The organism is Halomonas sp. YLB-10 (genome assembly GCF_003856855.1).
Taxonomy (GTDB): Bacteria; Pseudomonadota; Gammaproteobacteria; order Pseudomonadales; family Halomonadaceae; genus Halomonas; species Halomonas litopenaei.
In genome coordinates, this window is record NZ_RRCU01000006.1 from 1 (window position 1) to 57671 (window position 57671).

At 64.0% G+C, this 57671-nt stretch carries 40 protein-coding genes (1 of these 40 running past the window's edge); 21 read left to right on the forward strand and 19 right to left on the reverse strand.

The annotated features are described in order from the left end of the window. The first annotated feature begins 38 nt into the window (after positions 1 to 38). Both EBB56_RS14145 and EBB56_RS14150 read left to right on the forward strand, forming a co-directional pair. Positions 39 to 9620, forward strand: a complete 9582-nt coding sequence (locus tag EBB56_RS14145) for an Ig-like domain-containing protein (protein WP_221621193.1) — start codon at positions 39 to 41, stop codon at positions 9618 to 9620. Positions 9621 to 9743: 123 nt separating this feature from the next. Then, complete coding sequence (locus tag EBB56_RS14150) at positions 9744 to 10073, forward strand: hypothetical protein (protein WP_045994806.1); 330 nt, start codon at positions 9744 to 9746, stop codon at positions 10071 to 10073. 103 nt (positions 10074 to 10176) lie between these two features. Here EBB56_RS14150 and EBB56_RS14155 read toward each other — a convergent pair whose 3' ends face one another. Genes EBB56_RS14155 through EBB56_RS14175 form a run of 5 tightly spaced genes read right to left on the reverse strand, consistent with a single transcriptional unit; the run spans position 10177 to position 16162 of the window. Next, positions 10177 to 12105 (reverse strand): LapD/MoxY N-terminal periplasmic domain-containing protein, encoded by a 1929-nt coding sequence (locus EBB56_RS14155; protein ID WP_045994807.1) that lies wholly within the window; start codon positions 12103 to 12105, stop codon positions 10177 to 10179. 33 nt (positions 12106 to 12138) lie between these two features. Then, a complete protein-coding gene (locus tag EBB56_RS14160; RefSeq protein WP_045994808.1) occupies positions 12139 to 12849 on the reverse strand; it encodes a transglutaminase-like cysteine peptidase in 711 nt (236 codons plus the stop codon). Between the two features lie 24 nt (positions 12850 to 12873). Further along, positions 12874 to 14049, reverse strand: coding sequence for a cation diffusion facilitator family transporter (locus EBB56_RS14165; protein ID WP_045994809.1), 1176 nt, complete (start codon positions 14047 to 14049; stop codon positions 12874 to 12876). Continuing rightward, entirely contained in the window at positions 14046 to 15215 is a 1170-nt protein-coding gene (locus tag EBB56_RS14170; protein WP_045994810.1) for a 1-acyl-sn-glycerol-3-phosphate acyltransferase, read from the reverse strand. The genes EBB56_RS14165 and EBB56_RS14170 overlap by 4 nt, the downstream gene beginning before the upstream one ends. Then, a complete protein-coding gene (locus tag EBB56_RS14175) occupies positions 15212 to 16162 on the reverse strand; it encodes a recombination-associated protein RdgC (RefSeq protein WP_045994811.1) in 951 nt (316 codons plus the stop codon). Before EBB56_RS14175 ends, EBB56_RS14170 begins: the two co-directional genes overlap by 4 nt. A gap of 209 nt (positions 16163 to 16371) precedes the next feature. Here EBB56_RS14175 and EBB56_RS14180 point away from each other — a divergent pair, with 209 nt between their 5' ends. The 8 genes from EBB56_RS14180 to EBB56_RS14215 all read left to right on the forward strand — a co-directional run bounded on the left by EBB56_RS14180 (position 16372) and on the right by EBB56_RS14215 (position 27717). Further along, complete coding sequence (locus EBB56_RS14180) at positions 16372 to 16791, forward strand: thioesterase family protein (RefSeq protein WP_045994812.1); 420 nt, start codon at positions 16372 to 16374, stop codon at positions 16789 to 16791. Between the two features lie 142 nt (positions 16792 to 16933). Next, positions 16934 to 19687, forward strand: coding sequence for a DNA gyrase subunit A (gyrA, locus tag EBB56_RS14185; RefSeq protein ID WP_045994813.1), 2754 nt, complete (start codon positions 16934 to 16936; stop codon positions 19685 to 19687). A 103-nt stretch (positions 19688 to 19790) separates the two neighbouring features. After that, positions 19791 to 20894 carry a 3-phosphoserine/phosphohydroxythreonine transaminase gene (gene serC / locus EBB56_RS14190; RefSeq protein WP_045994819.1) on the forward strand — a complete coding sequence of 368 codons (1104 nt, stop codon included), beginning with the start codon at positions 19791 to 19793 and terminating at the stop codon, positions 20892 to 20894. A 103-nt stretch (positions 20895 to 20997) separates the two neighbouring features. Then, positions 20998 to 22092 carry a prephenate dehydratase gene (pheA, locus tag EBB56_RS14195; protein WP_045994814.1) on the forward strand — a complete coding sequence of 365 codons (1095 nt, stop codon included), beginning with the start codon at positions 20998 to 21000 and terminating at the stop codon, positions 22090 to 22092. A gap of 47 nt (positions 22093 to 22139) precedes the next feature. Next, complete coding sequence (locus tag EBB56_RS14200; RefSeq protein ID WP_045994815.1) at positions 22140 to 24443, forward strand: bifunctional prephenate dehydrogenase/3-phosphoshikimate 1-carboxyvinyltransferase; 2304 nt, start codon at positions 22140 to 22142, stop codon at positions 24441 to 24443. Next, positions 24440 to 25141 (forward strand): (d)CMP kinase, encoded by a 702-nt coding sequence (gene cmk, locus EBB56_RS14205; RefSeq protein WP_045994816.1) that lies wholly within the window; start codon positions 24440 to 24442, stop codon positions 25139 to 25141. The genes EBB56_RS14200 and cmk overlap by 4 nt, the downstream gene beginning before the upstream one ends. Before the next feature lie 176 nt (positions 25142 to 25317). Continuing rightward, a complete protein-coding gene (gene rpsA, locus EBB56_RS14210; protein ID WP_045994817.1) occupies positions 25318 to 26994 on the forward strand; it encodes a 30S ribosomal protein S1 in 1677 nt (558 codons plus the stop codon). 342 nt (positions 26995 to 27336) lie between these two features. Then, positions 27337 to 27717, forward strand: a complete 381-nt coding sequence (locus tag EBB56_RS14215; protein WP_045994818.1) for a histone-like nucleoid-structuring protein, MvaT/MvaU family — start codon at positions 27337 to 27339, stop codon at positions 27715 to 27717. A 501-nt stretch (positions 27718 to 28218) separates the two neighbouring features. Here the strand turns inward: EBB56_RS14215 and EBB56_RS14225 are convergent. After that, entirely contained in the window at positions 28219 to 29025 is an 807-nt protein-coding gene (locus EBB56_RS14225) for a helix-turn-helix transcriptional regulator (RefSeq protein WP_045992373.1), read from the reverse strand. A gap of 361 nt (positions 29026 to 29386) precedes the next feature. On the opposite strand from EBB56_RS14225, the gene EBB56_RS14230 reads away from it, so the two are divergent. After that, positions 29387 to 29683 (forward strand): hypothetical protein, encoded by a 297-nt coding sequence (locus EBB56_RS14230; protein ID WP_045992371.1) that lies wholly within the window; start codon positions 29387 to 29389, stop codon positions 29681 to 29683. A gap of 291 nt (positions 29684 to 29974) precedes the next feature. Here the strand turns inward: EBB56_RS14230 and EBB56_RS14235 are convergent, their stop codons facing one another. From EBB56_RS14235 to EBB56_RS14250, 4 genes are all read right to left on the reverse strand, one after another. Beyond that, positions 29975 to 30859 (reverse strand): DNA replication terminus site-binding protein, encoded by an 885-nt coding sequence (locus EBB56_RS14235; RefSeq protein ID WP_045992370.1) that lies wholly within the window; start codon positions 30857 to 30859, stop codon positions 29975 to 29977. A 3-nt stretch (positions 30860 to 30862) separates the two neighbouring features. Beyond that, positions 30863 to 31099, reverse strand: coding sequence for a DNA gyrase inhibitor YacG (yacG, locus tag EBB56_RS14240; RefSeq protein WP_045992369.1), 237 nt, complete (start codon positions 31097 to 31099; stop codon positions 30863 to 30865). 49 nt (positions 31100 to 31148) lie between these two features. Further along, positions 31149 to 31754 carry a dephospho-CoA kinase gene (gene coaE, locus EBB56_RS14245; RefSeq protein ID WP_045992368.1) on the reverse strand — a complete coding sequence of 202 codons (606 nt, stop codon included), beginning with the start codon at positions 31752 to 31754 and terminating at the stop codon, positions 31149 to 31151. A gap of 179 nt (positions 31755 to 31933) precedes the next feature. Beyond that, positions 31934 to 32791, reverse strand: coding sequence for an A24 family peptidase (locus EBB56_RS14250; protein ID WP_045992367.1), 858 nt, complete (start codon positions 32789 to 32791; stop codon positions 31934 to 31936). 199 nt (positions 32792 to 32990) lie between these two features. Here EBB56_RS14250 and nagZ point away from each other — a divergent pair, with 199 nt between their 5' ends. Further along, positions 32991 to 34004, forward strand: coding sequence for a beta-N-acetylhexosaminidase (gene nagZ / locus EBB56_RS14255; protein ID WP_045992366.1), 1014 nt, complete (start codon positions 32991 to 32993; stop codon positions 34002 to 34004). Between the two features lie 22 nt (positions 34005 to 34026). Continuing rightward, the gene (locus EBB56_RS14260) at positions 34027 to 34605 is read left to right on the forward strand and encodes a hypoxanthine-guanine phosphoribosyltransferase (protein WP_045992365.1); all 579 of its coding nucleotides are present in this window, start codon (positions 34027 to 34029) and stop codon (positions 34603 to 34605) included. Between the two features lie 395 nt (positions 34606 to 35000). Here the strand turns inward: EBB56_RS14260 and EBB56_RS14275 are convergent, their stop codons facing one another. Both EBB56_RS14275 and EBB56_RS14280 read right to left on the reverse strand, forming a co-directional pair. Then, positions 35001 to 36737 carry an AMP-binding protein gene (locus EBB56_RS14275; protein ID WP_108447813.1) on the reverse strand — a complete coding sequence of 579 codons (1737 nt, stop codon included), beginning with the start codon at positions 36735 to 36737 and terminating at the stop codon, positions 35001 to 35003. 127 nt (positions 36738 to 36864) lie between these two features. Beyond that, a complete protein-coding gene (locus EBB56_RS14280; protein ID WP_083970354.1) occupies positions 36865 to 37320 on the reverse strand; it encodes a MerR family DNA-binding transcriptional regulator in 456 nt (151 codons plus the stop codon). 305 nt (positions 37321 to 37625) lie between these two features. On the opposite strand from EBB56_RS14280, the gene EBB56_RS14285 reads away from it, so the two are divergent. From EBB56_RS14285 to EBB56_RS14305, 5 genes are all read left to right on the forward strand, one after another. Further along, entirely contained in the window at positions 37626 to 38792 is a 1167-nt protein-coding gene (locus EBB56_RS14285; RefSeq protein ID WP_045992363.1) for an acyl-CoA dehydrogenase family protein, read from the forward strand. 49 nt (positions 38793 to 38841) lie between these two features. Then, entirely contained in the window at positions 38842 to 39969 is a 1128-nt protein-coding gene (locus EBB56_RS14290) for an enoyl-CoA hydratase/isomerase family protein (protein WP_124804666.1), read from the forward strand. Positions 39970 to 40028: 59 nt separating this feature from the next. After that, positions 40029 to 40937, forward strand: a complete 909-nt coding sequence (mmsB, locus tag EBB56_RS14295) for a 3-hydroxyisobutyrate dehydrogenase (RefSeq protein ID WP_045994917.1) — start codon at positions 40029 to 40031, stop codon at positions 40935 to 40937. Positions 40938 to 41074: 137 nt separating this feature from the next. Then, entirely contained in the window at positions 41075 to 42256 is a 1182-nt protein-coding gene (locus EBB56_RS14300; protein ID WP_045994918.1) for an acyl-CoA dehydrogenase, read from the forward strand. Further along, complete coding sequence (locus EBB56_RS14305; protein ID WP_260425371.1) at positions 42253 to 43557, forward strand: CaiB/BaiF CoA-transferase family protein; 1305 nt, start codon at positions 42253 to 42255, stop codon at positions 43555 to 43557. Before EBB56_RS14300 ends, EBB56_RS14305 begins: the two co-directional genes overlap by 4 nt. A gap of 130 nt (positions 43558 to 43687) precedes the next feature. Here EBB56_RS14305 and EBB56_RS14310 read toward each other — a convergent pair whose 3' ends face one another. The 5 genes from EBB56_RS14310 to EBB56_RS14330 all read right to left on the reverse strand — a co-directional run bounded on the left by EBB56_RS14310 (position 43688) and on the right by EBB56_RS14330 (position 49879). Continuing rightward, positions 43688 to 44797 (reverse strand): DUF1513 domain-containing protein, encoded by a 1110-nt coding sequence (locus EBB56_RS14310; RefSeq protein ID WP_240184140.1) that lies wholly within the window; start codon positions 44795 to 44797, stop codon positions 43688 to 43690. Between the two features lie 4 nt (positions 44798 to 44801). Further along, complete coding sequence (locus tag EBB56_RS14315; protein ID WP_124804667.1) at positions 44802 to 45932, reverse strand: imelysin family protein; 1131 nt, start codon at positions 45930 to 45932, stop codon at positions 44802 to 44804. Further along, positions 45929 to 47359, reverse strand: coding sequence for a di-heme oxidoredictase family protein (locus EBB56_RS14320; RefSeq protein ID WP_045994919.1), 1431 nt, complete (start codon positions 47357 to 47359; stop codon positions 45929 to 45931). The genes EBB56_RS14315 and EBB56_RS14320 overlap by 4 nt, the downstream gene beginning before the upstream one ends. Before the next feature lie 127 nt (positions 47360 to 47486). After that, positions 47487 to 48767: an imelysin family protein gene (locus EBB56_RS14325; protein WP_045994920.1), complete on the reverse strand. Its 1281-nt coding sequence runs from the start codon at positions 48765 to 48767 to the stop codon at positions 47487 to 47489. Between the two features lie 278 nt (positions 48768 to 49045). Further along, positions 49046 to 49879 (reverse strand): pyruvate, water dikinase regulatory protein, encoded by an 834-nt coding sequence (locus tag EBB56_RS14330; RefSeq protein ID WP_045994921.1) that lies wholly within the window; start codon positions 49877 to 49879, stop codon positions 49046 to 49048. A gap of 417 nt (positions 49880 to 50296) precedes the next feature. Here EBB56_RS14330 and ppsA point away from each other — a divergent pair, with 417 nt between their 5' ends. The 3 genes from ppsA to EBB56_RS14345 all read left to right on the forward strand — a co-directional run bounded on the left by ppsA (position 50297) and on the right by EBB56_RS14345 (position 55374). Further along, entirely contained in the window at positions 50297 to 52669 is a 2373-nt protein-coding gene (gene ppsA / locus EBB56_RS14335; RefSeq protein ID WP_045994922.1) for a phosphoenolpyruvate synthase, read from the forward strand. A gap of 172 nt (positions 52670 to 52841) precedes the next feature. After that, positions 52842 to 53393, forward strand: a complete 552-nt coding sequence (locus tag EBB56_RS14340; RefSeq protein ID WP_124804668.1) for a hypothetical protein — start codon at positions 52842 to 52844, stop codon at positions 53391 to 53393. A gap of 142 nt (positions 53394 to 53535) precedes the next feature. Then, on the forward strand, positions 53536 to 55374 hold the full coding sequence (locus EBB56_RS14345) for a gamma-glutamyltransferase family protein (RefSeq protein ID WP_124804669.1): 1839 nt from the start codon (positions 53536 to 53538) through the stop codon (positions 55372 to 55374). 70 nt (positions 55375 to 55444) lie between these two features. Here the strand turns inward: EBB56_RS14345 and EBB56_RS14350 are convergent, their stop codons facing one another. Beyond that, positions 55445 to 57319: a glycerophosphodiester phosphodiesterase family protein gene (locus EBB56_RS14350; protein ID WP_124804670.1), complete on the reverse strand. Its 1875-nt coding sequence runs from the start codon at positions 57317 to 57319 to the stop codon at positions 55445 to 55447. A 141-nt stretch (positions 57320 to 57460) separates the two neighbouring features. Then, a protein-coding gene (rraA, locus tag EBB56_RS14355; protein ID WP_045994927.1) for a ribonuclease E activity regulator RraA crosses the window boundary here: on the reverse strand, positions 57461 to 57671 show its 3' end. Its footprint extends 275 nt past the window's final position; only the last 211 of its 486 coding nucleotides appear in the window; the start codon falls outside the window, past its right edge — the gene reads right to left on this strand; it ends in the stop codon at positions 57461 to 57463.

The following is a 57671-nucleotide window of genomic DNA, read 5'->3' on the forward strand; positions in this document are numbered from 1 at the left end:
AGGATGCCGACACCGAAGGCGCCGCCTCGGATACCGACGTGGCGAGCCTGACCTTTACCGCCGGCAGCGACGCCATCACCTCGATCGGCTTTGGCAATATAGGTGCCGATGACAGCGTCACCGGCATCAGCGTCACCGGCCTGGATGGCGAGCTGATCTGGAGCACCAACAACGCCGGCGAGCTGGAAGGGCGCACCGAGGCCGGCGGTGACGCCGTCCTGACCTTGACCCTGAGTCCGGCGGTTGACGCGAATAATCCGATCGCCGCAGGCGAGGAGCAGGTCGTCACCGTGACCGCGACCCTGGCCGAGAGCCTGGCCCACGCGGTCGACGCCGATAGCCTGTCGATCACCGGCATCAGCGTGGTCGGCACCGACACCGACGGTACCAGCACCGAGGCAAGCGTCTCGGTCAGCGTGGCCGACGATCAGCCGACCATCGAGTTCGTTGAAGCGCCTGCCAGCGTGGTCGAGGGCCAAAGTGTCAATGGCACCTGGACCACCGACGCCGGTGCCGATGGTGCCACCGTCAGCGTGACAGCGGCAGGCGAAACTAAGCCGCTGGGCGATGGCGATAGCGTCAGCTTCGATCTCGCCGAAGGCACCCTGACCGTCACTGGCGACGGCAACTGGACCTTCGAGGCCAAGGACAACCTCGACCAGGACAACAGTCCGTCGATCGACTTCACCATCACCACCGAAGACAGCGATGGCGATACCGCCACCGATAGCCACACCGTCACCATCACCGACGGCACCGGCCCGAGTGTTTCGGTCACCGACAGCGATCCGGCCTCGACCCAGGCTAGCCTGGCACTGGATGACGCCGAGACCGAAGGCGCCGCCTCGGATACCGACGTGGCGAGCCTGACGTTTACCGCCGGCAGCGACGCCATCACCTCGATCGGCTTTGGCAATATAGGTGCCGATCACAGCGTCACCGGCATCAGCGTCACCGGCCTGGATGGCGAGCTGATCTGGAGCACCAACAACGCTGGCGAGCTGGAAGGCCGCACCGAGGCCGGCGGTGACGCTGTCCTGACCTTGACCCTGAGCTCTTCTGGCCCTGTGGCCGCGGGCGAGGAGCAGGTGGTTACCGTGACGGCGACCCTGGCCGAGAGCCTGGCCCACGCGGTCGACGCCGATAGCCTGTCGATCACCGGCATCAGCGTGGTCGGCACCGACACCGACGGCACCAGCACCGAGGCAAGCGTCTCGGTCAGCGTGGCCGACGATCAGCCGACCCTCGAGATCGCCGATACCGCCGAGACCGTGGTCGAAGGTCAGAGTGCCAACGGCACCTGGACCACCGACGCCGGTGCCGATGGCGCCACCGTCAGCGTGACAGCGGCAGGTGAAACCAAGCCGCTGGGCGATGGTGCTACCGATTTCGTCACCTTCGATCTCGCCGAAGGCACGCTAACCGTCACTGGCGACGGCAACTGGACCTTCGAGGCCAAGGACAACCTCGACCAGGCCAACAGTCCGTCGATCGACTTCACCATCACCACCGAAGACAGCGATGGCGATACCGCCACCGATAGCCACACCGTCACCATTACCGACGGCAGCGGCCCGAGCGTTTCGGTCACCGACAGCGATCCGGCCTCGACCCAGGCCAGCCTGGCACTGGATGACGCCGAGACCGAAGGCGCCGCCTCGGATACCGACGTGGCGAGCCTGACCTTTACCGCCGGCAGCGACGCCATCACCTCGATCGGCTTTGGCAATATAGGTGCCGATGACAGCGTCACGGGCATCAGCGTCACCGGCCTGAATGGCGAGCTGAGCTGGAGTGTCAACGACGCCGGTGAGCTGGAAGGGCGTGTGGAGGGTGACGGCAATGCCGTGATCACGCTGACGCTGAGTCCGGCAGTTGACGTGGATAATCCGATCGCTGCCGGCACTCAGCAGGTCGTCACCGTGACGGCGACCCTGGCCGAGAGCCTGGACCATGCGGTCGGCGCCGATAGCCTGTCGATCACCGGCATCAGCGTGGTCGGCACCGATACCGACGGCACCAGCACGACGGCAACCGTGGGTGTGAGCGTGGCTGACGATCAGCCGACCCTCGAGATCGCCGATACCGCCGAGACCGTGGTCGAGGGCCAGAGTGCCAACGGCACCTGGACCACCGACGCCGGTGCCGATGGCGCCACCGTCAGCGTAACGGTGGCGGGCGAGACCAAGCCGCTGGGTGATGCCAGTGATGCAACGGTCAGCTTTACCACCAACGAAGGCACCCTGACCGTCGGCCGCGATGGCTCTTGGACCTTTGAGGCCAAGGACAACCTCGACCAGGACAACAGTCCGTCGATCGACTTCACCATCACCACCGAAGACAGCGATGGCGATACCGCCACCGATAGCCACACCGTCACCATCACCGACGGCACCGGCCCGAGCGTTTCGGTTACCGACAGCGATCCGGCCTCGACCCAGGCCAGCGTGGCACTGGATGATGCCGAGACCGAAGGTACCGCCTCGGATACCGACGTGGCGAGCCTGACCTTTACCGCCGGCAGCGACGCCATCACCTCGATCGGTTTTGGTGACACCGACGGTATTCAGGTCACCGGCCTGAATGGCGAGCTGATCTGGCGCACCAACGACGCCGGTGAGCTGGAAGGGCGTGTGGAGGGTGACGGCAATGCCGTGATCACCTTGGCGCTGAGCTCTTCCGGGCCTGTGGCGGCGGGTGAGAAGCAGGTGGTTACCGTGACGGCGACCCTGGCCGAGAGCCTGGACCATGCGGTCGACGCCGATAGCCTGACCATTAGTGGCATCAGCGTGGTCGGCACCGACACCGACGGTACCAGTACCGAGGCAACCGTCTCGGTCAGCGTGGCCGACGATCAGCCGACCCTCGAGATCGCGGATACCGCCGAGACCGTGGTCGAGGGCCAGAGTGTCAATGGCACCTGGACCACCGACGCCGGTGCCGATGGTGCCACGGTGACCGTGGCCGCTGACGGCGTCGACAAGGTGCTGGGCGATGACGATACCGATAGCGTTAGCTTCAAGCTCGCCGAAGGCACCCTGACCGTCGGTCGCGACGGTACCTGGACCTTTGAGGCCAAGGACAACCTCGACCAGGGCAACAGCCCGTCGATCGACTTCACCATCACCACCGAAGATAGCGATGGCGATACCGCCACCGATAGCCACACCGTCACCATTACCGACGGCACCGGCCCGAGCGTTTCGGTCACCGGCAGCGATCCGGCCTCGACCCAGGCCAGCCTGGCACTGGATGACGCCGAGACCGAAGGCGCCGCCTCGGATACCGACGTGGCGAGCCTGACCTTTACCGCCGGCAGCGACGCCATCACCTCGATCGGCTTTGGCAATATAGGTGCCGATGACAGCGTCACCGGCATCAGCGTCACCGGCCTGAATGGCGAGCTGAGCTGGAGTGTCAACGACGCCGGTGAGCTGGAAGGGCGCACCGAGGCCGGCGGTGACGCCGTCCTGACCCTGACCCTGAGTCCGGCGGTTGACGCGAATAACCCAATCGCCGCGGGCGAGGAGCAGGTCGTCACCGTGACCGCGACCCTGGCCGAGAGCCTGGCCCACGCGGTCGACGCCGATAGCCTGACCATTAGTGGCATCAGCGTGGTCGGCACCGACACCGACGGTACCAGCACCGAGGCAACCGTCTCGGTCAGCGTGGCCGACGATCAGCCGACCATCGAGTTCGTTGAAGCGCCTGCCAGCGTGGTCGAAGGCCAGGAAGTCGAGGGCACCTGGAGCACCGACGCCGGTGCCGATGGCGCCACCGTCAGTGTGACGGTGGCAGGCGAAACCAAGCCGCTGGGCGATGGTGCTACCGATTTCGTCAGCTTCGATCTCGCCGAAGGCACCCTGACCGTCACTGGTGACGGTACCTGGACCTTTGACGCCAACGCCAACCAGGTACAGAACAGCGCCGGCAATCCGTCGATCGACTTCACCATCACCACCGAAGACAGCGATGGCGACACCGCCACCGACAGCCACAGCGTCACCATCACCGACGGCACCGGCCCGAGTGTCAGCATCAAGGAAGGCGACGATGATGCTACTACCGAGGCGCTGGATCTGACGCTGCAGGACGCCGACACCGGAGTCTCTGCGGATCAGGACAGTGGCGTACTGACGTTTAACGCGGGTAGCGACAGCCTGGTGAACTTCGGCTTTGGCAATATCGGTGCCGATGACAGCGTCACCGGCATCAGCGTCCAGGGTCTGGCGGCTGGTGAGTCCTTGGTCTGGAGCGCAAACGACGAGGGTGAACTGGAGGCTCGACTCGCTGGCAGCGACGACCTGGTGCTGACCCTGAGCCTGCAGGCGCCGGCCTCGGTGGCGGCTCAGAACAGTGGCGATGTCAGTGTCACGGCCACGCTCAGCGACAGTCTGCCCCATGAGGTGGCAGCGACGCTGAAGAACTCACTGTCTATCGATGGCGTGAGTGTGGTGGCGAGCCAGGCTGATGGGGATAGTGCGACGGCTACCGTCAAGGTTTCGGTGGTCGATGACGCGCCGGAGGCGGTGAATGATCAGCTCGATGGCGTGCAGTCTTCGCAGGTGATCAGCAAGGGTGCCGATGTTGGTCTGCTGGCCAATGACACCCAGGGCGCCGACGGCGCCACCGTGACCTTCGTCGACGAGTCTTCCCTGCAGGGTTCCCTGACGTGGAACGCCGATGGCAGCTTTGACTATACGGCCAAGGACAACGCCAGCTACACCGAGGTGGTCAACTACACCATCACCGACGCCGACGGTGATACCAGTCAGGCCACCCTGACCATCAATGTCGAAAACGGTACGCCGACGACCCAGCCGACCAACGTGCAGGTCAACGAGGCCGGGCTTGACGAGGGTTCCCAGTCGGCGACCAATTCAGAGCAAGTGAAAGGGCAATTGGTGGCGACCGATGCCCAGGGCGACGACTTGACCTTCAAGGCGGAGACCATCAAGGGCAGCTATGGCGAGATCGACATCCGCGCCGATGGTTCTTTCACCTACACCCTGACTAAACCGGTCAACTCGTCGGATAACCCCGTCGATGACGCCGAGAGCTTTGTCTATACGGTGACCGACAGCCACGGCAATTCTGCCACCGGCACCATTACCGTCGATGTCATCGATGACGTGCCTCAGGCCGTCAATGACACCCCCGCCGCGCTGCAGTCCGGTACCTCGTTGACCACCACAGCGGGCAATGGAATGCTGGCCAATGACGTCCAGGGTGCGGACGGGGCCACGGTCATCTCCGTCGATACCAGCGGGATGCGTGGTCAGCTCAGCTGGAATGCCGACGGCAGCTACACCTACACCGCCGACGCCAACGGCAGTTATGAAGAGGTAGTGAGCTACACCATCAGGGACGCCGACGGTGATACCAGCCAGACCAACATCAAGTTTGTGGTGAACGACGGCTCGCCCACGGCCAATGCCAGCGCGGCTACCGTCAGCGAGGCCGGGCTTGCCACGGGCAGCGATGCCGCCAGCAATAGCGAAGTGGCGGAAGGCCAGCTTCAGGCAAGCGATGCCCAGGGCGACGCACTGAAGTTCACCGCCACGACCCTGCGCGGCAGCTACGGCACTCTGGTCATCGAGGAGAATGGGTCCTACACCTATACCCTCGATACCGCCGTGACCGGCGCCGAGGCGGATAATGGTCAGAACACCCTGAATGGCCAGGACGTGTTCAGCTATACCGTGACCGATGCCCACGGCAATAGCTCGACTGCCAGCATCAGCATCAATATTGTCGATGACGTGCCAACGGCGGTCGATGATGCGGTGAGCACCGCCGAGGACACTGAGGTCACCGTCGACGTACTGGCCAACGACGAGGGCGGAGCCGATGGCGCCACTCTGGTGTCGGCGAGCATGGCGTCGGGCTACGAGAGTGCTGGCAGGGTGACCATCGACAGCGACAGCGGTGAGGTGACCTTCACTCCGGCGGCGGGCTTCGAGGGCGCCGCGGTCATCGACTACACCATCGTCGATGCCGACGGCGACACCAGCAACGCCACCTTGACTGTCAATGTGGCGGCTGACTCCACGCCGGAGGCCGCCAATGGTGTCGCTCGCGTGGACGAAGATGGCCTGTCGGGTGGCAATGCCGGTGGCCCGGGTGATGCGGCCGGTGAGGCGACCGTCGTCACTGGGACGCTTGGCTATTCCTTTGGCAACGATGGGGCAGCGAGCTCAAGTGCCTTTAGCTGGAGTCTTGATGGCCTGCCCACGGTAACGGCCAGTGGCCAGGCGGTGTCCTACACGTTGAGCGACGACGGCCGAACGGTCACGGGGCGTGACGCCTCCAACGCACTGGTGTTGACCGTTGCCCTGACCGGGGTGGCGAACGGCGCCTACAAGGTGACACTGCACCAGCCGCTGGACCATGGTGAGCAGGGCACGGAGGACTCTCTGGCGTTCAATGTCGGCTACACCATCGCCGATTCCGATGGCAGCCCGGCCAGTGGCACCTTGCAGGTGCTGGTCAACGATGACAGCCCGGAGGCCTTCACGGCCGATGCTATCGATCTTGCCGGCGGCCAGACTGGGCAGTTGAACTTTGCGGCTGTCTCCGGAGCCGATGGGGTCAAGGACGTGACCTTTGCCGACCTGCAGGGGCAGGCTGCGACGGATAGCGATGGCAATACGCTGTATTTCAATGGCGAGCCGCTGAGCTACCAGTTGTCTGGCGATGGCCACCAACTTGAGGCGGTGACCGCAGATGGCACCGTCGGCTTCAGCGTAACGCTGGACCCGGCAGGCGACAGCTACAGCATCGAGGTTGCCGCTGGCGAGGTCAGCACTACTCGAGTCGAGCGCGCCGATATTTCGGATCTGAGTCTCGATGGCGTCGTGCGATATCACGGTATTAACTACCAGGACGATGAGGGTGACAACGACGTTCTCTACTCGACGCCCAATGGCGTTGGCATGGTGCCGCTGGACGGCACGCTCGGCGTCTTCGGTGGTGCAAGTCCCGGTATCGAGCTTAACGAGGTCATCCGCATCAGCTTCCTCGACAGCCTGACCTTTTCCGGTACCGGAGAGCCAAGCTGGCAGGGGCATGAAGGGGTGTCCGAAGTAACCCAGACCATCCATGTGGAGGGTGTTGATGCCTCTGCCGTAGTGACGGTAGCTGCTTTCAACTACGCAAGTGATGTTCCGGGTTCTGGATCTCCCAGCCAGACGGTGGACAACGACATTCGTCTTACTGCCGACGACGTCCGCATTCTCGATCAGACCGGCACCGATGTTACCAACGCGGTATCCATCAGCGTCGACGGGGCAGGCCGCCTGATCCTGGATGGCATGAAGGATGGATGGTCGTTTGAACTCAGTCCGGATGGCGGGTTTGAGGGTATCGAGGTGGTGGGCGGTAGCAATACGCCTTTTACCCTGGGTGATATGGACTATCGTCTCGGTGACAGCAGCTCGGGCTTCGATGTTGAGCTTGCCTTGACCGGCACCGATGGTGATGGCGACAGCGTCGCGGGCTCCCTCGTTGTCTCGGGAGCGCCTCCGTCGCAGCTCTTTGTCGGTACCAACGACGGTGATACTCATACCGGGTCTTCCGGTGACGATGTGATCGTTGGTGACAAGGGCGGTATCTACACGGAGATAGAGCCGGCGACCAACTATAACGTCGCGATCATGCTTGATGTCTCCGGAAGCATGAAGTCAGGCAAGGTGGAGGACGGAAGCACACGCATTTCGGTGGCCAAGGAGGCCATCGAAAGACTGATCAACCAGTTGGCCGAGTACGAAGGGGTTGTCAATATTGCGATCATTCCCTTTGCGTTTGATGCCGACCTGGAAGATGTCAACGATCTCGGGCTGAACCCCAATGAGGTTCAGCAACTGATCGACTACGTCAATGATCTTAACGCCACTGGTGCCACCAACTATGAGGTGGCATTCGACGCCACACGTAGCTGGTTCCTCAATCAGGACAATGACTATGAGAATGTCAGCTACTTCGTGACCGATGGCAATCCTACCGTCTATGGGACAAGTACCAGTTCGGGAGGGACCACTAACCAAATAGACGTGACCCGTGCTCTGGAGGCCTACGAAGGTCTGTCCGATATCAGCCAGGTCAAGGCGATCGGCATTGGCAATGGCATCAATGAAGAGTTGTTGAGGCTGTTTGACAACACCAATGTGGTTGAGCAAAGCGACATCCCGGTGGTGTCCGGAGAGGTGGCACTCCAGTATCGCCTGGCGGACTTCGATAGCCCCGATGGCAAGGCGTCTCATCTTCTCGATGACGTCGAAGATTCCTGGACGTACTCCGGGGTCGCGACTGGTAATCTCAGCGAGGCGACTTCCGGCAGGGTGGACTATCTTCGTCTGGAAACGGGGAGCGTACCTGGCGAAGCAGTGGCAACGAGCGATAGTTTTGTCCTCGATGGATTCAGCAACTACGCCCAGATTCAGTTTGTCTATGCCAACTCCACCTACCGTGCCGGTGAGAGTGCGCGCTTTACGCTGCAGCGTCTTGATGGCTCCGGCGACTGGGTCGATGTGGAAACAGAAACGCTTGCCTCAAGCACGTCTAACTGGGCGCTGGAAGGGACTTCCTTGCTCAAGGAGGCCGGGACTTACCGCCTCGAGTTTGGCGTGACCAATGCTGATGTCTTCAATACTGCACTCGCTATTTCCGACATTTACGTCAACCTTGGAACCAGCGAGGCCAAGAAGGGCGAAGTCAATATCGTCAATTCGGCCGATGAGCTGAACGCGGTGCTGGATGGCAGTGATACCTTTACCGGTCTCCAGACGCTGGGAAGTGACACCATCGACGGGACTTCTCGTGATGACCTGATATTCGGGGATACCGTCAATAGTGACCATTTGAGCTGGGTCAATGGCGATACCGGTGAGCGCTTCGATGCCGGTGAGCATGACGGCCTTGGCTACCAGGGCCTCTACGAGTTCCTGACATGGGGGACATCGGATGTGCGCCTGCAGGATGACGGCAGTCTGGCTGAAACCGGTGAGCCGCCTATTGCCGGAAAGCCCTCGGGCGAGGCGCCTGGCAAGGATGAGGTGCTGAACTACATTCGTGATCATTATCGCGAACTCCTGGACACCGAGCGCAAGGATGGCGGTGCCGACACCCTCAAGGGCGGTGACGGTGACGACACCCTGATCGGCGGCGGTGGTAGCGACGCGCTATATGGTGAGGAAGGCGATGACCTGCTGCTCGGCGGTGCCGGCGATGACACCCTGGTCGGAGGACTCGGTGCGGATACCTTCGCCTGGGTGCTGGGTGATGAGGGAGTGGTCGGGGATCCCGCCGACGACGTCATCACCGACTTCCACGTGGCGCCGGCCGGTGTCGACGCCAGCCAGGACCCAGAGGCCGATGTGCTGGATCTCAGCGAGTTGCTGCAAGGCTACGACAAGGACGACGACCAGCAGTCGCTGAATGACTATATCCACGCCGAACAGGAAGGGGATGATATTGTGCTGTACGTCAAGAGTGACGGAAATCTGGCGGACGACAATGGCAACGCTGATCAGGTCATTACCCTGGAAGGCGTGGCCAACGCGGCCCCAAGCCCCGATGATTTCCTGATGCAGTTGCTCAACCAGGGCCAGCTGGATGTGTAGGCAGGCGCTCGGTCCCGTCGTATAGCGCGAAACGGGCAAGGCCCTCGGCGGTAAACGCCGAGGGCTACTGATCAAGGGAAACTTGATATATGCTCGACCAACAAAGATTGCGGAGAACGTGACATGTACGTCCAGCGTGACGGGGAAGGAAAGCTTGTCTGTGTCAGCCGGGAGCCTACAGCGACCTGCGACGAATTCATGGCGCCGGATGATCAGGAGCTATTGTTCTTCCTGTCAGACGGTAATGAGCGCAACGAACAGTCCCAGTTCCATGCCTCCGACCTGGCCTTTGTGCGGGTGCTCGAGGACGTGCTTGATCTGCTGATGGACAAGGGCGTGATCAGCTTCACCGATCTGCCTGACGCGGCGCGCCGCAAGATCATGGACCGCCAGTCATTGCGTCGTCGCTACAATGATGTGGATCTGGTAGGGGACGACGACCCCCTCATCTAAGCGCTGAGCATCTGCACCTCTCAAGTCGCATGCGTCGACCTGGGCAAGACAAAGGGCCACCTTCGGGTGGCCCTTTGTTGTGTACCCTTCATGTCATCGACGCTCACGAGTGCCTGTCGGTTTCCATCCTGGCGGACACGGCGGGGCCGGTGACACCGTCCAGGCCCAGCTCGAACAGGGTGTCGATATCGCGATCCTCGTCGATGCCCTCGGCGATGGCCTGGATCGCCAGCGAATGGCATAGGGTCGCCATGCCCCTGAGAATGGTCTGCTGCTCCGGCCGCTCCGACACGCCACGACACAGGGTGGCGTCGATCTTGATGTAGGACAGCCCAAGATCCTGCAGATCTCCCAACTGGCGGAAGGCCGCACCGACGTGCTCCATGCCCAGATGACAGCCGAAGGGGGCCAGCGACTGGCATAGATATCGGAAGCTCTCGAGATCGCTTCGGGCGATCGACTCCGGCACCTCGATCCACAGGAAGGGAGCCGAGTCCGGGCGGGCGCTGAGTCGTTGCTGCAGGGCGATCACGACATTAGGCTGGGTAATCGCTGCATGGGACAAATTGATGCCAAGCGGCTGCCGGTGGTGATGGATGGTGTCGAGGGCGGCATCGATCACCTTGATATCCAGGCTGTCGTGGAGGCGCAGACGGGCGATCCAGGGCATGAAGACACCCGCCTGACGCCATTCGCCCTTGATGTTGAGGCGTGCTGGGGCCTCGTGATGCAGCAACTGTCCGCGTCGATCCAGCACCGGATACTGCCCCAGCAGGACGCCGTGCTCCATCGCCTCGACCAGCGATGAGCGCCACTCGGCGCGGCTACGGTAGAGCGTCTCCTGTTCCACGTTGTGGCAGGACTCGATCGCCTGTCCAGGACGGCTCTCGGCCAGCGACAGGGCGCCATCCAGTGCGGCCATCAGGGTGGTGCGCTCCTGGCCGTGGTGGTAGACCGCCAGGGCAGCGGGGAGCCGCAGTACCGGTGCGTTCTGTTCGGCCAGGGTCGACAGATTGTCGTTCAGCCGTTCGCGGGCCCAGCTTTCGTCGACGTTGCCGCACAGCATCAGGGCGAAGTCACTGCCGTTGAGGCGACCCACATAGCCTTCGCCATGGGCCTCGGCGATGGCGGTCAGGCGTTGGCAAAGGTCGCTGAGCACGCCGTTGGTGTGCAAGTGGCCGCGGCGTTCGTTGAGCGCGGCCAGGTCGGTGGCACGGATCATCGCCACCACGCCGTAGCTGGATTCACCCTGTTGCTCGAGGCTGTAGTTGAGGCGGTCGATAAAGGCTTCCCGGGTCAAGGCCCCGGTCACCGTGTCATGCAGCAACTGGCGGCGTAGCCGGTCGATCTGCTCGCTCTCGCGCTGGAGCATCTCGCGCACGCTTTTCGACAGCCGGTTCATGGCGTCGGACACTTCGCGCAGTTCCAGCGTACGGGGTAGCGGGGCGACGGTGAAGCGACGCTGGCCGATATCGTTGGCCTGGCGCGTCAGGGTCTTCAGCGGGGTGCGGATCTGGCGTACCAGCAGGTAGGCAATCAGCAGGCTGAGGGCACCTGCTGCCACGAACCAGGCGGCCATGCGCAGGGTGCTCTGCCACAGCGACTGGTAGGCGAAGCCATGTGCGCTTTCGAGCTGCAAGGTACCAAGCTGCTGCCAGCCATCCTGGATGACCGCAGTGCCGGCGGGGACCTCGAAGGCGACCAGCTCACGGAACCAGCCCGGTACGCCAGTCTCTTCGGGGGCTGAAGCAACGCGACGAATGATCGGTCTGCCCTCGGTGTCCAGCAGCTGGATCTTGCGGTAGTGGCCAGTATCGAACTGCGCCGAGATCAAAAGCTCCAGCGTCACTTCATCCTTGTCAGGCATCTGGCTCATGCTCAGCGCCAGGGCATTGGCGTTGTCCGCGTTCTTGATCAGTATTTCCTGTTCGATGTAGGCGCGGCTGCCCGATACGGCCACCACCAGACTGCCGATCAGGGCAATCAGCAGGATGGCAATGATGGCGAGCCAGAGTTGTTTGATCAACGACATGGCGGCGTCTCTAGATGAAGGATTGGCATGATGTCACTGGATTCCCTGTTGGCGCATGCGATCCAGCGCGTTTCGCCAGCGCGACAGGCGCGCCAGGGGATCCGCCCGTGATTGGGTGGTGCCACCCGCCCACAGGCCACTGCTGTTGAAGCTGAACAGCGGGTCCAGATCGGTGCGCAGGCTGGCACGGGAAATGCCGGCGGCAATGTTGTCGAGAATCAGGGGCTCGGCGCCTGGCGTCTCGTAGTAGCCGAGCACCATATGGGCCTGGGTGATCTGGCTACGTCCCAGTCGAGCACGCACATAGATCATGCGCAACTTGCTGATGGGAATGCCGAGCTCCTTGAGGGTCACGTACTTGGCGATGGAGTAGTCCTCGCAGTCGCCTGCGCCGCGTCCCAGCGATTCGATGGGAGTAGCCCAGTAGTCGCTCTGGCGCCAGATGGTGCGATCCTCGAGCCACTGCATCTTGCGATTGAAGAAGTCGTTGACGTCGCGCAGCTGAGTACGAAGGTCGGCGCCTCTCAGGCGATCGATCAGGTTGAGCCATTCGTCCAGGGCTCTTACCCCCTGACTTCCGTACTCGGCGCTCATGGCCGCGCGCATTCGCGCATGGTCGAGCGTCGCGTCCACCGGTGCGGGTGCCAGCACCAGGAAGGCGCCCAACAGGCTCGCAGACCCCCAGGCGAGCCAGGAAGGGGGGCGGCGGCGAGACGGGCGAGACAAGACGGCATCTGGGCTCATGGCGAGTTCCAAGCCGGGCGGAGGTCAGGCCTTGCCGGGCCCTTGCCACAGCTTCAGTTGGCCTACCCAGGGCAGGGTGTCGAGGTCTCGGCACAATTGATGAGCCAAGTCATCGAGATCCCCATGATGGATATCAGAGTCAACGTACAACGAAATGTCGATGCGGTCATCCAAATAGTGCAGATTCAGCGCCGTACGGTGTTGCCAGGCACGCTGATGCGACCAGCGGTCATCCAGCAGTTGCTCGATCTCCTCGCGCAGCGGCAAGCCCGGCCGCAGGCTGTGTTCGGTCTGTCCTTCGTCGTCCTCGGGGTCGATGTGGAAGGTGACATCCTTCAGGCGGGTGTGCGCTTCGCGTAGTTGTCGACTGACCGCATTGCCGATCTCGTGGGCTTCGGACACCGTGACCCTGGGAGCGACCACGATATGCAGATCGAGCACGACGTCGCTTCCGAGCTGGCGAGTGCGCAGATCGTGCACGCTCTTGACGCCCGGCACCGACTCCGCCAGTCGGCGCATCGCACGCTGTTCTTCGACCGGCAGGGCGGTGTCGATCAGCTCCCGCGAAGACTGCCACATCAGCCGTCCGCCGACCCAACCCACCATCAGGCCGACCACGATGGCGGCCACCGCGTCCATCCAGCCGACGCCGAACTGCCCCGCCACCAGGCCGACCAGCACCACCAAGGTAGACATGGCATCGGTGCGCGAGTGCCAGGCGTTGGCCTCGAGCAGCGGTGAGTCGAAGCGGCGGGCGGCGCGCAAGGTGTAGTGGTAGATCGCTTCCTTGGCCAGCAGCGAGACCACGGCCACGGCGATGGCAACGAGGCCGGGTGCGGCGCTCGAAGACCGATCGAGCAGGCGCTCGACACTCGACCAGGCGATGGCACCCGCGACGAAGATCAGCACACTGCCGAGCCACAGTGTCGCCAGGGTCTCGATTCGGCCGTGGCCGTAAGGGTGGTCGCGGTCGGGTTCCTGGCGGCCGTAGTGGGTGGCCGCCAGCACGAAGGCGTCGGTGACGATATCCGAAAAGGAGTGGATGCCGTCGGCTATCAGGGCGGCCGACCCGACGATCACGCCGGTCACCAGTTTGAGCACGCCGACGACAAGGTCCACGCCGGCGCCGATCAGGGTGACGCCCTGGGCCGTCCAGGCAAAGGCGTGTCTGGAGCGCCCCGGCTGGCTTTTCTGGCTCACGACGAAGGCTCGCTCCGCGCGCAGTTGATGACAGGGTTGGCGTACTGGGCCAGCCACCAGGATCTGAGGTCTTCCGGGACTTCGGAAAGACGTTGCGCGAACCGATCGCGGTCGGCCTCTGACACCTCGGACAGGTCCACCAGCTCAGGGTGGCTGCCCAGGGCCTCCAGCGCCAGATGGTGGCTGGGAAAGAGGTGATAGCCGCTCAGCACCTGGCGGTCGATCTCGGCAGCGACCGCTTCCGGCGTATCGAAGCTGCGATCGATCGGCGTGCCGAAGCGCAGATGAACACGCCCTTTGTGGCCGGTGATGCCGGCGACGATGGAGCTGATGTCCTCGAACTCGCTCTTGTTGTAGCTGCCGTCTTCACTGACGGCTTTCAGCTCCCTGGCCTTCTGCACGTCGCAGGGGTCGTACTCGTAGCTGATCGATACCGGCACCAGGCGCAGGGCTTCAATGCCTTCCCCGAGCGGCGCATGACGGTTGTCGGCGCGGTGGGCCATGGTCATCATCTTGATGATCGCGGGGTCGGTACGATCGATGCCGTCCTTGGCCCGGCCTTCGCGCTGGGCCATCCAGATCGAGTGATTGTCGTCCTGAATGGAGTGGCGGATGTAGCTAGACAGCTTGTGGTAGGCCTGCAGCATGGCGCGCTTGCCGCGAGCACTGCGCGGCACGATGAAGCTCTTGTTGAGCCGCATCAGATCGGTGACGTAGGGCTTCTTGAGCAGGTTGTCACCGATGGCAATGCGCACGGTGTTGCGGCCGGCGAGGTACAGCGCATAGTTGACGAAGGCCGGATCCAGCGAGATGTCGCGATGGTTGCCGATAAACAGGTAGGCGGTATCGGGGTCCAGACGATCGAGGCCGTCGACGCGAAAGTCGTCGGTGGAGGTCTTCAGCATGCGCTGCATGTAGGCCGCGATGCGTTGCTGAAACGCCGTCACGCTGGTGACGTCGCGTGTCTCGCGCTTGATCGCCCAGCTGGCCAGCGTGCGTGACAGGCGCGGCATCATGCGCGACAGGCGCGGCAGCCGGTAGCGGGTCAGGGCGCTCAACAGCTCCGGGTCCTCTGCCAGGCGAGTCAGGGTCGTCGCCACCTCGTCGTCCTGATAGGGGCGAATATCGTGCCAGGGATCCTGCGGGGCATCGGATGTCGAAGTCATGGTGTCGTCGCAGTGAGGTCAGTAGCCGAAACGGAAGAACTCTGGGCTTCGCCGCCGAGCCAGTCGATCAGGCGGTCGACGCTTTCACCCAGGGTCTGGGCCATCAGAATGAAGTCGGTTTCCATGCGCAGCACGGCATCGTCGCCGTCATCTGCCTGGTTGGCTTCGTCGATCAAGGCGTCATCGAAGGCCAGTGACTTGACCGCCAGGTCGTCGTGGAGCACGAAACGCAGGCGCCCCTCCATGCCCAGCGCCAGCTTGCTGGCCTGTCGGCCGCTTTCGAGCAGTTGCTGAATGTCGTCGCCGTCCAGGTCCACCTGGCGCGCCTTGAGCACGCCGTCGTCGCCCTTGGCCTTGAGTTCGACCTGGTCGCCGAGCAGCATGTCGGCGGGGCGCGAGGAGGCGTCGTTGAGCCAGGTGGTCATGGCGCGAATCGGCAGTGTCTGGGCCGAGAGCGGCGTTACCTTGAGGCTTCCCAGGGACTCGCGCAACAGATCCAGCAGCTCTTCGGCGCGCTTTCGGCTGGAGCTGTTGACGGCGATCAAGTTTCGCCGGGTATCCCACCAGAGGTCAGTCTTCTGGCTGCGTACGAAGGCCCTGGGCAACAGTTCCTCGTAGACCTGCTCCTTGATTGCCTGCTTTTCCTGGCGGCGTAGCTTGCGGCTTTCCTGGGTCTCGATGACCTCGACGCGCTCGTCGACTTCTTCGCGGACCACCGAAGCGGGCAGGATGCGCTCCTGGCGCAGGGCGGTCATCAGGCGCTGGCCCTTAAGTTCGTGGAGATAGCGATCGCTACCCCGTCCGGCAGGCGTCGTCCAGCCGATGCGGCGGGCTTCGGTGCCACCGAGCGGGCGGAAAGCCTGTTCGGCGAGGGCCGTCTCCAGCTGCTCGCTGTCCAGGGTGCTGGCGTCGTGCAGACGGTAGAGGTGCAAGTGCTTGAACCACATGGAGCAATTCTCGGGTCAAAAAGGAGGCACATTATGGCGAATGGTCCCTTCGGGTGCCAGTTGCCAGCCATCGCAATGGTCGATTGAACAGGGTTGCGGCCAAGCCTAGCAGGCTGCGTCGCCCGCGCCCGTCCCTCTTTGGTGACAGTGTTGCCACTTTGCCCGCTCAAGGTCAGAATCAAACAGTAGTTTAAATGAGGAGCAATGACATGGAAGACGCTATCAGCACCACTTCGCTGAAGGTTCGTGGCTACCACCTGGACGGTTATGGCCACGTCAATCACGCCCGTTACCTGGAGTTCATGGAGGAAGGGCGCTGGGACTACTTCGACAAGCATCCGGCGCTGATGTCTCGCCTGGGAAAGGGAGATGTCGCCTTCGTCGCGGTCAATCTCAATATCGACTATCGCCAGGCGGCGGTGGCCGGTGACGAGCTGGACATTTCCACCCGTCTGTCGGCCCTGGGCGGGCGCAGCGCCAAGATGCGCCACGAGATCCTGAGCCGCCGCGATGGAGCCCTGGTGGCTCGCGCCGAGCTGACCTTCGTGCTGCTGGACGTGGCCAGCAACAGTGCGGTGGTGATCGAGGGTGAGCTGCGTGATGCCCTGGCGCCGCTGGTGGTGTCATGACGGCAGCGGTCAAGGCGCCGCACACAACGACAGACGCTGCGCGGAAGGCCCCAAGGGTGGTATGCTAGGTCGCTGTATTTGTGCGCCTTGTCACGGCTGCGTGACGCGCCTACCTGTTGCTGTGCAAAGGACTTGACGACCCATGGGTGACATCGCCAGAGAGATTCTGCCAGTCAATATCGAGGACGAGCTGAAGCAGTCGTACCTCGATTACGCGATGAGCGTGATCATCGGCCGAGCGCTGCCGGACGTGCGCGATGGCCTGAAGCCGGTTCATCGGCGTGTGCTGTTTGCGATGCACGAGCTGGGTAACGACTGGAACAAGCCATACAAGAAGTCCGCCCGTGTGGTGGGTGACGTGATCGGTAAGTACCACCCCCACGGCGACAGTGCGGTGTACGACACCATCGTGCGTATGGCCCAGGACTTCTCGATGCGCCACGTGCTGGTCGATGGCCAGGGCAACTTCGGCTCCATCGACGGCGACAACGCCGCCGCCATGCGTTACACCGAGGTGCGCATGGCGCGCCTGGCCCACGAGCTGCTGGCCGATCTCGAGAAGGATACTGTCGACTGGGTCGACAACTACGACGGTACCGAGCGTATCCCCGACGTGCTGCCGACCAAGGTGCCGAACCTGCTGGTCAACGGCTCCTCGGGCATCGCCGTGGGCATGGCGACCAATATCCCGCCCCACAACATGAACGAGATCATCAACGCCTGCCTGGCGCTGGTCGACGACTACACCCTGAGCGTCGATGATCTGATGGAGCATGTGCCGGGGCCCGACTTCCCCACCGGCGGTATCATCAACGGCCGCGCGGGCATTCTCGAGGCCTATCGTACCGGCCGCGGGCGCATCTATATTCGCGCCAAGCACACCATCGAACACGACGACAAGTCCGGCCGTGACCACATCATCGTCACCGAGCTGCCTTACCAGGTGAACAAGGCGCGGCTGATCGAGAAGATCGCCGAGCTGGTCAAGGACAAGAAGATCGAGGGAATCGCCGAGCTGCGCGACGAGTCCGACAAGGACGGTCTGCGGGTGGTGATCGAGGTCAAGCGCGGCGAGAGCGGCGAGGTGGTGGTGAACAACCTGTTCGCCCAGACCCAGCTGCAGAATGTCTTCGGCATCAATATGGTGGCGCTGGAAGACGGCGAACCGAAGACCATGAACCTCAAGCAGGTGCTCGAGGCCTTCATTCGCCACCGTCGCGAGGTGGTCACCCGGCGCACCCTGTTCGAGCTGAAGAAGGCGCGTGAGCGCGGCCACATCCTCGAAGGCCTGGCAGTGGCGATCTCCAACATCGACGAGGTGATCGAACTGATCAAGGCCTCGCCGAATGCTGCCGAAGCCAAGGAAAAGCTGTTGGCCAAGTCCTGGCAGCCCGGTCAGGTCACCGGCATGCTTGAGCGCGCCGGCGCCACCTCGTGCAAGCCCGAAGACCTGGAAGAAGGCTTTGGTCTGGACCAGGCCGGAGGCGAGTACCGTCTGTCGCCGGCCCAGGCCCAGGCCATCCTCGAGCTGCGCCTGCACCGCTTGACCGGCCTCGAGACCGAGAAGCTGCTCGACGAGTATCTGTCGATCCTCGAGAAGATCGCTGAGCTGATGGCCATCCTGGCCTCCGCCGATCGCTTGCTCGAGGTGATTCGCGAAGAGCTGATCGCGGTGCGCGATCAGTTCGCCGACGAGCGTCGTACCGACATTCAGGCAAGTCACCTGGACCTGTCCATCGAGGACCTGATCGCCGAGGAAGACATGGTGGTCACGGTGTCCCGCTCGGGTTACGCCAAGACCCAGCCGTTGTCGGACTATCAGGCCCAGCGTCGTGGTGGTCGTGGCAAGTCGGCCACCGCGATGAAGGATGAGGATGTCATCGAGCACCTGTTGGTGGCCTCGACCCACGACACCGTGCTGCTGTTCTCCAATCGCGGCAAGGTCTACTGGCTCAAGGTCTACGAGATGCCTGCGGCCAGTCGCGGGTCCCGTGGCAAGCCGCTGGTCAACCTGCTGCCGCTGGAAGAAGGCGAGTCGATCAACGCCATCATGCCGGTCAAGGACTATGATCCGGACTGCTACATCTTCTTTGCCACCGCCCGGGGCACGGTCAAGCGCACCAGCCTCGAGCAGTTCTCGCGTCCGCGCAGCGTTGGCCTGATCGCCATCGACCTGGAGGAGGGCGATCGCCTGGTGGGCGCCGCCATTACCTCCGGCAGCGACCACGCCATGCTGCTGTCGTCCAACGGCAAGGCGATCCGCTTCGAGGAGTCCCAGGTCCGTGCCATGGGCCGTACCGCGCGCGGTGTGCGTGGCATGCGATTGCTCGATGGCGCCGAGGTGATCAGCCTGATCATCCCGCAGAGCCTCGAGATCGATGCCGACGCCGAGGGCGGTGAGCGTGGCGAGGCCGGTGATGTCGACGCCAGCGGTGACAACGGCCAGATCTATATCCTCACCGGCAGCGAAAACGGCTACGGCAAGCGTACCCGTCTCGAGGAGTTCCCGCTGCGCGGTCGTGGCGGCCAGGGCGTGATCGCGATGCAGACCAGCGCCCGCAATGGCGCCATGGTGGCGGCGATGCAGGTCTGTTCCAGCGATGAGATGATGCTGATCACCGATCGCGGCACCCTGGTGCGCACCCGGGTCGAGGAAGTCTCGATCAGTTCGCGCAACACCCAGGGCGTCACCCTGATCCGCCTCGGCGAGGCCGAGGCGCTGGTCAAGACCGTGCGTATCCAGGAGCTTGAAGGCGACGACGAGCTCGATGCCGAGGGCGAAGAAGGTAGTGAGGAGGCCGTCGAGAACTCGGCAGATGACGCCGCCGAGGGTGGCAGCGCCGAACCAGGCGACGACAGCGCGGCCGACGACAGCAATACCGACAATAACGACTGATCCGGGGTGCCACGGTGTCCGCGATGGACGCCGTGGCCCACCTATATAGTGACTGGCGGGCGTCGCCGGACGCCTGCCCTTGACGATCAATCGCCAGGACACCATGACACGCCACTACAATTTCTGCGCGGGCCCCGCCGCGCTGCCTACCGCAGTACTCGAACGCGCCCAGCGCGAGATGCTGGACTATCAGGGCCGTGGGCTCTCGGTGATGGAGATGAGCCACCGCTCCAGCGAGTACGTGGCCATCGCCGAGCGCGCCGAGGCCGACCTGCGTGAACTGCTCGCCGTGCCCGACAACTATCGGGTGCTGTTCACCCAGGGTGGTGCCACCCAGCAGTTTGCCGCGGTGCCCATGAACCTGCTTGGCCGCGGCGGCCGGGCCAACTTCATCGAGACCGGTATCTGGGGCAACAAGGCGATCAAGGAGGCGCGGCATCTATTCGGCAGCGCCCACATTGCCGCTTCAAGCGCCGAGAATGGCCATGTCGAAGCACCGCAGCAGGCTGATATCGCGCTGTCCGACGACGCCGCCTACCTCCACGTGACCCCCAACGAGACCATCGGTGGTCTGGCACTGGACTTTGTGCCCGTGGCGCGGCGCGGCGACGGGGTAGAGGTGCCGCTGGTGGCGGATCTTTCCTCGACCATTCTGTCTGAGCCGCTGGACGTCTCGCGCTTCGGTGTGATCTACGCTGGCGCCCAGAAGAACATCGGGCCGGCCGGGCTGGTGCTGGTGATCGTGCGTGATGATCTGCTCGACCAGGCGGTGAGCGAGATGCCGTCCTTGTTCAGCTATCGTCAGTTGGCCGAGGCAGGGTCGATGATCAACACGCCGGCCACCTATAGCTGGTACCTGGCGGGCCTGGTGTTCGACTGGCTCAAGCGCGACGTCGGGGGTCTCGAGGCGATGGCCGAGATCAATGACCGCAAGGCGGCCAAGCTCTACGAGGCCATCGACCGCAGCGACTTCTATTCCAACCCCATCGCGGTGCGTAATCGCTCGAAGATGAACGTGCCCTTCGTGCTGGCCGACAGCGCCCTGGATAACGCCTTCCTGGAAGAGGCGGAGGCGGCGGGGCTTTTGAATCTCAAGGGCCATCGCAGCGTCGGCGGTATGCGCGCAAGCCTCTATAACGCGGTGCCTGAGTCCGCGGTGGACGCCCTGGTGGCGTTCATGGGCGATTTCGAGAAGCGGCGCGGCTGAGGTTCGTGCGAGAGCTGGCGCACCCAAGTAAAGAGGTGGCGGGGCCAGGTTTCGCCAGCCATGCGTCAACGCCCGGTCACGAGGCGTTACAAGGAGACAACCCATGAGTGATTCGCAAGAGCCGAACCTCTCGTCGCTGCGTCAGCGCATCGACCATATCGACACCGAGATCCTGCGCCTGATCAGCGAGCGTGCCGAGTGTGCGCGCCAGGTGGCGGAGACCAAGACCGCAAGCGACCCCCAGGCGGTGTTCTATCGCCCCGAGCGCGAGGCCCAGGTGCTGCGCCGGGTGATGGAGCTCAACCAGGGGCCGCTGGACAGCGAAGAAATGGCACGGCTGTTTCGCGAGATCATGTCGGCCTGCCTGGCGCTGGAACAGCCGATCAAGGTGGCCTATCTCGGCCCCGAGGGCACCTTTACCCAGCAGGCCGCGCTCAAGCACTTCGGTGACAGCGCCATCAGCCTGCCCATGGCGGCCATCGACGAGGTCTTCCGTGAGGTCGAGGCCGGCGCGGTGAACTACGGCGTGGTACCGGTGGAAAACTCCACCGAAGGCGTGATCAACCATACCCTGGATTCCTTCATCGATTCGGGGCTGCGCATCAGCGGTGAGGTGGTGCTGCGCATCCACCATCACCTGCTGGTGGCCGACACTACCCTCAAGGACAAGGTGTCGCGTATCTACTCGCACCCTCAGTCCTTCGCCCAGTGTCGCAAGTGGCTCGATGCCCACTTCCCGCACGCCGAGCGGGTGCCGGTGTCGTCCAACGCCGAGGCGGCCAGGCTGGTCAAGAGCGAGTGGCACAGTGCGGCCATCGCCGGCGATATGGCGGCCAAGCTCTACGGCCTTAGCCACGTGGCGGAGAAGATCGAGGATCGCCCGGACAACTCCACGCGCTTCCTGATCATCGGCAACCAGGACGTGCCCATGTCCGGGGTCGACAAGACGTCGCTGGTGGTGGCGACCCGTAACCAGCCGGGTGCCTTGCACGACCTGCTCGAGCCGTTCCACCGCCACCAGATCGACCTGACGCGTCTGGAGACGCGACCCTCGCGCACCGGTGCCTGGAACTATGTGTTCTTCATCGACTTCTGTGGCCACGTCGAGGAGCCGCGGGTGTCGGCGCTGCTCGAGGAGGTGCGCCTGCGTGTCTCCGAGGTCAAGGTGCTTGGCTCCTACCCCCAGGGGGTCCTGTAGTAATGCAGGAAGAAGGAATGCAGCAAGAAGGAATGCAGGACGTCGCAATGCAGGAAGTCGCAACGCGTGGCGCAGTACCCGCATCCTTGCCTCGGGCTTCACGCATCGTCATCGTTGGACTCGGCTTGATCGGAGGGTCGCTGGCCGCTGCCTTGCGCAAGGCGGGGGTGGGGCAGGGGGATGACAGTCTCATCCTGGCCTGTGACCCAGACCCGAAGGAGCTCGAGTGCGGACGTCGCATGGGGTTGATCGACGCGGGGTCGACACAACTCTCCGAGGTTATCGAGGGTGCTACCCTGGTGGTGCTGGCGGTACCGGTGCTGGCCATGGGCCAGGTCATGGGCGATCTAGGCGCGTTGCGTGGCCGCGCCGCCGGCGATCTGGTGATCACCGACGTCGGCAGCACCAAGGCAGCGATCGAGGCGGCCGCCATCGAGGCCTTCGGTGAGCTTCCCGCGCGCTTTGTGCTGGGGCATCCCATCGCCGGCTCGGAAAAGAGCGGCGTGGCGGCGGCCAATCCGGAGCTGTACCAGGCCCACAAGGTGATTCTGACGCCGACCTGCGCTACCGACCCCGAGGCGCTTGAGCGTGTGCGGGCCCTGTGGCAGTTGACCGGTGCCGAGGTGCTGGAGATGGACGTGGCTCGCCACGATCAGGTGCTGGCGCGCACCAGCCATCTGCCGCATCTGCTGGCTTTCTCGCTGGTGGATACCCTGGCGCGCCAGGATGAGCGCCTCGAGATCTTCCGCTACGCCGCCGGCGGCTTTCGCGACTTCACCCGCATCGCCGGTAGTGATCCGGTGATGTGGCGAGACATCTTTCAGGCCAACCGGGGCGCCGTGCTCGAAGCCCTGGATGACTTCGAGTCAGGTCTGGCCCGACTCAGGGACGCGGTGAACCGTGGTGATGGCGACGGTCTGCTGGCCACCTTCGACCGCGCCAGTCATGCGCGCCACTATTTCGATACTCTGTTGAATCAGACCAGCTATCAGGCGGAATATCAGATGCAAGAATCAGCCATGCTGCGCTACCGGGTGGCCCCGGGCGGAAGCGTCACCGGTCGCATTCGGGTCCCCGGTGACAAGTCGGTTTCCCATCGCTCGATCATGCTCGGCGCGCTGTCCGAGGGCGTTACCGAGGTGTCCGGATTCCTCGAGGGCGAGGACAGCCTCGCCACGCTCCAGGCCTTCCGCGAGATGGGGGTCGCCATCGAGGGTCCGCACCAGGGCCGCGTGACCATCCACGGGGTCGGCATGCACGGCCTGAAGAAGCCGGCAGGTCCGCTCTACGTCGGCAATGCTGGCACCGCCATGCGGCTGTTTGCCGGGCTGTTGGCGGGGCAGGCCTTCGACACTGAGTTGACCGGTGATACCTCGCTGACACGTCGTCCCATGGGGCGGGTGGCAGATCCGCTGCGCCAGATGGGTGCGGTGATCGACACCGCCGAAGGCGGGCGTCCTCCGCTCAGGATCAAGGGCGGCCAGGCGCTGAAGGGCATCCACTACGATATGCCCATGGCCAGCGCCCAGGTGAAGTCCTGTCTGCTGCTGGCGGGGATGTTTGCCGAGGGCGAGACCCGAGTGCGTGAACCCGCACCGACCCGCGATCACACCGAGCGCATGCTCAATGGCTTTGGCTACGCCGTCGAGCGCGAGGGCGATACCTGCTGGCTGCAGGGCGGCGGCAAGCTGGCCGCTGGTCCGATCGATGTGCCCTCGGATATCTCCTCGGCGACCTTCTTCCTGGTGGCGGCGGCGATCACCCCGGGGTCGGATCTGGTGCTGGAGCACGTCGGCATCAATCCGACCCGGATCGGTGTGATCAATATCCTGACCGCCATGGGGGCGGATCTGCGCCTCGAGAACGAGCGAGAGGTAGGAGGTGAGCCGGTCGCCGATCTGCATATCCGCTACCGGCCGCTAAAGGGCATCGACATTCCCGAGGACCAGGTGCCGCTGGCCATCGACGAGTTCCCGGCGCTGTTCATTGCCGCGGCCAACGCCGAAGGCACCACGCGACTGCGCGGCGCCGAGGAGCTCCGGGTCAAGGAGTCCGACCGCCTGCAGTCCATGGCCGACGGCATGAGCGTGCTGGGTATCGACAACACCCTTTATGACGATGGCATCGACATCGTCGGCAAGGGCGGCGACGGCGCCAACTATGGCGGCGGGCGCGTGGACAGTCATGAGGATCATCGCATCGCCATGGCCTTCACCATCGCGGCCCTGCGCGCATCAAGCCCGATCGAGGTCAACGACTGCGCCAACGTGGCCACGTCCTTCCCCGGCTTTGTCGAGCTGGCACGAGGTGTCGGCCTTGAGCTCGAAGAGGTACGCGAGGAGCAGGCATGAGCGATCATGACGAGCATTCGGCCCCGGTGCTGACCATCGATGGCCCCGGCGGCGCCGGCAAGGGCACCATCAGCCGGCTGATTGCCGAGCGACTGGGCTGGCATCTGCTGGATAGCGGCAGCCTCTACCGGCTGACCGCGCTGTCGGCTATCGGCAAGGGCATCGCGCTGGACGATGAGCCGGCGCTGGCGGCACTGGCCTCGGCCCTCGATGTCGTCTTTCGCGCCGAGAATGGCGAGGCGGTGGTCGAGCTCGAAGGGCGTGACGTGACTCGCGAGATTCGCACCGAGCAGGTGGGCAACAGTGCCTCTCTGGTGGCGGCGTTGCCGGCGGTGCGCCAGGCGCTGCTCGAGCGCCAGCGGGACTTCCGCCAGGCGCCCGGCCTGGTCGCCGATGGCCGTGACATGGGCACCGTGGTGTTCGTCGATGCGCCCTTGAAGATATTTCTGACCGCCAGCGCCGAGGAAAGGGCGCGCCGGCGTCACCTGCAGTTGCGGGAGGCCGGGGTGGATGCTAGTCTATCGAGTCTTTTGAAGGAGATTCAGGCGCGCGACGACCGCGATACGCAGCGTAGCGTGGCGCCGTTGGTGCCGGCCGATGATGCCATCGAGCTCGACACGACCCGCCTGAGCATACCGGAAGTGGTTGATCGGCTGTCCGAACTGTTGTCCCGCAAGGGGCTCCTGTCCGGCACCTGAACTCCCTTGCGGCGTCCCCGGCCAGATGTCACGACGTGCCCGAGTACAGGAAACGGAAAACTCGGTCAGGTCCAACCAGTGCCAACATCCCCGGGGGTTTTTGAATATGGCCCGCACTTGCTGGTGGTGCGGAGAAGCGGCCCTGCCGCACTCAACGTTGATCACGTAGGAACATCATGAGCGAAAGCTTTGCTGAACTGTTTGAACAGTCTCTCCAGGACATCAACATGGAGCCGGGCGCGATCGTCGCGGCTACTGTCGTCGACATCGAAGGTGACTGGGTCACCGTCAATGCCGGCCTGAAGTCCGAAGGTCAGATCCCTGCCGCGCAATTCCGCGACGACAGCGGCGAACTGACCATTGCCGTCGGTGACGAGGTCCACGTGGCCCTCGAAGCTGTGGAAGACGGCTTCGGCGAAACCCGCCTGTCCCGCGAGAAGGCCAAGCGTGCCGAAGCGTGGAAGGTGCTGGAAGCTGCCTTCGAGAAGGAAGAGATCGTCAAGGGCGTGATCAACGGCAAGGTCAAGGGCGGCTTCACTGTCGACGTCGACTCCATCCGTGCCTTCCTGCCCGGCTCTCTGGTCGACGTTCGTCCGGTGCGCGACACCACGCACCTGGAGAACAAGGAACTCGACTTCAAGGTCATCAAGCTCGATCCGAAGCGCAACAACGTTGTCGTTTCCCGTCGTGCCGTTCTCGAAGCCGAGAACAGCGCCGAGCGTGAAGCGCTGCTCGCCACCCTGCAGGAAGGCCAGCAGATCATCGGTATCGTCAAGAACCTGACCGACTACGGTGCCTTCGTTGATCTGGGCGGCGTTGACGGCCTGCTCCACATCACCGACATGGCCTGGAAGCGCATCAAGCATCCGAGTGAGATCGTGGCTGTCGGCGACGAGATCACCGTCAAGGTGCTGAAGTTCGACCGCGAGCGCAACCGCGTCTCCCTGGGTCTGAAGCAGCTGGGCGAAGATCCGTGGGTCAACATCAAGGATCGTTACCCGGAAGGCACCAAGGTGCACGCCCGTGTCACCAACCTCACCGACTACGGCTGCTTCGCCGAGCTGGAAGAGGGTGTCGAGGGTCTGGTTCACGTCTCCGAAATGGACTGGACCAACAAGAACATCCATCCGTCCAAGGTGGTTCAGGTCGGTGACGATGTTGACGTCATGGTGCTGGATATCGACGAAGAGCGTCGTCGTATCTCCCTGGGTATCAAGCAGTGCACCGCCAACCCGTGGGAAACCTTCAACGCCCAGTTCAACAAGGGCGACCGCGTTGCCGGTACCATCAAGTCCATCACCGACTTCGGTATCTTCATCGGTCTGGACGGCGGCATCGACGGCCTGGTTCACCTGTCCGACATCTCTTGGACCGAGACTGGCGAAGAAGCCGTGCGTTCCTTCAAGAAGGGCGATGAGGCCGAGGCCGTCATCCTGTCCATCGATCCGGAGCGTGAGCGCATCTCCCTGGGTATCAAGCAGCTCGATACCGACCCGGTTGCCGAGTTCCTGTCCGTCAACGACAAGGGCACCATCGTCACCGGTCGTGTCGTCGAGGTTGACGCCAAGGAAGCTCACGTCGAGCTGGCGACTGACGTCGTTGCCGTGCTCAAGGCGTCCGAGATCAGCGCCGACCGTGTCGAAGACGCGCGCAACGTGCTGAACGAAGGCGACAGCGTCGAGGCCCGTATCGTCGGTGTCGATCGCAAGAACCGTCAGATCGCCCTGTCCGTCAAGGCCAAGGACCAGGATGACACCCGTCGCAACATGAGCAAGCTGCGCGACCAGGAAGTCGAGACCGGTGGCCCGACCACCATCGGCGACCTGATCAAGCAGCAGATGGGTCAGGACTAAGCCGGACCCCGACACTGTTCGGGACTGGTAATGGTCAAGAGCGCTTCCTTCGGGGAGCGCTCTTTTTTTATATGTAAGAAATTGTAGAGGGCTGGAATGTCCCTCGTGGCGGCGCTGCCTCAGTATTATTGGTGAGTTGGGCGAGTTTTTACCGCATATGCTTGAGGGGACGTGTTTTAGGGTTGATGCCCTTGTTGTAAGCATCTACCGTTTGTTTGACAGGATTTTGACTTTGCTTTTGGCCAATAACGTTTGAATAACGTCGTTTGGCTGGTTGTCATATACTCATGCAGGAGTGATAATGCCCCTGCATCCGAAAGCAACTACTATAGGCGTACCTTAATGTCTTCACTTTTGAATGACTATATGCAGATGGAGCAGCAGCTCCAGCAACTGCAGGAAAGACTTGGTCAGCTCCAGAACGATGACCGTCTCAAGTCCGAACTCGAGTTCAAGGGAAAGCTCGAAGAGCTGATGAAAGAGTTCGACAAGAGCGCATCTGACGTCATCGCCATCCTGGATCCGAAGTCCGCTGCTTCCCCGGCAAAGGCCGCTGCCCCGGCCGCTGGCGGTCGTCGCAAGCGCAAGCTCAAGATCTACAAGAACCCGAATACCGGCGAAGTCGTCGAAACTCGTGGTGGCAATCAGAAGACGTTGAAGGCCTGGAAGGAAGAGCACGGTAATGACACCGTCGAGTCCTGGCTGGTGCGTGTAGAAGACTGATGATTGTTTGAGCCGCAGATGAGCCAGTGCCTTGGACGTTGCATCGGTCCGGCACTGTTTCGATCTTCAGGCTTGCGGTGCCAGAAGCCGTCTTGAACCATCGACATGACAGTGACGTCGTCGTATTGTTCGGGACGGTTTCTTTTTGCACGGTATTCCTTGATCGGCTGCGTCTCGTTGGAGGCGAAGCCCGAAGCCCGAAGCCCGAAGCCCGAAGCCCGAAGCCCGAAGCCCGAAGCCCGAAGCCCGAAGCCCGAAGCCCGAAGCCCGAAGCCCGAAGCTTCGACTGCCCCTTGCGATGTTTCTGGTTTCCGGGGAGGGGACGAAGCGTGGCCTCCCACTGCACCGGTGTGATGCAGGAACAGTGTGATCCAGGCGAAGCGGGGCTGTGGCCTTGTCGTTGCCGGTACTTTGCTTGAATTCTGGTATGATGGAACGCAAAAGGTGGCCACCGAAGTGGCCACCAGAAGGGAGGCTTGCGGGCTCGGAGAGGCTAAGCGATCAGTCCTCTTCGAGTAGCGGCAGTCGCAGTTCCAGCCCATACTTGCCTTTGACCAGCTGAGGCGCTTCGCCGCTCAGGTAGACGCCGTGTTCAGACAGGCCGCGACAGGCCATGAACAGCATGGCGCTGGTCAGGTGTGAGCTGTCCTCGAGGGTGATGCAGGCGTGTCGCTGGGCCGGCAGCATGACCAGGCGGAACGGCAGTGGCAGCGCCAGGCGGTGTGCGTGTTCTTCGTCGACGTGGACACCCAGGTCGATACGGGGCGCCTCGCTGGCCAGCGGGTGATCGTGAAGAATAGCGATCGGTGCCGCGTTGGTGAGGCGTGCCGGAAGATCGTAGGCGCCTTCGGCATTACGCTGCCAGTTGTCCAGGTTCTCGATGATTTCGGGCGGCTGATAGAGGCGGGTGACCGCGGCACGCCGCAGCGGCAGGTCGGCCATCTTCACCGAGAAGTGGGGCAGATTGTGGCGCTGGCGATAGAGTTCCAGACGCTGGTTCTGACGGTACTCCCGGGGAGCGACACGGTAGCGGCGCTGGAAGGCGCGGGTGAACGCCGAGTGATTGCGATAGCCGCAGCGCTTGGCGATATCATGCACGCCGTGGGGCGTATGGATCAGCAGCCTGGCGGCCTTCTCGAGCCGCAGCATGTCGCGGTAGGCACTTGGCGAAATGCCGAACGACTGGCGGAAGCGCCGACGCACCTGGGATGAGGAGTACCCCATACGCGTGGCAAGATCTTCGATACTCAGCTGACTGTCCAGGGTTTCCTGGAGCCAGATTTCGGCGCGCATCATCTCGTTGAACATGGTCTTGCCTCCCTGAACCATCGGCGCGGACCCGACCCTCCCTGGGTCCTCGGAGAGCGAATCCGAGCGTCCGTATCGCTGGTCGTTGTAGTCGGAACATCCGCCTGTCCCGAGGTATGATGGTGTAGGTTTGTAGCGCTAGGATACATCCTGTTACGTAGTTATGCAGTCTAGCGCGCCTGTCTGGCAAGTGCAATGTGCCGTTTTGATCGTTTGTGCACAAAACGTCAGTGATGGATTGCATATCTAACATGCTGTTGTGAAAGTAAAAAAGGCGTTATTTTCGAGCCTTTCTTGATAAGGTGGTGCCGCAGGATACTGAACCTGTCGCACCTCCATCGACGTTAACGACTGGTAACAAATGAAATCTCAGAGTTCCCAAAAGCCTATGGACGAACGCGAGAAGCTTCGCCGCTTTCGTGAATTGGATGACGCCTTCGCGGAAGCGCTGCGCAGCCTGGACAACCCGAACAAGGCCGCCGAGATCCCCACCGGCCCTCCGGTCCGCTCCATCGACAGCCTGGAAGAAGAAGAGCAGCGTCGTAAGGAAGAGGACTTCGAGCGGCGGCTGCTGGGCTTGATCCAGGAATATGCCCAGACCCCTGAATCGGTGCGGGAATTGGTCGCCACGCTGCAATCGATGGGGCGCATCGCCTGACCGCATGACCTCTGCCTTTGTCAGGGGTCATCGAGATGGAGCTTGCCGGACTTCAACCTGTGCGATTTTGACAGGGATTTTCCGACGGCTCTGTGGGTAAAGGCCGTGGCGTCTTTGCGCAAATACTGCAAAATGATGTCAGCAATTGCTGATGTCAGCGCTTGCCGACAGGCGCGCGCTGCTTATGGCGGTTGCCGGAACGCAGGCGCCTGAGGCGGGGTGCAGGTGCTTTGGCAGGTCAGGGGCAAGCCTCGTTGAGCGGGCGCGCTGGCGTGCGCCGCACCGGGCCCTTCAGCGGTAGCGAAAGACTCTCAAGCTTGGCAGGAAGGGGGTGTCCTCGAGGCGTTCGTCGCTTCTCCGGGCGCGTTGGCGTTCGGCTGGCGGTTGTGCCGGCGGAAGGTTGTGATGGGGGAGTTGCGCCTGGGGCACAAGCAGGGGTAGAGCCGCATTCATGGCACGCCTGAGGCGACCGTCCGGCAGAGGGTCCCGGTAAAAGAGGTTGGCTCGCATCAGCGGTGCCTGTCGTTGCACCTGGGCCAGGGGCTCGCTGGAAGGAATGCCGGCGAGGCGCTCGAGTTGAATGCGAATGTGCGGTGACTCGGTGTCGAAGGCCATCAGCTTGCGCTCGACTTCGGCCACGCTCAAGCGGGTGATGGAGCGTCCGCTGGCGTACCAGGCCAGACGAACCCGCTCCACCGGCGCCTCGGCGATGGGCAGGGCGCGCCAGGTCTGTTTCAGATGGAGGCGGGCGAGGCCAGCGCCCCCCAGGTGATCATTGAGTTCCGGGTGGCGTATCGGCAGCCTGGCCTTGATCTCGGGTATCAGTTGGGGCGATTGCTGGCGAATGACACTCAGCCGTTCAGAAAACTCCGCCTTGGCCTGGTTCAGCGCCAGAGCCGCCTCGCAGGTGACAGGGTCTGCGGCCACCAGACCGATATAGCTGCGTGTGACACGGCCGTCCTGGCCGTCGACATACCACAGATCCAGTAACGCCTGGCGCAGCCAGTCCGCATCGGCTGTCTCGCGATCGAAGGACCAGGCAGGAAGGCGTGATGCCTGCCAGCGGTCGACGACCTCTCTGGCGCACGCGATGATCCGATCGAACCCTGCGTCGAGCTCTGCCAATAGCTGGTAGGCGGGCCGTGACGGGGCGCTGGCAGTGCCTGGCCGGTCCATCGTTCAGTCCTGGTTGTGCAGGTCGCGTTCGGCTCTGGCGACCCACTCATCGATGCTGGTTTCGTCCATGGCGGGTTCGCCGGCAATGCGATGACTGCCATCGGCCCAGGCCCCCAGGTCAATAAGACGACAGCGCTTGCTGCAGAAGGGGCGATAGCTGTTCTCGGGCGTCCAGAGTACTTCCTTGCGACATTGTGGGCAGGCAACCTTCAAGGTGCCCTGACGAGTGCTGTGTGACATGTGGGGCTCCTGATGCAAGACGTAAACGTCGATAGCGGAAGAGGCAGGCTCAGGCCTTGGCGGCGAGCCTGCGATAGGTGGCATCCAGTGCCTTGACGGCCTCGGAGAGCGCCGCTAGATCACCGTCATTGGTGATGACATCGTCGGCCAGTGACACCCGCTCGTCACGACCCATCTGCGAGGCCACGATAGCCTTGGCCTGGGCCAGGTCGACATCGTCACGCTGGGTAGTGCGTTCGATCTGCAGCGCTTCTGGTACGTCCACCACCAGGGTGCGCTGGACCATGTCCACCTGCCCGGATTCAAACAGCAACGGGGAAACCAGCAGCACATAGGGGGCGTCTTGCTGCCGCAGCAGTGACAGTCTCGTGACCAACCGTTCGCGCACGCGTGGATGGGTGGTCGCTTCAAGCCAGCGGCGTTCCTTTTCGTCGGCGAAGACGAGGGCGCGCAGGGCTGCACGGTCGAGGCGACCTTCCCTGGTCAGTATGGCATCTCCATATCGGTCGACGATGGCCTTGAGGGCCGGCTCGCCCGGGGCGACCACCTCTCGCGCGATATCGTCGGCATCGACCCAGCGAGCGCCGTGATCGCCAAACAGACGGGCCACCGTCGATTTGCCTGAGGCGATGCCACCAGTCAGTCCAATTATCATGCCACCCGTACTCCCTTCGTGTGTTCAGCGTAGTGCTTGTGTGGTGCAGTAGCCTGGGCCTTGAGTGCAACGTCGGCAAGCGACGATCAAAGGTTGCAGCGCTGAGAGAACGCAGTTTACGAGGTGCAACCCTGCATTTCGAGACGCCATTCACCCCGTCTCACCGAGCGCAGCCGTCTTCATGTCAGTCCCGACAGCGCCTGATATCCGGTGAGCAGTTCATTGCCGGCGAGCAGGCCGAGACCGCCGGCCAATACCAGCGAAGGACCGAACGGCAAGGGCTGGCCCCTCAGGTGTCGGGACCTCCACTGTATCAGCAGACCCGAAATTGCACCTAGCAAGGCGGCGATCAATATCACCAGTGGCAACAGTTGCCAGCCGAGCCAGGCGCCGAGTGCGGCAATCAGCTTGACGTCACCAAGCCCCATGCCGTCGCGTCCGGTGAGGACGTGAAAGGCCTTGCCGATGGCCCACAGCACGGCGTAGCCGGCGGTGGCCCCGATCACCGCATCATCCAGACTGGCGGGGCTGAACAGCAGTTGGTAAAGCAGGCCACACCATAACAGGGGCAGGGTAAGGGCGTCGGGAAGCAGTTGGGTGCGCAGATCGATCACCGCGAGGGCCAGCAGCGTCAGGCTGGCGCCGTAAAGCCACAGGGCATGCCAGGTGGGTCCGTGGAGGATGCAGAAGCAGACCGCGAGCAGGGCGCTGGCCAGTTCCACCAGCGGATACTGGATGCTGATGCGTCCCTGGCAGTTGGCGCAGCGTCCGCGACGCTTGAGCCATCCCAGCAACGGCAGGTTGTCGTGCCAGGCGATAGGGGTGAGACAGCGCGGACAGCGAGAGCGTGGGTGGGCCAGTGACAGTGGCTCCTCGGTATCGTCTGACAATTCGAGAGCCGCGCGGGCCTCGGTGCGCCACTGTTGCATCAACATGACCGGAAGGCGAGTGATGACGACGTTGAGAAAGCTGCCGAGGCATAACCCCAGCAGAGCAACAAGAGCAAGAGAAGCGAAAGTGACATCCGAAAAAAGCAAAAGGAGCTCCGTGGTTCGGGGGCGGTCAAAGGAGGCTATTCTACCGTTGGCAAGAGGCGATTGTCTGGTGATACGGCAAGGCAGCGGGTGATGTCAGGGGCCCGGACGTCCCTTGCCGGGCTTCCTGCGTCGCCCTTGGGGTGTCACCTGCTCAGCCATTAGTCTAAAATTGTTCCCTTTTTCCGATCAGGTAAGCGACATGACCCAGACGTTCGGACCCGTGATGCTGGATCTCGATGGCCATGAGCTATCGGCAGAGGAGCGATCGCTGCTCGAGCATCCCGCCACCGGTGGTGTCATCCTGTTTGGACGCAACACTCGAGATGCGCACCAGGTGCGCGAACTGTGCCGGTCGATTCGAGAGGTGCGTCCTGATCTTCTGCTGGGCATCGACCAGGAAGGAGGGCGTGTCCAGCGCCTGAAAGACGGAGTCACCCGGCTGCCGCCGATGTCCCGCCTGGGGCGGGAGTACCTGGACTCACCCGAGACGGCCGTACGGCTGTGCCAGGACGCCGGCTGGCTACTGGGTATGGAAATGGCCGCCTGTGGCCTCGATCTGAGCTTCGCGCCGGTGCTGGATGTCGACGTCGGGCTGTCATCGGTGATCGGTGATCGCAGCTTTGCCGGTGACCCCGAGACCGTGGCGCTGCTGGCGGGTGCCTTCGTCGAGGGACTGCACGACGCAGGGATGGCGGCGATCGGCAAGCACTTTCCGGGGCATGGCGGGGTGAAGGCCGATACCCACCATGAAGTCGCGCGTGACGAACGTAGCCTCGACGAACTCCGACAGCACGACCTGGTGCCGTTTCAGTCTCTGGCACCCAAGCTCGATGGCATGATGCCGGCTCATGTGGTGTATCCCGCCTTTGACCCAAGGCCTGCAGGATTCTCGCGCCCCTGGCTTGGCATGCTGCGTGAGAGCCTGGGTTTCAAGGGCCTGATCTTTTCCGATGACCTGACCATGGCCGGCGCTCAGGTCGCCGGTGGGCCGGTGGAGCGCGCCCAGGCGGCCCTCGACGCCGGCTGTGACATGGTGCTGGTGTGCAATGACCGAGCCGCTGCCAAGGCGGTGCTCGATGCCTGTGCCGAGCGGACCGTTCGCCGGGCTTCACGCTTGCGCTATGGCCGCGCTCGTCCTGACCTGGACGCCTTGCCGGCCCTGTCTCGCTGGCGCCGGGTACACGCTCGCCTCGAGGCGATGACTTCTGATTGATGTTTGAAACGAGTTGACTGTTATGCCGAAACTGGACCCTGCCCATAGCGCTTCACGTGACGATATGCGTGAGGTGATGGACACCGCGGATTGCCTGATCAGCCATGATGAAGTCGAGCGTGCGCTCGATCGCATGGCCGAGGAGATTACCCGGGATCTCGGCGATGAACTGCCGGTGTTCTACTGCGTAATGAACGGTGGCTTGATCACTACCGGTCACCTGTTGCCGCGTCTGGGCTTTCCGCTGGAGGTGGACTACCTGCACGCCACTCGCTATCGCGGCAAGACCCGAGGGGGCGAGCTGTTCTGGCGTGTCTCGCCGGAGATTCCCATGGCAGGACGTCATGTGGTGATCGTCGACGATATCCTCGACGAAGGTGCCACCCTGGCGGCCATCCTCGACTATTGCCGCGAGGCCGGCGCCAAGAGCATCTCCACCGCGGTACTGGTGGACAAGAACCACGACCGCAAGGCAGTGCCTGGCCTGAAGGCCGATTACTGCAGCCTGGAGGTCGCCGACCGCTATGTCTTTGGTTTCGGGATGGACATTAAAGGCTATTGGCGCAACGCCCCGGGGATCTTTGCCCCCAAGGGGATGTGAAAAGGTAAGGCCGACCACTACGTCTTTGGTTTTGGTATGCTGATATAAGGTCGGTAAAGGTTACTGGCGAAACGCCCCCGGCATCTTCGCGCCGAAGGGGATGTAAAAAGGTAAGGCCGACCACTACGTCTTTGGTTTTGGTATGCTGATATAAGGTCGGTAAAGGTTACTGGCGAAACGCCCCCGGCATCTTCGCGCCGAAGGGGATGTAAAAAGGTTAGGGCAAGACCGACCGCCAGTGTCAGGCGTCAGCAAGACAAGAAGCGCCCCGGGGATACCCTCCGGGGCGCTTCTGATTTTGGGTACCAGGTAAGCCAGGAGCTTGGCTTTCAAGTTCTTGGCTTTCAGGCCCTTGGCTTTCAGGACCTTGGCTTTCAGGTCCTGCTATTCAGGACTCAGGCCAGTCCTAGTTCGTGGGTGGCTTCCTCACGCATCTTGAACTTCTGCACCTTGCCGGTGACGGTCATCGGGAACTCATCGACGAACTTGACGTAGCGCGGCACCTTGTAGTGCGCGATCTTGCCCTTGCAGAAGGCCTTGAGTCCTTCCTCGTCGAGCTGTTCGCCTTCGCTGAGCTTGACCCAGGCCATGACCTCCTCACCGTACTTCTGGTCGGGTACACCGATGACCTGAACGTCGGAGATGGCGGGATGGGTGTAGAGGAAGTCCTCGATCTCGCGGGGGTAGATGTTCTCGCCACCGCGAATGATCATGTCCTTGATACGCCCGACGATGGCCACATAGCCTTCATCGTCCATGGTCGCCAGATCGCCGGTATGCATCCAGCCGGCGTTGTCGATGGCCTTGGCGGTGGCTTCCTCGTTGTTCCAGTAGCCGAGCATCACGCTGTAGCCACGGGTGCACAGCTCGCCGGTCTCGCCCTTCGGGACCACCGCGCCGCTTTCCGGATGCACCAGCTTGACCTCCAGATGCGGGTGGATGGTGCCCACCGTGGTGACGCGCTTGTCCAGCGGGGCATCGGTGGTGGTCTGGAAGCTGACCGGGCTGGTTTCGGTCATGCCGTAACAGATGGTCACATCCTGCATGTTCATCTGGTCGATGACCCGGCGCATCACCTCGATCGGGCAGATGGAGCCTGCCATGATCCCGGTACGCAGCGACGACAGATCGTAGCTTTCGAAGTCCGGGTGTTCGAGCTCTGCGATGAACATGGTGGGGACACCGTACAGCGTGGTGGCCTTTTCTTCCGCCACCGCCGCCAGGGTGGTCTCGGGGTCGAAGCCGTCGGCAGGGTAGATCATGGTGGCGCCGTGGGTCACACAGCCAAGGTTGCCCATCACCATGCCGAAGCAATGGTAAAGCGGTACCGGAATCACCATGCGGTCCTGATCGGTCAGGTTCATCGCCCTGGCCACGAACATGCCGTTGTTGAGGATGTTGTGGTGGGACAGGGTGGCGCCCTTGGGCGCACCGGTGGTGCCGGAGGTGTACTGGATGTTGATTGGTTCGTCGAACTGCAGACCTGACTGCACCTCGGCCAATTCCTCGGCGCTGACTTCGTCGCTGCGCTCGAAGATGCGCTCCCAGGCCAGCATGCCTGGCAGGGTCCTGGCCGAGTCGAGGCAGATGACACGCTTGAGCTCGGGCAGTCCGGCCAGTTTGAGCGGGCCAGCCCCCTGGACGTCGTTGAGCTCCGGGGCAAGCTCCGCCAGGGTAGCCACGTAGTCCGAGGTCTTGAAGCTGCCCTGGAGGATCAGCGTCGAGGTGCCCGACTGCTTGAGCGCGTAGTCGAGCTCATGGGTGCGGTAACTCGGATTGATGTTGACCAGGATGGCGCCGATCTTGGCGGTGGCGAACTGGGTGATCGTCCATTCAGCGCAGTTGGGTGACCAGATGCCCACCCGGTCGCCTTTCTTGACGCCCATGGCCAGCAGCGCGCGGGCCGCCTGGTTCACCTCGTCCTGGAGCTCGCGCCAGCGATAGCGTAGCCCCTGGTGGCGGCTGATCAAGGCGTCCTGGTCGGGGAAGCGGGATACCGTTTCGTCGAAGCAGTCACCGATGGTCTGGCCCTTCAGGGGCAGGTCACTGATGCCGCTGACGTAGCTCACGCTCGAGGGTGAGGGCGCGGTCGAGGGAGCGAGATCGGGAGAGGAAGCAGACTGGCGTGTCATCGTGGCTCTCGTCTTGTCGTCTGGTGATTGCCGTGGGGCAGGGTGTTGTCATTGTTCGGGGCAGAGCATTGGCAGTCAGGGTGTCGCAGCAGGCGAGGGACCAGCAGCCAGTCGTGGAGGACGGGAGCTAGCCCTTCTCGCCGAGCTGTCCCAGGGCGTCCCGGGCTCGCCGGTCGACATCGTCCATCTCGAGGCGCATCAGGCGGATATCCTCGAGCTGGCGGTCGAGCTCGGCACGCTTCTCGGCGATGATCTCGAGTAGACGCTTGAGCTGGCGGGCGTTTCCGTCCGGCATGGCGTCGTACATCATCACCACCTCGCGTATCTCGGCCAGCGAAAATCCGAGCCGCTTGCCTCTGAGCGTCAGTTTCAGGCGCACCCTATCCTTCTCGCGATAGATGCGCTTCTGACCCTGGCGTCGGGGCGCCAACAGCCCCTCCTGCTCATAGAAGCGGATAGTCCGAGGCGTCACCTCGAACATCTTGGCCAGCTCTCCGATACTGTAGGTGCGGGAGATCGCGGTGGGCTGGCGAGCTTCGCTGGAGGAGCCTGAGGCGCGGTTGGCGCTGGCGGTTTTGCTCATGATGCTCTGTCCTGTTGGGAGGACCCGACGCGGCGGGGTCCTTGGAAAAGACACTAGTCAAAGTTTACGTTAACGTAAAGTGGATGTAGCGAAATTGACCCTCGCCTGGGCAAGGCGCCCCGGTATTCAGGGCCGCAGCGACGTGTACGACTATGGGTTGATAGGTCGAAAACCGAGCAAGTGCTAGGTTGGGTCCCATTGCATGGCGGGGAAGCCGCCCGGCCGGCTGAATGGCCAGCCGAACGGTTCGCTGTCCGACTCGCTGTCTGGCTCGCCATCGACGTCTTGAACATGAGGATGCCACCATGGACTTTTCCCTTACCGACGATCAGAAGGCCCTGGTCGACGCCGCCGCCGACTTTGCCCGAGTCGAACTCAAGGATCACGCCGCCGAGTGGGACGCCACGTCGCACTTTCCGCTGGACGTCATCCGGCGCGCCGGCGAAGCGGGCTTTCTGGGGATCTATACCCCGGAAGAACACGGCGGTCTGGGGCTCTCGCGCCTGGATGCGTCGCTGATCTTCGAGCAGCTGTCGCAGGGCTGTATCGCCACTACCGCCTACCTGACCATCCACAACATGGTCACCTGGATGATTGCCAACTGGGCCACCGACGGCGTCCGTGATCGCTACGTCGAGGCCATGGTCAGTGGTGAGTGGCTCGGTTCCTATTGCCTAACCGAACCCGGTGCCGGTTCGGATGCCGCCAATCTGCGTACCAAGGCCGTGCGAGACGGTGATGATTATGTCATCGATGGGGCCAAGATGTTTATCTCCGGTGCCGGTTCCACCGAGGTGCTGGTGGTGATGGCGCGCACCGGTGAGCCGGACAGCGGCGCCCGTGGCGTCTCGGCCTTTGTAGTACCGGCGGACGCCGAGGGCGTCAGCTATGGCAAGAACGAGGACAAGATGGGCTGGAAGAGCCAGCCGACTCGGCTGGTCAGCTTCGATGGTGTGCGGGTGACCGCCGACCATCGTCTGGGTGAAGAGGGCGAGGGGTTCCGGTTTGCCATGAAGGGGCTGGACGGTGGCCGTCTCAATATCGCCAGCTGTTCGCTGGGGGCGGCCCAGCATGCGCTGACCCTGGCGCGCGACTACCTCGGCGAGCGCAAGCAGTTCGGTCGCGAGCTGTCGTCCTTTCAGGCGCTGCAGTTCCGTCTCGCCGACATGGCCACGGAATTGATGGCGGCCCGTCTGATGGTGCGCCAGGCCGCCTGGCGGCTGGATCAGGGCGATCCCGAGGCGACCGCCCACTGCGCCATGGCCAAGCGCTTTGCCACGGACGTCGGCTTCAAGGTCTGCAACGAGGCACTGCAACTCCACGGGGGCTACGGTTACATTCGTGAGTACCCGCTGGAGCGCCTGGTCCGCGATACCCGGGTGCACCAGATTCTCGAGGGGACCAACGAGATCATGCGCCTGATCGTCGGTCGTCGCCTGCTCGCCGACGGCGTGGTCGAATCGCTGCAGTGACGTTGGGTTGAACAGACAGCGCATGGAAAAGAGTGCAAGGAGCCAAACAATGAGTCACGACCTGGTCAGATTCGAACGCCGCCCGGCGGCCGGCGGCGGTTGCATCGGTATCGCCACCCTGAACGCGCCCAAGGCCTTGAACGCCTTGTCGCTCGAGATGATCGAGCTGCTCGACGAAAAACTCGAGGAGTGGGCCCAGGACCCCGATGTTCACGCGGTATGGCTTGACGGTGAGGGGGACAAGGCCTTCTGCGCCGGTGGCGATGTGGTGGCGCTGGTGCGAGAGCTCAAGCGCGAGCAGGAGGCCGGGCGCGGTGTCGGCAGCTATGCCAGCCACTACTTTTCCGCCGAGTATCGCCTCGACTATCGGCTGCATACCTATCCCAAGCCGTTGCTGGTGTGGGCAGACGGCATCGTCATGGGCGGTGGGCTCGGCCTGACCGCCGGTGGTCGGCATCGTCTGGTGACCGAGACCACTCGGATCGCCATGCCGGAGATCACCATCGGTCTGTATCCGGATATCGGGGCCAGCTGGTTTCTCAACAAGATGCCGCCGGGGGTCGGGCTCTACCTGGGCCTGACCGGTGCCAGCATCAACGCCAGGGACGCCCTTGACCTGGGCATGGCGGATCGTTTCGTGCCGCGCGAGCGGCGCGACGAGCTGCTCGCGCGACTCTGCGACTGCCACTTCGCCCCCGGCCACGTGGATGACGCCGAGGCGCTGGTGTGCGACGTACTCGGTGAATTCGAGGCGCCGGAGAAGGCCCCCGAGGCGCAGGTCTGGCCCCATCTGGATCACATCACCTCGCTGACCCTCAAGGGCCGCGTGGAGGACGCCGTGGCTGCCATCCTGGGCGATGATCGCGACGATGACTGGCTTTCGGCTAATCGCGCACGACTCGAGAAAGGCTGTCCACTGACCGCGCACCTGGCCTGGCGGATGCTCGAGCGACATCGCCACTCCTCGCTGGCCGACGCCTTCCGCGACGAGCTGGTGGTGTCGATCCAGTGCAACGTGCTGGGCGACTTCGCCGAGGGAGTGCGCGCGCTGTTGATCGACAAGGACAAGTCACCGCAGTGGCGTCATCGAGACGTCGCAAGCGTAGGCAGCGCCGATCTGGCGGCGATGTTCGGTGCCCCCTGGGGCAACGGTCCCGGGCCACTCGACGACCTTTGATCGCCGCGAAACGCGCCAGCACAACAATCACAATTCGTTAGATAGCCAGGAGACATCTTATGCAAATCGCCTTTATCGGCCTTGGCAACATGGGCGCGCCGATGGCCGCCAATCTGGTCGGCGCGGGCCACCAGGTGCGGGTCTTCGACCTGGTCGAGTCGGCCATGGCGACGCTTGAAGAGCAGGGCGCGAGTCGGGCGAGTTCCGCCCTGGAGGCCGCCGAAGGCGCCGAGGTGGTGGTCTCGATGCTGCCGGCGGGGGCGCACGTCAAGGCGCTGTACCTCGGCCGTGACGGCGCCGAGGGACTGCTTGACCAGCTTTCGTCGCGGCCCTTGCTGCTCGATGCCTCCACCATTTCGCCGGACGATGCCCGGCTGGTGGCGGGCGAGGCCGCCAAGCGTGGCCTGGCCTACCTCGATGCGCCGGTGTCCGGCGGCATCGGGGGCGCCAAGGCGGGCACCCTGACCTTTATCGTCGGTGGCGACGCCGACGCCTACGAGCAGGCCCGTCCGGTACTCGAGGCCATGGGCAAGAACCTGTTCCACGCAGGCCCAAGCGGCAGCGGCCAGGTAGCCAAGATCTGCAACAACATGCTGCTTGGCATCCTGATGAGCGGTACCGCCGAGGCGCTGTCTCTGGGGGTCAAGAACGGCATGGATCCGGCCGTGCTGTCGGAGATCATGAAGCAGAGCAGCGGCGGCAACTGGGCATTGAACGTCTACAACCCCTGGCCCGGGGTGATGGAGGGTTCCGCCGCCTCACGTGACTATCAGGGCGGCTTCTTGACCGACCTGATGGCCAAGGACCTGGGGCTTGCCTGGGAGCTGGCGCTTGAGTCCCGCGCCAGCGTGCCGATGGGTTCCCAGGCGCGCAACCTGTTCGCACTGCACAGCGCCCAGGGCAACGGCGGTCTGGATTTTTCCAGCATCCAGTCCCTGTACCGGGCCGGCGAGTCGTCCGGCCAATAGCCGGGCTGACGACGTTCGGGCCTCGTCGTTCGACGTCGAGGCCCGTGATTCGTCATCGCTCGACCAAGGTGGGGGTTGGCAAGACCGACCATTAGGTCTACATTTGTGGAAAATGTAGAAATTCTGGAGCCCCCGCCATGACCAGCATCACCCCCGTTACCTGGGAAGATCCCTTCCGCCTCGTCGATCAACTCGACGAGGAAGAGCGTATGGTCCAGCAGACCGCCCACGACTACTGCCAGGAAAAGCTGCTTCCCCGGGTGCTCGAGGCCAACCGTCACGAGCGCTTCGATCGCGAGATCATGAACGAGATGGGGGAGCTTGGACTGCTCGGCGCCACCATCGATGGCTACGGCTGCGCCGGCATGAACTACGTCAGCTACGGTCTGATCGCCCGTGAGGTCGAGCGGGTCGATTCCGGCTATCGCAGCGCCATGAGCGTGCAGTCGAGCCTGGTCATGTACCCGATCCACGCCTTCGGCAGCGACGCTCAGCGCGATCGCTACCTGCCGAAGCTTGCCAGCGGTGAGTGGGTGGGCTGCTTCGGTCTTACCGAGCCGGACCACGGCTCCGATCCCGGCAGCATGTCGACCCGGGCCTATCGCACCGACTCCGGCTGGCGCCTGAACGGCACCAAGACCTGGATCACCAACTCACCGATCGCCGACGTCTTCGTGGTCTGGGCGCGGGACGAGGAGGGGGTGGTCCGCGGCTTCGTGCTCGAGAAGGGCATGCCTGGTCTCAGCGCGCCCAAGATCGAGGGCAAGTTCAGCCTGCGCGCCTCCATCACCGGCCAGATCGCGATCCAGGACGTCGAGGTCTCCGACGACCAGCGCCTGCCTGGCGTGCAGGGCCTGAAGGGGCCTTTCTCCTGTCTCAACCGCGCCCGCTATGGCATCAGCTGGGGTGCCATGGGCGCCGCCGAGGCCTGCTGGCACGCCGCTCGTGACTACACCATGGAGCGCAAGCAGTTCGGCCGTCCGCTGGCCGCCAATCAGCTGATCCAGAAGAAGCTCGCCGACATGCAGACCGAGATCGCCCTGGGCCTGCAGGCGTCGCTGCGGGTGGGGCGGATGATCGACGACGGCCAACTGGTGCCCGAGGCGATTTCGCTGATCAAGCGCAACAACTGTGGCAAGGCGCTGGATATCGCCCGGGTCGCCCGGGACATGCACGGCGGCAACGGCATCAGCGACGAGTACCACGTCATCCGTCACGTCATGAACCTCGAGGCGGTCAACACCTACGAAGGCACCCACGATGTGCATGCCCTGATCCTCGGGCGTGCCCAGACCGGCCTGCAGGCCTTCACCGGGTGAGTGACACCGCCATGCACCAGGCAGACAGCTCAGCGGAGGCCGGCGCCGGCAATACGGCAGGCGGTAGCGGTCCAGGCAAGAGCGCGCAAGCTGCCAGCGCCGCCAGGCCGCTCGAGGGGGTTACCGTGCTGGACATGTCGCGGGTGCTGGCCGGCCCCTGGTGCGGCCAGCTGCTCGGCGACCTCGGCGCTCGGGTGATCAAGATCGAGCACCCCGGTCGTGGCGATGACACTCGCGGTTGGGGGCCGCCCTGGCATCAGGGCGAGCCGATCGACGGTGATGCGGTCGAACGCCAGGCCGCCTATTACCTCTGTGCCAATCGTGCCAAGCAGTCGCTGGCGGTGGACATCGCAAGCGCGGATGGCCAGCGCCTGATCAAGGCGTTGGCCAAGGGCGCCGACATCGTGCTCGAGAATTTCAAGGTCGGCGGGCTCGCTCGCTATGGCCTCGACGCTGCCTCGCTGCGAGAGATCAATCCGGCGCTGGTGGTGTGTTCCATCACCGGCTTTGGCCAGACCGGACCCTACGCCCACCGGGCAGGCTACGACTTCATGATTCAGGCCATGGGCGGCTTGATGAGTCTGACCGGCGACGCCGATGGCATGCCGATGAAGACCGGAGTGGCGATCACCGACGTGATGACCGGGCTTTACGCCACCGTGGGGGTGCTGGCGGCATTGCATCGCCGGCGCGAGACCGGTGAGGGCAGCCACGTGGACCTGGCGCTGCTCGACGTTCAGGTGGCGACCCTGGCCAACCAGGCGCTCAACACCCTGGTCAGCGGTGTGGCACCGCAGCGCTTCGGCAATGCTCATCCGAATATCGTGCCCTACCAGGCGTTCGCCTGCCGCGATGGTCATCTGGTGCTCACCGTGGGCAACGACGCCCAGTTCGCCCGCCTGGCTGAGTTGCTCGGGCACCCCGAATGGGCCGAAGGCGACTACGCCACCAACGAAGGACGGGTCGCCCATCGCCAGGATCTGGTGGCCTTGATCCAGGGCATTCTGAGCGGCGGCGAGCGCGATCACTGGCTCGCCGAATGCGAGGCCCGGGGAATACCGGCGGGGCCCATCCATACCTTGCCGGAAGTGTTCGCCGATCCTCAGGTGCGTCACCGTGGCATGGCCCGAGAGATCGACGGCGTACCCCAGGTCGCCAACCCGCTGCGCTTCGATGGGGCCAGTGCCACCGCAGAGTCCGCGCCCCCGCGCCTTGGAGAGCACAGCGACAGGGTGCTGACCGAGATGGGGCTGTCTTCAGCGGACATCGAGCGGCTGCGCAGGGAAGGCATCATCCGCTAAGCCCCCCAGCAACACCCGAGTGCACAACGGCCAGGCCCGAAGGGGCCTGGCCGTGTTGTTGGCGCGGTCGTCGATGCCAGGGTCGATGCCCTGGTCGACGGCCCGATGGCCGATAACCCGCGGGTGGTGATCAGGTCAGATGGTTGTCCCAGCGTAGCGGCAAGGCGGCCAGTTGGTGATGGCGGCCGCCATCGTCGATACGGTGGACCTCGCCACCGCCGGTGGTGACCAGATAGCCTCCGGCGCCGTCGCAGCGAACACCTGCCGCGTCCTCGATATCGAACTGTGCCAGCAGCTCGCCGCTGTTCCTGCCCAGCACCAGCACCTTGTTGCCCCGTGGAGCGGAAATCGCCGCACTCGGGCGCACCTGGCTGGTCGCCACGCTGGCGGTGTACTGGGCCAGACTCCCTTGCAGGGGCGAAGGCAGCACCTGCTCGCTGAAGCTGCCGTCCGGCGCGCGCCTGGCGATCAGCGGGTGGTCGGTCTCCCACTCGGGGCCCTGGAACTGGTAGCCGGCGACGACGGTGCCGTCGGGGGCGATGTCCAGATGGCGACAGCTCAGCTGGTGGTGGGATGGCCGATGGCGTTCGAGGATCTCGCCGCTATGGCGATCGAGCAGCAGCAGGGCGGGGTCCATGTCCGAGAGGTTGAGCTTGGCCCGCCCGCTGTCGGGATGGGTGCGGATACCGCCCAGCGCCACCACCAGGGTCTCGCCATCGGGCATCAGGCCGACCTCGTGGGGACCGATGCCGTCGAGAAGGTGGTCGCCCACATGCCGGTAGCCTTGCTCGGCGTCGTGCACCTGAACTAGCCCCATGGCGTCGTCGATGCGATTGGCGGTGACGTAGAGCCAGCGTCCACTCGGGTCGAACACGCCGTGGCCGTAGAAGTGCCGGCCCTGTCCTGCGCTGATCTCGAGTGTCGATGCCTGGCGCCTGGCGTCGAGCACATGGAAGCGTTGGCCTGGCCGTCGAGCGAACAGTACCACCTCGTCGCGGCCCGGTCTGAGGCAGCCGCCGTGGCAGCGCTCCGGGCTCGGCAGCAGAAAGTGACCAGCGCCGTTGCGGCGCAGCCCTGCCAGGTGGTGTCCACCGTCGCTGTCGTCCACCGCGCTGAAGTACCACTGCCGGCGGCCATCATCGTCCAGCGCCCACAGACTGGCCGGCAGGCCGGTGGCGGCCAGTCCCAGCAGCGACGCCTTGAGCAGGCGCCGCCGCGACAGAGAAGGAAGTGACGCCACCGGGTCAGTCTCCGTCGCTGGAATTGAAGCCCTTGACCACCCCCAGGGCGGGGGCGATCTGATCATCGAGCAGCGCCCGCAGCTGGGCCACCTCCAGATAGAGGGTCGCCAGTTCTTGTTGTGCAGCCGGGGAGCTGGAATCGCCATCGGCATGTTCGTCCAGCGCGTCGACGATACCGGTGTCGATCGCCTCGGCCTGATCGAGCGTGTCCTCCAGCTGGCGAGCAAAGGCGTCGCCCAGCTCGGCATGGCCGGCCTGGTCCAGCCAGGTCGCAAGGCCCGGCTCGAAGTACTGCTGGAGACCCGCCAGGCTGGCGGCCGCCAGGGCCACCGACTGGCCACTGCGCCAGGCCTCTGCGCGATAGGCATTGGGCGCGGCGCCCATCAAGCCGAGCGGCTCGCCGAGGCGCTTGTCCTCCAGAATCTCGAGAGACTGCATCGCACCGTGCAGGGTCGCCTCGTTGTAGCTGTCGGTGGCCAGGTAGTGCGGCGCAAAGGCCTGCCAGTCGGCAACCACGGCGTCGCTGACGGCGACCAGGTGGCTGCCGATGGCCCCAGCCAGGGCGCAGGGCAGGGGGTCGCCCAGCGAGCGGCTGGCCATGACGTCGTCGTAGAGCAGCACTTCCAGCGCCGGGAAGCCCTGCTCGGCAACACCGGCCTCGGCGATGTCATCGGCGCTGACGGGGGCGTCCTGGCGTAGCCTGGCGCCGACGCGGGTGCCCACAAGATTCTTGGCGTCGGGCCAGAACTGGAGCTGCCAGGCACGGCTGTCCACCTCGATCGGCCCAAAGTCGACAAAGCGCACCGCTTGCCAGGCCTGGTAGGCCGCAAGCCACTCACTGCGCAGCGCCGGGCGGTCAGCCTCGGCCTCGCCGCAGCTCGCCTTCAGGCGTTCGGCCAGTGCCTGAGTCCGGCTCGCCAGTTGCCGATAGCCAAGCCCGATATCGTGATGCCAGACGCTGCGCGGGGTGCTTTCGTTCTCTGCATCGTGCGCAGTGTCAGCGCTGGCGTCAGTGTTGGTGTCAGAGGACCCCTGGGCCAGGGCCGTCCCGGGCCCACCCAGCGTCAAGCCGGCGGTCGCCAGCAGCAGGGCGGCTGCCAGGGCGCTGCCCGAGTGTCGTGGAGAAGTCGTCATAGGGAGTTCAGGAAGTCCAGTAGTTGTTGGCGCTCGTGGGCCTCGAGCGCCTTGTAGGCATCTCGTGAAGCGTCAGCTTCACCGGCGTGCCACAGGATCGCTTCTTCCAGGGTGCGAGCCCGTCCGTCGTGCAGGAAGCCAGCCTGGGGATTGACGCTCTGGGCCAGGCCGAGACCCCACAGCGGCGGGGTGCGCCACTCATTACCGTCGGCCTGGTACTCGGGGCGACCGTCGGCGAGGCCCTCGCCCATGTCGTGCAGCAGCATGTCGGTGTAGGCCCACAGGGTCTGTCCGGCCAATTCGGCGCGCTCGGTGTCTTCCGGCGTGGTCAGCGACGGGCGATGACAGCTGGCGCAACCCAGGGTGTTGAAGTGACGGGCGCCGGACTGGACGTCTGGCGAATCCATGTCGCGTCGCTCGGGTACGGCCAGGCTCGAGGCGTAAAAGGTGATGAAGTCGGCGACCTCGTCGCTGACTTCGGGATCGCCGCCATCGGGGAAGTCCTCGCAGCCCTGGCCCGGCATGCAGTCGGTGTTCGCGGCCAGGCGCGAGGTCAGGCCCATGTCGCCGGCAAAGGCGTGCAGGCTCTGCTGCTCCACCGTGGGCTCACCGGCCTTCCAGCCGAACCGTCCCAGCACGGTGGTCTGCTGGCGCACGTCCCACACCCGGTTTGGCCGGCCCGAGATGCCATCGCCGTCGACGTCCTGCTCATCCGCCCAGGCCAGGATCTGCGCCTCGTCGACCACCTCGAGCAGGCCCAGGCCGATCATCGGCGGGGCGACCCGGGGGGAGGTCAGCAGATTCTCGGGCAACTCCCCGTAGGCGGGGTTCTCGATGGAATAGACGGGCGCCGTGAGCACCACGCGGTGTCCGTCGTCGAAGCTGATCTCGCGATCCTCGAGGGTGCGTACCATGTCGGCTTCCGGCGTGGCGCCGGGAATCGCCGCGGTCTGAAGCTGGCGCCCGTAGTGGGGCACCGGAACGGCGCCGGTGCGCCGTACGATGTCATGATCCTCGTCGCTTTCGGCGGGCAGCGACAGGCGCAGGAACAGTGACACCGGCGCCTCGCCAGGGGCCGGAGGGTGACCGCGGCCGTCCTTGATATGGCAGCCCTGGCAGCTGTTGGTGTTGATCAGTGGTCCGAGGCCGTCACGGGCATCGGTGCTGGCCGGTGCCACCACCCAGGGGTTGCGGAAAAAGCTGTTGCCGACGCTGAAGTCAAGGCGCTTGGTCATGCTCATGTTGCCAAGGGGCAGCGAGTAGGCGTTGTGGTCGAACTGGCTGACCGAGCCTTCGCCACCCGAGCGTGGGTCGTTCTGGATGGGCGGCTCGCCGGCTGGCTCGTCGTTTGCGCTGACCGGCGCGCTGATGACGAGGGCCGCCAGCAACGCTGACAGAGCAGGGGGGAGCGACGGAAATTGACGCATCAGGCGTTTCCTTGAAACAGGTGAGCCGCACGCGGGCCGTGCGGCTTCTTGGGGCGAATGACTCTCATTGCATCATCCGCCAAGGCGTTATCACCTGATCTGGATCAAGCGGGGGCCAGTGACGGGGTCAGAAAGTATGACCGGCGTCGTCGGGCTGCAGCGAGGTGACACCCAGTTCGCCTGCGGCCTGCTCGATGGAGCCGGTCTGGGTGACCAGCGCCAGGATGGCATCGTTGACGATGGCGGCGCCCTGGTCATTGCTCGGTGCGATCATCATGTCGAAGGTCATCGGCGAGTCGCTGCGCTCGGCGGTCTCCTTGAGGGTGCCGAGCGCGTCCATGGAGGCCTCGATCTGCTGCTCCAGGGTCTGGGCCAGCTCGCTGTCGCGCTGGGCCAGCAGGGCTTCCACGCCCGGGCCTTCCAGGGTGGTGCCGTCGATGCGCTGGTAGCTGCCGGTGTAGACGTTCTGGATGCCCTGACCGTTGTAGTAGTGCGAGTTATGAGTGTTGTCGCTGAAGCAGTCGTGCTCGTCCTCGTAGGAGTTGGCCTCCAGCGCGACCTTCATGCGCTCACCGGCGAGCTCCCCCAGTGACAGTGAGCCCATGCCGAAGAGGATGCGGCGCAGGCCTTCTTCAGCCGGTTGCGCGGTCAGTTCGCTGCGGTAGTTGTCGCCGTCTACCGGCGCCCACTGGGCGACCATCCATTCCAGATCGTTGATCAACAGCTGACTGGCTGCCTTCAGATAGGCCCGGCGGCGGTCGCAGTGGCCGTTGCTGCAGTCTTCGCCCTGGGCGAAGTCGCTGGCGGGGCGTTCGCCGGCGCCGGCCTCGTAGCCGTGCTGATCCTGGCCCCACAGCAGAAACTCGATGGCGTGGTAGCCGGTGGCCACGTTGGCCTCGGAGCCGCCGATCTCGTTGAGCTCGGCCAGCAGCTCCGGGCTCAGGGTACTGACGTCGATCTCTTCGCCGCCGACGTTGATGCGCTCGGAGGCAATGATGTTGGCGGTAGCGCCGGCGTTGCCCAGCTCGTGCTGGTAGCCGTCCTGAGCGACGTAGTCGATCATGCCTTCGTCCAGCGGCCAGGCGTTGAGCTGGCCTTCCCAGTCGTCGACGATGGCGTTGCCGAAGCGGAAGACTTCACTCTGCTGGTAGGGTACCCGCGCTTCACGCCAGGCCTTCTTGGCCGCGGCCAGGGTCTCGGGGGTCGGCGCGGCCAGCAGGCTGTCGATGGCCTCGTCCAGCGCCTTGGCCGTCTTCAGTGCGTCGCTATAGGTGGTGTGGGCGAGATCGGTGTAGTGGCTCACCACCGCCTTGGCGGTAACGTCTTCGGCGGCGACGTGGCTAGACACGACAAGGGCACTGGCGGCAATGGCAAGCGCCAGGGGACGGCGGACGAGACGGGAGATCATGGGGCGTTACCTTTTCTCAGGGCGGTTATTCTTGCGCGGCGACGACAGGTAAGGGATGGCTGCGCCGGGGAGTCCAATACGGAAATAAATAGTAACGAGATTGACTATCATTGCAAGTCGCTGGGTGCGCTGGAACGGTCCGGAGCCTGGTGACTCAGCCCTATGCCCAAGCCCACGGACCCTGCGCTGCGGTGCAGCCGAGCAGGGGCAGCGACTCGACCGGGAGATGGCGGAAAGGAGGCTCCTTCCCGCCATGGACCGGCGGACGCAGGCGGGCGTCAGCGCGGTGAGAAGCGGCGGTTGATGCCGGTCTCGGCGATCATGCGGGTGGAGATTTCCTCCACCGAGAAGCGGGTGGCATCGATAAAGGGGATATGCAGCTGGCGGAACATGGATTCGGCCTGGGCGACCTCCTGCATGCACTGGTCCATGCTGCTGTAGCGGCTGTTGGGGCGACGTTCGTGGCGGATGGCGGCAAGCCTGCGCGGGTCGATGGTCAGGCCGAACAGCTTGTGGCGCTGCTTGGCCAGTACCGGCGGCAGCTTCAGGGTGCCGCTGTCGTCCTGGTCGTCTTCGGTCAGCGGATAGTTGGCCGCGCGCACCCCGAACTGCAGCGCCAGGTACAGCGAGGTCGGCGTCTTGCCGCAGCGTGACACCCCGACCAGGATGACATCCGCCTGGTCGTACTGGTGGGTACGGGCGCCGTCGTCGTTGTCGAGGGCGAAGTGTACCGAGTGGATGCGGTCCATATAGACATCGTCGCTGGAGATGGCGTGGGTACGCCCGACGCTGTAGGAGGAGTGGGTGTCCAGCTCGCGCTCCAGCGGCTCGAGGAAGGTCGAGAAGATGTCGACCTTGAAGCCCGGTGCCTGGCGAATCACCGCGCGGATCTTCTCGTCGACGATGGTGTCGATGATGATCGGCTGCACGCCGTCGCGCACGGCGGTGGCCTCGATGATGCTGACCAGCGAGCGCGCCTTCTCGATGGTGTCGATGTAGGGCTTGGTCAGCTTGCGGATGTCGACGTTCTCGAACTGGGCCAGCAGGCTGCGGCCCAGGCTCTCGGCGGTGATGCCGGTGCCGTCGGAAATGAAGAAGGCGGTTCGGGTCATGACGATTCCCTTGAAGACAGTGATGGCATTGTCCGTTTACCGCTGCGGTGAGACAAGTTGTCGCTGTTCCAAAGTAAACCTAAGGCGGCACAGGCGTCCCCGACTACAAGATAGGCTGGCTTTCGATCAGCCTCTGAAAAAAGTCCTGGCGGCGGGGCCGAGCCAAGCATTCGCGCGCCTTTCAGATACTTTGACGCCAGCATCCGACGTCATGATTTGCGCGCCCTGGCGGAGACCTCGATAGCGGCGTCAGGGCGCTGACTACAGGAATCGTCGATTTCCCCCGGGTGTTGTAAAAATCCTCCAGTGACTTCGCTCTTAGACCAATGGCGAATATGGCGAGGCGCTGATAGAGTCGCCAGCATCCAGTCATGACGGCGCGTCACGGACGAGGTCGTCGACATCCAAGGGGGTCACGTGGACAAGTACATTCTGTGGTTTGATCAGCTGGGCATGAACGACGTCGAGCGAGTCGGGGGCAAGAATGCTTCCCTGGGCGAGATGATTTCCAACCTGTCCGGCGCCGGCGTCACGGTGCCTGGCGGTTTCGCCACCACCGCCGAAGCCTATCGCGAGTTTCTCTCCCACGAGGGGCTCAACGATCGAATCAACCAGGAGCTTGCGCGTCTCGACGTCGATGACGTCAATGCCCTTGCCGAGGCCGGCAGCAAGATTCGCCAGTGGGTCATCGATACCCCGCTGCCGCCGGCCTTCGAGGCCGCTCTGCGTGAAGCCTACGAGCTGATGCTCGGCAAGCATCCCAACCTCAAGGTGGCGGTGCGCAGCTCCGCTACCGCCGAGGATCTTCCTGACGCGTCCTTCGCCGGCCAGCAGGAAACCTTCCTCAATATCGAAGGCTACGACAACATCAAGCGGGCGGTGCACGAGGTGTTCGCCTCCTTGTTCAACGACCGCGCGATTTCCTACCGGGTGCACCGTGGCTATGCCCACGAGAACGTGGCGCTGTCCGCCGGCGTGCAGAAGATGGTGCGCTCCGAGACCGGGGCCAGCGGCGTGATGTTCACCCTGGACACCGAGTCCGGCTTCCGTGATGCGGTGTTCGTGACCTCGTCGTGGGGCCTCGGCGAGACCGTGGTGCAGGGCGCGGTGAACCCTGACGAGTTCTACGTCCACAAGACCACCCTGGCGGCAGGCCGCCCGGCGGTGCTGCGGCGTAACCTCGGCTCCAAGCTGATCAAGATGGTCTACACCGGTGATGCCAGCGCCGGCAAGTCGGTGGAGACCGTGGATGTGCCGCTGTCCGATCGTGGCCGTTTCAGCATCAACGACGAACAGGTGATGGCGCTGGCGCGTCAGGCGATGACCATCGAAGAGCACTACGGCCGTCCCATGGACATCGAATGGGCACTGGACGGTGACGATCAAAAGCTCTACATCGTTCAGGCGCGTCCCGAGACCGTGGTGTCCCAGCAGGAGGGCGGCTCGCTTGAGCGCTTCCAGCTCAAGGAGAAGGGGCGCACCCTGGTCACCGGTCGCGCCATCGGTCAGCGCATCGGTCGCGGTGCGGTCAAGGTCATCCTCAGCCCGGACGAGATGGACAAGGTCAACGCCGGGGACGTGCTGGTCACCGACATGACCGACCCGGACTGGGAACCGATCATGAAGCGCGCTTCTGCCATCGTCACCAACCGTGGCGGGCGCACCTGTCACGCGGCGATCATCGCCCGCGAACTGGGTATCCCGGCGGTGGTGGGCTGTGGTGACGCCACCGACGTGCTGCGCGATGGCCGTGAAGTCACCGTGTCCTGCGCCGAGGGCGATGCCGGCCACGTCTACGATGGTCTGCTGGAGTTCGACCGCAACGTCACCAGCGTCGATGCCATGCCGGACATCCCGTTCAAGATCATGATGAACGTGGGCAACCCGGATCGCGCCTTCAGCTTCTCCACCCTGCCCAACGCCGGTGTTGGCCTGGCGCGTCTGGAGTTCATCATCAACCGCATGATCGGCGTTCACCCCAAGGCGCTGCTGGAATACGACACCCTGCCCAGCGAACTGCAGCAGACCATCGATCTGCGTATCGCCGGCTACGACGATCCGGTCAGCTTCTACGTCGACAAGCTGGTCGAGGGTATCTCGACCCTGGCGGCGGCCTTCTATCCGGAGCGGGTCATCGTGCGAATGTCGGACTTCAAGTCCAACGAGTACGAGAACCTGATCGGCGGCAAGCTCTACGAGCCCGGTGAAGAGAACCCGATGCTCGGTTTCCGCGGCGCCTCGCGCTACATCTCCGAGAACTTCCGGCCGTGCTTCGAGCTTGAGTGTCGGGCGATGAAGCGGGTGCGCGACGAGATGGGCCTCGACAACGTCGAGCTGATGATTCCCTTCGTGCGTACCACCGAAGAAGCCAGTGAAGTGGTCGACCTGCTGGCGGCCAATGGCCTCAAGCGCGGCGACAACGGGCTCAAGGTCATCATGATGTGCGAGCTGCCGGCCAACGCCCTGCTCGCCGATGAGTTCCTCGAGTACTTCGACGGTTTCTCCATTGGTTCCAACGATCTGACCCAGTTGACCCTCGGTCTCGATCGCGACTCCGGTATCGTCGCGCACCTGTTCGATGAGCGGAACCCGGCGGTCAAGAAGCTGCTGGCCATGGCGATCCAGGCCTGCAAGGCCAAGGGCAAGTACGTCGGGATCTGCGGCCAGGGGCCGTCTGATCATCCGGAACTGGCCAAGTGGCTGATGGAGCAGGGCATCGATTCGGTGTCACTGAACCCTGACGCGGTGCTGGAGACCTGGTTCATGCTGGCCGGCGAGACCATCGGCTGAGTATCACCATGCTGTGAGACGGCGACGCGATCGCCCGCCTGTCGACGCCGCGGACCTTCCGCGGCGTCGTTGCGTTGTGCGGGTGTGCGAAACTCGCTCAATCGCCTCGAGGGGCTCCCCAAGTGCCCGCTAACTTGGCACCATGGGAAGCTTTTCTTTTCAGGATCTTGTGATGGCGTATCTGTTGGTCATGGGCAGCGTGCTGCTGTCCATCGGGGTGTGCCTGGGCTGGGCCTGCTGGTCGCTGGGGCGCTGGACTCTCGGGCGGCTGCTGCCAGGGGGGCGTCAGTCATCGGGCACGGCAACACAAAAGGCGAAGCCAGGACCCAGGGCCCGCAGTCGCAGCGATTCCCCGACCAGGGCCTCGAGCAAGGCCGCGAACAAGGCCCAGGCCAAGTCAGAACCCAGGCAGGAACCCAGGGCCTCACGGGGCAAGGCTGCTCCGGCAAAGGCGGTCAAGAACAAGGAGCCTACGCCTCCCTGGGCATTGACTCGGGGCCTGTCACGCCTTGGCTCGGCGCTGCCGCTGGGCCTGCTGATGGCGTTGATATACGGTGTGGTACGCCTGGCCGAGAAGGGCATGGCGGCCAGGGCCGAAAGCACCCCTGAGGGTTATCACCAGTTGGTGTCGGTGCTCGGTGTGACCGCCGTGGCACTGCTGGCGCTGGCACTGGTCTCGCGGTTCTGCCGCTGGCGCCTGGATCGCTACGAGCGCCGGCAATAAATCAGCGCTGCTCGTCGGCGGTAAAGGCGGCCGGTGAAACACGCACATGACAGCGAGCCTGCGTGCCGTCTCGACGCTCAGGGCCTATGCTGAATCAAGCAATAAAGACTCTCCCGTATTACTCATCACAAAAGGAGCGGTGATGACATCGCGTACTTCGCCACGGTTGGCGCGTCTGGCGTCTTCCATCGTTTGCGGCAATCTGCTGCTGGCCGGCCTGCTGACGACACCGGCCCTTGCCCAGGAGGGGTTTGAATACGCCCGTCCGGACATCTCGCCGGAATCGAGTTCCGGCTACCAGGAGAAGCCCGGCTGGTCGACCTCGTCCTTTGCGGTGGCGGCGGCGAACCCTCTGGTCACCGACGCCGGCTATCAGGTGATCAAGGCCGGAGGCTCGGCCATCGATGCCGCCATCGCGGTGCAGATGGTACTGACGCTGGTGGAACCCCAGTCCAGCGGCATCGGCGGTGGTTCCTTTCTGATGCTGTTCGACGGGGAAGAGGTCCACGCCTTCGATGGCCGTGAAAAGGCCCCATTGGGCGCCGACGAGTCCCTGTTTCTGAATGCCGACGGCGATCCGATCGACTTCATGACCGCCGTCGAGAGCGGGCGTTCGGTGGGGGTGCCCGGTACCTTGAGGATGCTGGAGCTGGCGCACGACGAATACGGCGAGCTGCCGTGGAAGTCACTGTTTGCGCCGGCCATCACCCTGGCCACGGAAGGTTTCGAGATCAGCCCGCGTCTGCATCAGAGCCTGGTGTCGACGCCAAGCCTTGCCGAGGACGAGATCGCCGGGGCCTACTTCTTCGATGACCAGGGCGAGCCGCTCGAGGTGGGAGCGACCTTGCGCAATCCCGCCCTGGCGGCGATTCTGACCAAGGTGGCCGAGGAGGGCAGCTCTGCGTTGCACACCGGCGAGTTTGCCGAGGATCTGGTGTCCCGGGTGCGGAATCACCCGGAGCTGCCCGGTACCCTGAGTCTCGAGGACATGGCGGGTTACGCAGCACTCGAGCGTGAGCCGCTGTGTACCCCCTGGCGTGACTGGGAGGTCTGCGGTTTCCCGCCACCCTCGTCGGGACACCTGACCGTGATGCAGATACTCGGCATGATGGAGGCCTTGCCGGAGATCGAGACCGCCATCCACGAGGGCGTGCCCACGGTGGATTGGCTGCATCCGTTTCTCGAGGCCTCGCGCCTGGCCTTTGCCGATCGCGGCCGCTATATCGGTGACAGCGATTTCGTCGAACCCCCCGGCGGTGACTGGAACACGCTGCTGGCACCGGACTATCTGGCCAAGCGCGCCGAGCTGATCAAGCAGCAGAGCATGGGTAGCGGCGAGGCGCGCCCCGGCAACCCCGGTTCGCTGGAGACCGCCTACGCCTCTCAGCCCCAGCAGCCCGAGCACGGCACCAGCCATATCAGCATCGTCGACCCCCGGGGCCAGGCGGTCGCCATGACCTCGAGCATCGAGCAGGCGTTTGGTTCGCGCATCATGGCCAACGGTGGCGGTGAGCTTGATGGCGGCTATCTGCTCAACAATGAGTTGACCGACTTTTCCTTTACCCCGACAGATGAGCAGGGCACACCGATCGCCAACCGGGTGCAGCCCGGCAAGCGGCCGCGTTCGAGCATGAGTCCGACGCTGGTGTTCGAGCGTGAGAGCGGCGAGCTGGTAGCGAGTCTCGGGTCTCCCGGAGGCGCCGCGATCATCCACTACACCGCCCAGACGCTGGATGCCATGCTTACGCGTGGTGTGGACGCCCAGCAGGCGCTCGATCTGCCCCATGCGATCACCACCGGTGGCACCGTCTATCTGGAGCAGGGCCGCTTCCCCGAGGCCACGCTGAGCGATCTGCGGGGGCTTGGCCACGAGGTCGAGACTCGCGAGTTGACCAGCGGTCTGCAGGCGCTGAAGGTCACCGAAGACGGCTTCTATGGGGGTGCCGACCCCCGCCGTGAAGGCGTCGTGATGGGCGACTGAGGCGCGCCATTCGCTCCGCGGACTGATGTTGCCCCCGCTCCCGGCTACCGCCGGGGCGGGGGTTCTTCGTTCAGTCGTCGGCCAGCCAGTGGCGCAGCTTGGTCAGCAGTAGCTCGGCGTCGCTCATCCTGCGTCGTTCGCGCAGCAGCGCGCTGAGTCTTTCAGGGCGGTCGGTGATGATGCCGTCCACGCCCATGTCGATAAGTCTGGCCATGCGGCCAGGATCGTTGACCGTCCAGGCGTAGAGCGGCGTCTGGTTGAGGTGGGCGCGTCGCAGTTGATCATCGTCGATCTGGCTGTTGCGCAGGCCGAGCCCGTCGAAGCGACGCTGCGGCAGGCTGCCGGGCAGGGCCCACTCTGCCAGCAGCAGTGTTCTGGCGCGAGGCTCCTGGGCGTCGATCAGGTGGATCTGACGGTACGACAAGGACGCAAGCCAAGTGGTCTCGAATAGCCTGGGATCGCCACAGATCATGCGCGCCAGGCGGTCTTCTGCCTGATCTCGGCAGTGCAGGCGCCAGCGGCGTTCGGCGTCGAGCTCTGCCACGACCGCCTCGATCAGCGCCTGTTCCTGTCCACGGCTTGGCTTGAGCTCGATGATCAGGTTGGCGCGGCCACGCACCGCAGCCAAAGCCTGGTCGAGCCTGGCCAGGCGTTCGCCGGCGAAGGCATGACCGAAGCCTGATCCCACATCCAGCGTTGCCAACTCCTGCCAGTTCAGGTCGGTGACCCGCCGCGGGTCTCCCGCAAGACGCTGCAGCGTGGCATCGTGGCTCAGCACCACGCTGCCGTCGGCACTCAGGCGCACATCGATCTCGATCTGATCGGCGCCGTCTTCCAGGGCCTGGCGGATGGCCGACAGGCTGTTCTCCGGCGCTACCTCCGAACTACCCCGGTGGGCGATCACCTCGACCTCGTCATTGAGCTCCTGTCGCTCCACCATCAGCCACGCCTGGGAGACAGCGAATACCAGGATGCCGACCTCCACCGCCCAGGCCAACCGCCCCGGGTGGGCGTCAGCCGGTGGAGGATCGGGGCGCGGCAGGCGATGGGCGCGGCGCAGGTACAGGCAGGTCGCCAGCAGGGCGTTGAGCACGATCACCGCGAAGGCGACACTGAGCGTCAGCAGGGTCGCGGCGGTGACCACCAGCAACATGGTCGTGATGACCACCGCGCCGATCTCGGGCAGTGTCGACAAGAGGGGGGCGACCCAGGCGCTGAAGGCGATCGACACCGCCGACGGCAGCACCAGCAGTACCGCCAGCATCGAAAAGATGACCCGCGCAAGTCCTCCCTGGCGGTGCCGGGTCAACTGGTAGCTGCGGCGCATCGCTGCGACAGGCGAGAGACCCTCCAGTACCACGCAGGGCAGCGCCAGCCACCATCGGATGTAGAGTCGCGCCGCCAGCGCGGCCCAGAGTCCGACCAGCGGAAGCAGGGTCGAGGTGTAGAGCCAGAAGGCCGGTGGGCGCACCCGCCGCACATAGTAGGGATCCAGGTGACCGAGCAGGGAATCGTGGACCAGGCTGGCACAGGCGGCGACGAGGGTCAGGGCCAGCAGGTGAATCGACACCTGCAGGCTGGCGAGGCCCAACAGCCTGGGAAGACGATGCAGACTCTGCCACAGGGCGATCAAGGCCTGGCGCGCGTGGGAGCCCTGGCGCTCCACCGCCACCAGCATCATCCCGGCCTGCTGCAGGTAAAGCAGCGTCAGCAGGATGACGGCAAAGGCGAGGATCCAGCTGAAGCCGAGCGGCGACAGCAGCAGCTCGACCGCATCCACCGTGGTGACCAGGGGGCGGCCAACCCGGGAAAGCCAGCCGGCCAGCAGCCAGCCCATGGCCGGCAGCAGTGCAGCCGAGGCGAACAACGTGAACAGCAGATGGTAGGCCAGCAGAGGACGCAGGTGGTCATGCAGGCTGGTGTAGACATCCCTGGCAAGCGTCATGAGTCTAAAGTGTGCCGTTGGACGTGGGTAGCAGGAGCAGGGGGCGCTGCGCGCCGAGGACCCACCGAGTGAGCGATGGCGTCAGTGGTGGGGGTCACAGGACCCCCGACGGTCGGTGGACCAAGGAAGAGCGATGGCCCGTCAATCGAGTTCGAGGCGGGACTCGGCGACCAGAATGCCGTTGTTGTCGGCGTAGACCCATTGGCCCGGTGCGAAGTCGACACCGGCGAAGGCGACGGGGACATCACGCTGGCCTTCGCCGCGCTTCTCGCTCTTGCGTGGGTGGGCGCCGAGGGCCTGGATGCCCAGATCGGTCTCCGCCAGGATGTCCACGTCGCGCACGCAGCCATAC

Coding starts and splice junctions, on each gene's coding strand:
- EBB56_RS14150 (WP_045994806.1), top strand. CDS start 9,744: ATGTACGTCCAGCGTGACGGGGAAGGAAAGCTTGTCTGTGTCAGCCGG.
- EBB56_RS14155 (WP_045994807.1), bottom strand. CDS start 12,105: ATGTCGTTGATCAAACAACTCTGGCTCGCCATCATTGCCATCCTGCTG.
- EBB56_RS14160 (WP_045994808.1), bottom strand. CDS start 12,849: ATGAGCCCAGATGCCGTCTTGTCTCGCCCGTCTCGCCGCCGCCCCCCT.
- EBB56_RS14170 (WP_045994810.1), bottom strand. CDS start 15,215: ATGACTTCGACATCCGATGCCCCGCAGGATCCCTGGCACGATATTCGC.
- EBB56_RS14175 (WP_045994811.1), bottom strand. CDS start 16,162: ATGTGGTTCAAGCACTTGCACCTCTACCGTCTGCACGACGCCAGCACC.
- EBB56_RS14180 (WP_045994812.1), top strand. CDS start 16,372: ATGGAAGACGCTATCAGCACCACTTCGCTGAAGGTTCGTGGCTACCAC.
- gyrA (WP_045994813.1), top strand. CDS start 16,934: ATGGGTGACATCGCCAGAGAGATTCTGCCAGTCAATATCGAGGACGAG.
- serC (WP_045994819.1), top strand. CDS start 19,791: ATGACACGCCACTACAATTTCTGCGCGGGCCCCGCCGCGCTGCCTACC.
- pheA (WP_045994814.1), top strand. CDS start 20,998: ATGAGTGATTCGCAAGAGCCGAACCTCTCGTCGCTGCGTCAGCGCATC.
- EBB56_RS14200 (WP_045994815.1), top strand. CDS start 22,140: ATGCAGGAAGTCGCAACGCGTGGCGCAGTACCCGCATCCTTGCCTCGG.
- cmk (WP_045994816.1), top strand. CDS start 24,440: ATGAGCGATCATGACGAGCATTCGGCCCCGGTGCTGACCATCGATGGC.
- rpsA (WP_045994817.1), top strand. CDS start 25,318: ATGAGCGAAAGCTTTGCTGAACTGTTTGAACAGTCTCTCCAGGACATC.
- EBB56_RS14215 (WP_045994818.1), top strand. CDS start 27,337: ATGTCTTCACTTTTGAATGACTATATGCAGATGGAGCAGCAGCTCCAG.
- EBB56_RS14225 (WP_045992373.1), bottom strand. CDS start 29,025: ATGTTCAACGAGATGATGCGCGCCGAAATCTGGCTCCAGGAAACCCTG.
- EBB56_RS14230 (WP_045992371.1), top strand. CDS start 29,387: ATGAAATCTCAGAGTTCCCAAAAGCCTATGGACGAACGCGAGAAGCTT.
- EBB56_RS14235 (WP_045992370.1), bottom strand. CDS start 30,859: ATGGACCGGCCAGGCACTGCCAGCGCCCCGTCACGGCCCGCCTACCAG.
- yacG (WP_045992369.1), bottom strand. CDS start 31,099: ATGTCACACAGCACTCGTCAGGGCACCTTGAAGGTTGCCTGCCCACAA.
- coaE (WP_045992368.1), bottom strand. CDS start 31,754: ATGATAATTGGACTGACTGGTGGCATCGCCTCAGGCAAATCGACGGTG.
- nagZ (WP_045992366.1), top strand. CDS start 32,991: ATGACCCAGACGTTCGGACCCGTGATGCTGGATCTCGATGGCCATGAG.
- EBB56_RS14260 (WP_045992365.1), top strand. CDS start 34,027: ATGCCGAAACTGGACCCTGCCCATAGCGCTTCACGTGACGATATGCGT.
- EBB56_RS14275 (WP_108447813.1), bottom strand. CDS start 36,737: ATGACACGCCAGTCTGCTTCCTCTCCCGATCTCGCTCCCTCGACCGCG.
- EBB56_RS14280 (WP_083970354.1), bottom strand. CDS start 37,320: ATGAGCAAAACCGCCAGCGCCAACCGCGCCTCAGGCTCCTCCAGCGAA.
- EBB56_RS14285 (WP_045992363.1), top strand. CDS start 37,626: ATGGACTTTTCCCTTACCGACGATCAGAAGGCCCTGGTCGACGCCGCC.
- EBB56_RS14290 (WP_124804666.1), top strand. CDS start 38,842: ATGAGTCACGACCTGGTCAGATTCGAACGCCGCCCGGCGGCCGGCGGC.
- mmsB (WP_045994917.1), top strand. CDS start 40,029: ATGCAAATCGCCTTTATCGGCCTTGGCAACATGGGCGCGCCGATGGCC.
- EBB56_RS14300 (WP_045994918.1), top strand. CDS start 41,075: ATGACCAGCATCACCCCCGTTACCTGGGAAGATCCCTTCCGCCTCGTC.
- EBB56_RS14315 (WP_124804667.1), bottom strand. CDS start 45,932: ATGACGACTTCTCCACGACACTCGGGCAGCGCCCTGGCAGCCGCCCTG.
- EBB56_RS14320 (WP_045994919.1), bottom strand. CDS start 47,359: ATGCGTCAATTTCCGTCGCTCCCCCCTGCTCTGTCAGCGTTGCTGGCG.
- EBB56_RS14325 (WP_045994920.1), bottom strand. CDS start 48,767: ATGATCTCCCGTCTCGTCCGCCGTCCCCTGGCGCTTGCCATTGCCGCC.
- EBB56_RS14330 (WP_045994921.1), bottom strand. CDS start 49,879: ATGACCCGAACCGCCTTCTTCATTTCCGACGGCACCGGCATCACCGCC.
- EBB56_RS14340 (WP_124804668.1), top strand. CDS start 52,842: ATGGCGTATCTGTTGGTCATGGGCAGCGTGCTGCTGTCCATCGGGGTG.
- EBB56_RS14345 (WP_124804669.1), top strand. CDS start 53,536: ATGACATCGCGTACTTCGCCACGGTTGGCGCGTCTGGCGTCTTCCATC.
- EBB56_RS14350 (WP_124804670.1), bottom strand. CDS start 57,319: ATGACGCTTGCCAGGGATGTCTACACCAGCCTGCATGACCACCTGCGT.